Source organism: Caulobacter sp. GW821-FHT09B11 (assembly GCF_059418205.1).
Genome location: NZ_JBWKPK010000020.1, coordinates 56,674 through 105,583 on the forward strand (window position 1 = coordinate 56,674; position 48,910 = coordinate 105,583).

A 48,910-nucleotide genomic window follows, 5' to 3' on the forward strand; every position below is an offset into this window, starting at 1 on the left:
GCCGTCGCGGCGGTGACGGTGTGGCCGTCGTCCATTGTCAGGCCCCCAGCAACGCCTCGTGCAGGCGTTGGACTCTCTGGTCCAATCTAGGCCTGGAACGAGGCGGCAGAAAGGCCTTCGTTCAGGAGGTCTCCAGTGTGCGGGCAGGCAGGGCCTTGGCGACCGCGCGGACCAGGGCGGCCGGCGACAGCGGCTTGGCCACCGCGCCGTTCATGCCGGCCTCGACATAGGCGGCCTGCTGGTGGGCCATGGCGTTGGCGGTCATGGCCAGGATCGGCGCAGCGCCGGCCCGGCCGGGCAGCTTGCGGATGGCGCGGGTGGCCTCGACCCCGTCCATCACCGGCATCTGGATGTCCATGAAGATCAGGTCGTAGCCCAGGCGGGCGGCGGCGATGCCGGCCGCGCCATCCTCGGCCGTGGCGACGCGGGCGCCGAGGGCCTCGAGCATGCGGGTGGCGATCAGCCGGTTGACGGCGTTGTCCTCGACCAGCAGCACGTCCAGGCCCGCCAGCAGCGGCGCGTCGGGCTCGGCGGGGGCGGGGTTGCGGACCGGGGCCTCGGCGGGGGCGGCCAGGATTTCCAGCCAGAAGGTCGAGCCCTGGCCCGGCGTGCTGGAAAAGCCGATGTCGCCGCCCATTAGCCCCGCCAGCCGGCGGGTGATCGACAGGCCCAGGCCCGCCCCGCCGAACCGCCGGGTGGTCGAGCCGTCGGCCTGGCTGAAGCGCTCGAACAGGGTCTCGGCGGCCTCGGGCGAGATCCCGACGCCGGTGTCCTCGACCTCGAAGCGCAGGCGCAGGCCTTCCGGATCGGGCGAGACGGAAAGGCGCGCGGTGACGCCGCCCTCCAGGGTGAACTTCACCGCGTTGCCGATCAGGTTGAACAGCGCCTGGCGCAGGCGCACCGGGTCGGCCGAGGCCCAGGTCGCGCCGACGGGCGGCGCCTCGACCGTCAGGCGCAGGCCTTTCTGGTCGGCCTGGGGCTCCAGCAGGTGGGCGACGCTGCGCAGCAGGGCCGACGGATCGAGCGGCTCGGGGGAAAGCTCCAGCTTGCCGGCCTCGATCTTGGAGAAGTCGATGATGTCGTTGAGCAGTTCCGAGAGCATGGCGCCGCAGCCCAGGGCCTCGGCCAGCAGGCGGCGGCCGTCGTCGGACAGGCGCTCGTGCTCCAGCAGGTGCAGCACGCCCAGCACCCCGTTCATCGGGGTGCGGATCTCGTGGCTCATATTGGCCAGGAAGCGCGACTTGGCCTCGGCGGCGTCGAGGGCGGCGTTGCGGGCGACCAGCAGTTCGGTGACGTCCTGGCTGATGCCGATGACGTCGAACAGCTCGCCGGCTCCGGCCCGCACGCCGCGCCAGTCGGTGCGCATCCAGATCCAGTTCTGGCTGGTCGGGTCGGCGTGGCGATAGACCAGCTGGGCGTGCTCGCCGGTCTCCTGGGTATGGACGAAGGCGCGGCTCATCATCGCCCGGTCGTCGGGATGGATGGCGGCCATCATCTCGGGGACCGTCATCTGCCGCGCGTCGCCCATCGGGGCGGCCAGGGTGGTGATCTCCTGCTCGAAGAAATAGATGCCCTTGCGGGTCTCGAACCGCCAGACATAGACGCCGGCGGCGTTGCGCAGCATCTCGTTGGCGCGGTCGGCCTGCTGGCGCTGGAGGCGGCGCACGCGCTCCTCGGAGAAGTCCTGGAAGACGATCAGCAGCGCCCCGTCGGGCAGGATCTTCGAGCGCGAGCGCACCCACAGCCAGCCGCCGCCCTTGCGGGCCAGGCGGTGCTCGGACTGCACCTGGCCCTCGGCCCGCAGGATGCGGCCGGCGCTTTCCAGCACCTCGGTGTCGTGCAGGTGCAGGAAGTCGCGGATGTGGCGGCCCAGGCTCTCCTCGGCGCTCCAGCCGGCGATCTGGCTCCAGGCCGGATTGACGCGGACGATGGCGCGGCCCTGCACCACCACGAACATGTCGAGGCTGTTCTGGAAAAACCAGTCGGCCGCGGCGCGGTCGGTGCTGGTGGCGGGCGTCTCTTCGTCCGGCCCCTTGCCCATCAAGCTCCCCTCGTCTTCAATCGATCAACGCAGGATGAGGTGAAGGTTGCGTTATCCGTACCGCCTATTCGATCCGCGAAAAGAAGGCGACCGTGACGCAAGGTCGCGCCAGTGTGGGGAAAAACGCAAGTGAGCACGCCCGAAGCCGTCGGACTCTCGTCGAGCCGACTGAAACGCATCGACGCCTTCCTGCAGGAAAAGTACGTCGGACCCGGCCTGCTGCCCGGCGCCCAGGTGCAGGTCTGGCGGCGCGGACAGCTGGCCCACGAGGCCGTGCTGGGCCTGGCCGACCGTGAGCGCGACGCGCCGCTGAAGGCCGACAGCCTCTATCGCATCTACTCGATGACCAAGCCGATCACCTCGATCGCCTTCATGATGCTGGTCGAGGAGGGCAGGGTGGCGTTGGAGGATCCGGTCCACCGCTTCATCCCGGCCTTCAAGGACCTGGGCGTGTTCGCCGCCGGCGCGCTGGGCGCGTTCCAGACCAGGCCGCTGGCCGAGCCGATGCGGATGATCGACCTGCTGCGCCACACGGCCGGCTTCACCTACGGCTTCCAGCAGCGGGGCAATATCGACGCGGCCTATCGCAAGCTGCATCTGGACGACCTGCCGGGGCCGCGCGACCTGGACGGCTTCATCGCCGAGCTGGCCAAGCTCCCGCTCGAGTTCAGCCCCGGCGAGGCCTGGAACTATTCGGTCTGCACCGACGTGCTGGGCTATCTGGTGCAGGCGATCTCGGGCCAGCCGTTCGACCAGTTCCTGAAGGCGCGGATCTTCGAGCCGCTGAAGATGGTCGACACCGGCTTCTTCGCGCCCGAGGCCGAGCACGGGCGCCTGGCCGCCTGCTACAGCCTCGACCCCAAGGGCCGGGTGGTGCTGCAGGACGATCCGGCGACCAGCCCGTTCCTCAAGGATCCGCTGTTCAAGTCGGGCGGCGGCGGGCTGGTCTCTACGGCGTCGGACTATATGCGCTTCTGCCGCATGATCCTGAACGGCGGCCAGCTGGACGGCGCCCGCATCGTCAGCCCCAAGACCCTGAAGGCGATGATGCTCAATCACCTGCCGGGCGGGAAGGAGCTGACCGAGCTGTCGAAGTCGCTGTTCAGCGAGAGCGTCTATGACGGCGTCGGCTTCGGCCTCGGCTTCGCGGTGACCACGGATCTCGCCCGCACCCGCACCATCGGCAGCCTGGGCGAGGCCTTCTGGGGCGGCATGGCCTCGACCGCCTTCTGGATCGACCCGGTCGAGGACCTGGCGGTGGTGTTCATGACCCAGCTGATGCCGTCCAGCGTCTATCCGATCCGGCGGGAGCTCAGGACGCTGGTCTACGCGGCGTTCGAGGAGGCGGCCTGAGCTTCAGGAAACCTCCCCCTGTGGGGGAGGTGATCGCGAAGCGATCGGTGGGGGGAGTGATTGCTGAACTGCCGATACCTCGGAGGCTGAAAACGGCCCCCCACCGGCCTTCGGCCGCCTCCCCCACGGGGGGAGGTTCCCCCTCAGTCGGCTTCGCCGACAGCTCCTCCAGAAGGGGAGCATCTTTAAATCCTCCCCCTCTGGGGGAGGTGGCCCGGAGGGCTGGAGGGGGCCGCGTAGCGGTTACGACATCGGCGGCGCCGGGGGCGTCGGATCCTCCGGCAGCGGGATGAACTCGCCGTTGTCGAGGTCCGGCAGCTTCATGCGGCCGGCGCGCCAGTCGGCCTTGGCCTGTTCGATGCGGTCCTTGGACGTCGAGACGAAGTTCCATTCGATGAAGCGCGGGCCGATCGGTTCGCCGCCCAGCAGCATGACGACGGAAGGCTCCAGGGCCTCGAAGACCACGGTCTCGCCGGGCTCGAACACGGCCATCTGGGCGGCTTCCAGCACGCGGCCGGCGACCTCCACCCGGCCGCTGGAGACGTAGGCGGCGCGTTCGGGATATTCGGCGGGCAGGGCGGCCTTGGCGCCGGCGGCCAGCTGCCAGTGGACGTAGAACAGCGGCGAGTGCACCGGCACCTTGGACTTGGCGCCAAAGGCCTCGCCGGCGATCAGCCGGGCCTTCAGGCCGCCGCTTTCGTAGAAGGGCAGGTCGAGGTCGCCAGCGTGGTGGGTGAAGCCGGGGTCGATCTCCTCCAGCTCGGTGGGCAGGGCGATCCAGGCCTGCATGCCGTCCATCAGCCCGCCGTCGTGGCGCAGCGTCTCGAAGCGCTCGGAGTGGGTGATGCCCGAGCCGGCGGTCATCCAGTTGACCTCGCCCGGCAGGATCTCGATGTCGGAGCCGACGCTGTCCTTGTGGGTGATGGCCCCGTCGAACAGGTAGGTCAGGGTGGACAGGCCGATGTGCGGATGCGGCCGCACGTCGACGCTCCTGGGAAAGCCCGGCTGGAAGTGGGCCGGCCCCATGTGGTCGAGGAACACGAACGGCCCGACCATCCGCCGCCGGGCGAACGGCAGCACCCGCCCGACCTCGAAACCGCCGATGTCGCGGCGGCGGGCGTCGATGACGAGGTCGATCATGGGGGGCTCCGTGTCGGTCCGGGGAAAGCTGTTGCGCGGGGCGGAAACTCCCACGGCCCGCGCGCGGCGTCTTGCAGTTTCTGACCCTTCGGCTCGGTGCGTGGTCCTCGTCCTTCGACAGGCTCAGGATGAGGACCAAGGCAGGCTCCGGCGGTGGAAAAACCTCATCCTGAGCTTGTCGAAGCCTGCCCTCGGGCGGGCCGCGCGAGGCGCGACCCGGGGGGACGAGGTTTTCGGCTCCCCCGGGGGGCTCAGCCCCCCATCGACGCGAAGCGGTCGATGACGCCCAGCAGCCGCTCGCCGGCCCAGATCAGGCCGCCGACCACCATCAGCGCGCCCTGCCAGATCCCCATCGGCCGATGGGTGACGCGGTAGCCCTCGTCGGCGTCCCACGGGGCGGCGCGCTTGTCCTCGAGGGCCTCCTTGCCCTGCCACATGGTGTAGAGGCAGATCAGCGGCGCGCCGAGGCCCATGCCGAACACGATCACCCTGGCCTCGCGCTTGATCGACTGGACCAGGCTCAGGCGCTTGCCGTCGGCGCGGACCACGCGCACCCCGAACAGCCACTTGCCGAAGCTGCCGCCGCTGAGCGCCATCGACACGGCCACGAACGGCGCGGCCAGCAGCACCGAGACCGGCCCGGCGATCAGCCGGCCGACGATGTCCCGGTCGAACAGGCCCAGGAACTGCTCGGTGAGCACCGGGGCGAAGAGGCCGCCGAAGCCGCCGACCAGCACGATGCCGACCATGCCGAACACGAAGGTGTCGACCGCCCGGGCGAAATAGCGCCGCCAGGGCTGGGGCGAGGCGTCGGTCCAAGGATGCGGCTTGCGGGCGGTCGGCGTTTCGGGCGCGGCGGGCGTGGTCTCGGCGACTTCCGGAGCCGGCGTGGAGCCAGGCGCGGGTTCGAGTTCGGGCGCGGCGCCCGCGGTGATGTCGGTCATGTGCAAGGCCCCCGATACGCGAAGAATCCCCGAGCCCCCTCGGGAAGCGTCACCATGGACCGCCGCGCGAGCGGGCTCAACCTTGGGGGCTCGGAAGGGAGTCCTCTCTAACGGTCGTTCCACCAGGCGCCCTGACGGCGGAGGATCTCGACATATTCGTCGACGACGCCGGGCGGGCAGCCGCGGCGGCGCCTGAACTCGGCCTTCTTCTCGGCCTCGACGGCCGCCAGGCGCCGGGCCTCGGCGCGGGCGGCGGCCTTGGCGGCGGTGCGGGCCTCGGCCTCGGCGCGTTCGGCGGCGCGACGGGCGGCGCGCAGTTGCGCCGGCGTCGGAGGCGGCGGCGGCGGAACCGGGCCGCGCGTGCGGTGCGGGCGGACGGGGGAGGGGTTGCGGCGGTTCATGGGGTGCTCCTTCCTTCTCCCCTTGCGGGAGAAGGTGGCGTCCGAAGGACATCGGATGAGGGGTTTCTCGGAAATCGGACGCTGCGCCCCGCCTGACCGCTGCACACGGCTTTGAGGTCTGAGAGACCCCTCACCCGACCCCGCTTTGCGGGGCCACCCTCTCCCGCAAGGGGAGAGGGAACGGGTGGGCGATCTCACGCGGCGAGCCGCTGAGGGGATGGAGAGGGCGCGGGGCGTCCGGACCGCGTCCGGAGCTGTGTTTGGATGTACCGTTTCGACGAAGCCTTGACGCCCCGCGCGATCGTTTGACCTCAGGCCGGGGCGCGCGGGCCTTTTCCGCCCTTCACCCCCTTCGGCATGTGCCTTCCCCGGAACCGGGCTGTAAGCTTCGCTAGCCATCGCGTGCAGACAGAAGGCGCCGGAGCGGACCCTCGGGCGGGCGGGAGCCTATTGCAGGCAAGCCCCCGATAGGCGGGTTTACGTCCCCCGCCCTCCGTTCAAGCCCCGCCGGCCCGGCTCACGCCGCTCCAAGAGGCCCCGCTCGATCGCATCCCCTCGCACGCATCGGGCCGGATCCTAGCGCCCTCTCCCCGCGACGGGACGAGGTCCATTATGCGGCCGGTTTGGAAGGGGCGGATGGAAAACGCTGGGAATTTTCTAGGGCGTTGATTGGGTTGGGGTTTGTGTGTGGGCGGAGGGGGAGACGAGTTTTGAATCCTATTGAGATGTATGGAAGCGTCCGCTGTGGGGGGGGGGGGGGGGCAGCTTCATTCGTCGGCGGCTTCCGGTTCATATTCCGCGATGTCGATAATGCCTAGCTTCGCGCCTGAATTTCTGCCGGGGTGCTCGATACACCTATTGATACGTGGATAGCTATAAGCCACCCTCCGGTAGAAACGCCTGTTGATCTCCATTCATGAGGCCGGGCAGGGATGAAAAGATCGAGCCAGGCACTGGTGCCTAATAACGACTAGAGACAGAGATGCTTAGGCGATTAGATCCAGGCGAGTTCGTACAGGGCGCGCTCTTCACCTGCGGCTTGTCAGACTCCTATCCGGAAGTTCCAGCATTTGGCATGCTTATTACGGCAAGGTGTGACACTGCGCAGAATAAAGCCGAGGTCTATAACTATATTCCCGTGATCGCCGTCGAGGCATGGATCGCGAAAGATGGGCTCGAGCTTGTGGCGAAGCGAGCGCTGGCGAATGAGCTGGGATCGATGAAGAAGGCGCTGGCCGACGCGGGCATGGCCCATACAATTCTCGACTTTGTTGATTATGATACCATCCTCCACGAGCTTCAGACCGGAATGTCGAAACAGGAGAAGGGGATCGCCAAGCGCTTCGAGCAAGCTATGCAGGCGGTTCGTTCTGCGAACTCAGTGCTCAGTAACCCCGAACGAACGCTGCAGGATTCTCTTGCTTACCTTGATGCTAACGAGGGAATATATAAGTCGCTCATAAAAGAGCTTATGACAAATACATTGGCCGAATTCCATTACCTGGAAAGTGTGGATATTGGAGAGGAGACAAGGGGATATGTCGCTCTTATGCGTGAAATCCGTTTCATATCTGCCGCACTAGGCAAGCGGATAGCTATCGGATTGGATAGCGAAGAGTTTCAATCTCTCCAGGAGATTTTCTCGCCAAATCTGAACCACATCCGCTTCTCAGCCCAGCAAGATTTCGCTATGCCGCTTTCGTGCGTAGCGTCTCCGTTCATAGAGTTGATCATGCAGCGTTTTGCTAGCTTGTTTTCGCGTATCGGGGTCGCCGACTTGCCAAAAGAAAAGATTGCGGAGGCTCATCTCTGGGTTAAAATCATGCAGAGGGGCGTATTATGAGTTACATCGCCGTGCGTCGGGATGCGGTTGAAGAAATTATTTCTGCCCGTCTCCTCCAGTCCACGGAGTTTCCTGATGGCTTGGAGCTTGCAAAATCTTTACAGATACGCCAGCCGGGGGCTGCATCCACTCGGATATTCATGAAAAGCGTGAAGAGTGGTCTTTTTATATATGGGGATCGTCCAAAAGAGACGCAGTTTATTGTATTTGATGTTGATCAATGTGGCGGATTTAATCCGGAAGACAACATTTCTCATACTCTTTTATATTTGCAAAAAAGCCTTAGATTTGCAGCTAAATACTGGCAGGGGGTTGTTCTTACGAAGGCTGAAAGAGTATTTGCTGACGTATCGCGGGGTGTGATATTTCCCTTTCCGATCAGCCAGCAAACTGACATCCGCCTCCTTGTCGATCTTGCGCCTGATGGCGATCGGTTGGCGCGGCGCGGCGCAGCTGGCCGTTATCTGCTCGTCTTCAAGTTGGATGTGGGGGACAGCAAGCATGATGCTACGCTCGGAACGTTTCGGCGCTTCCTCGAGGACTTGGACGCTCTGCAGGGTAAGTTGGCCGCAACTCAACCCGAGCGGAATGCGGTGTCCATCTCAGCTCTTTCGAGTACAACGCTGGAGCAAATCGAAGAGAAGGTTGATCCGCATCAGGCGTACGATACGTGGTTGCACCTTCTAACTACCGAGCAGAAGAATTTTGTCGCTTCTGAGCTAGTCGCGCCGAAGCGAATCGATGGACCCGCAGGTTCTGGGAAAACAGTGTCTCTGTCGCTCGCGGCCATGCACTCCATGGTCGCTGCTGAACAGGCTGGTCGGGATCATCAAGCGATCTTTATTACTCACAGCGAAGCTAGTCGTAGAAGTATAGAGACGATTCTGATGTCGATGGGTGGAGACAGATTTATGTCGTCCCAGCCGACATCACGCAGAATTCAAGTCATGACGCTGCAGGGTTACTGTGCGGAAATTCTTCGAACGGAGATTTCTTCGACCGAGTTGGTGGATCCAGATGCATTCGACGCAAAGCAATTGCAAACGATGTATGTTGAGGAGGCGTTGAAATTAGCGAAAACGGAGTTTCCCACATTTGAGCGCTTTATGTCATTTGCCTTTAAGGAATATCTTGAGCAGGAGGAGATGGATCTAAAGATATCAATGTTGCAGCACGAAATTGCGGTTGTCATTAAAGGGAGATCTAAAGAGAGCTTTGACGTGTATAAGCGGGTGCCGCCGCTTAGCACAGGCCTCCCCATCCACAATGAGGCTGACAAGGGGTTCGTTTGGCGTGTCTATGAACGATATCGCGAGCAACTTGAGGTCGGCGGGCAGTTCGATACAGATGATATCGTACTGACTGCCCTTAGTCAGCTCTCGACGCCGATCTGGCGTCGGAGGCGGTCAAGGTATGGCTTCGACGCTGTCTTTGTGGACGAGACGCACCTATTCAATATGAACGAGCTCTCCGTCTTTCATCACATAACGAAATCCGAGGTGCAGTTCCCGATAGCTTTCGCTGTCGACAGGTCTCAGGCGATTGGCGATCGCGGCTGGGTAAATGACATTGATGTCTCCGTTCTTGTGCCTGGGGTTAGGGACCTGCAAGCAAACAAGACAGACCTGCGCTCGATCTTTAGATCATCGCCAGACATCGTAAACCTCGCTTTCACGATTACCTCCTCGGGTGCGAGCTTGTTCACGAACTTCGAGGATCCGCTACTGAGGGCGCATAGCAATATGAGCTTTGCGGAGGAAAAAAAAGCGGAGCCTCCATTCTATCGCGACTACGCTACCGACGAAGCTATGATCGAGGGGGCTTTCGACGTGGCCGACAATATGCGGTCGAGCATGGCGACCTCGCGCGGCGAAATCGCAATCATCGCATTTACAGAAGAACTATTCGCGGAACTGCAACGTGAGGCTACTATGCGTGGCAGGCCAGTGGAGATCCTGAAGCAGCGAAATGATGATGAGATTGCGAGGCGAGCGAAGACGACCGGGCGATTTATTCTGTCTCTACCTGACTATGTTGGGGGGCTAGAGTTCGATGGAGTTATACTCGTTGGCGTCGATGAAGGGCGTGTTCCTCCTGCGCTTACGAGCCAACGCTCGGAGAGCAAAGCTTACATGAGCTACTCTGCACATAATCGATTGTACGTCGCGATTAGCCGCGCGCGATACCGCGTTGGGATTATCGGGACCAAGGAACGCGGTGCCAGCGCGCTGCTGCGGCCGGCGTTCGTGGCAGAGGTTCTGACCCAGGTTTGACGAGCAGTTGCTGGCCGCACCCAATTGTTTTGCATTCCGGAAGTCTAAAGGTCCGTCGCTAGCCGTATAAGCCTCGCCCCCTACCGCCGCCCCTTCCGAAACGCCTCCGCCTGCTCCGCCCGGTGTTCCGCCCGCACCCGCTTGGGCGCTGACTTGTCCACGGCCTCGCCCGCCCCTGTCAGGATCTCGTTGGCGAACTCCAGGTCCAGCAGCTTCATGCGCTTGATCTCGTCGCGCAGGCGGGCGGCGGTTTCGAACTCCAGGTTGGCGGCGGCTTCGCGCATCTTGGCTTCGAGGTCGCGGAGGGCGGACTTGAAGTTGTCGCCGCTGAAGGGCTTCTCGCCGCCGGCGCCGTCGCTGACGCCCATGGGCACCAGGACGCGGTCGCCGCGCTCGTAGGGGCTGGCGAGGATGTCCTTGATGTCGCGCTTGACGCTCTCGGGCGTGATGCCGTGCTCGATGTTGTAGGCGTTCTGCTTGTCGCGGCGGCGGGAGGTCTCGGCCATGGCCCGCTCCATGCTGCCGGTGATCCGGTCGGCGTAGAGGATGACCTTGCCGTCGACGTTGCGGGCGGCGCGGCCGATGGTCTGCACCAGGGAGGTCTCCGAGCGCAGGAAGCCTTCCTTGTCGGCGTCGAGGATGGCGACCAGGCCGCATTCGGGGATGTCGAGGCCCTCGCGCAGCAGGTTGATGCCCACCAGCACGTCGAAATTGCCCAGGCGCAGGTCGCGGATGATCTCGATGCGCTCGAGAGTATCGACGTCCGAGTGCATGTAGCGGACGCGGATGCCCTGCTCGTTGAGATATTCGGTCAGGTCCTCGGCCATCTTCTTGGTCAGGACGGTGACCAGGGTGCGGTAGCCCTTGCTGATGGTCTGGCGGATCTCGTCGACGACGTCGTCGACCTGGGAGGCGCCGTCCTTGGAGACCGGGCGCACCTCGACCGGCGGGTCGATCAGGCCGGTGGGGCGGATGACCTGCTCGGCGAAGACGCCGCCGGCCCGCTCCAGCTCCCAGTTCGCCGGGGTGGCCGAGACGTGCACCGACTGCGGGCGCATGGCGTCCCACTCCTCGAACTTGAGGGGGCGGTTATCGAGGGCCGAGGGCAGGCGGAAGCCGAACTCGGCCAGGGTCCATTTGCGGTTGCGGTCGCCCTTGTACATGGCGCCGATCTGCGGAACCGTCTGGTGGCTCTCGTCGGTGAACAGCAGGGCGTTGTCGGGGATGTATTCGAAGAAGGTCGGCGGCGGCTCGCCGGGCTGGCGGCCCGACAGGTAGCGGCTGTAGTTCTCGATGCCGGCGCAGGAGCCGGTGGTCTCGATCATCTCCAGGTCGAAGGTGGTGCGCTGCTCCAGGCGCTGGGCCTCCAGCAGCTTGCCGTTGGCGGTCAGCCACTCCAGGCGCTCCTTCAGCTCCTTGCGGATCTCGATGATCGCCTGGCGCAGGGTGGGGCGCGGGGTGACGTGGTGGCTGTTGGCGTAGACCTTGATGGTCTCCAGCTCGGCGGTCTTCCTGCCGGTCAGGGTGTCGAATTCCGACAGGGCCTCGACCTCGTCGCCGAACAGGGTGACGCGCCAGGCGCGGTCCTCGTAGTGGGCGGGGAAGATCTCGATGGTGTCGCCGCGACGGCGGAAGGTCCCGCGCTCGAAGGCGGCGTCGTTGCGCTTGTACTGCTGGGCCACCAGGTCGGCCATCAGCTGCTTCTCGTCGACCCGGTCGCCCACCGTCAGGGTGAAGGTCATGGCGGTGTAGGTCTCGACCGAGCCGATGCCGTAGATGCACGACACCGAGGCCACGACGATGACGTCGTCGCGCTCGAGGATCGCCCGCGTGGCCGAGTGGCGCATGCGGTCGATCTGCTCGTTGATGGAGCTGTCCTTCTCGATATAGGTGTCGGTGCGCGGGACGTAGGCTTCGGGCTGGTAGTAGTCGTAGTAGCTGACGAAGTACTCGACCGCGTTCTCCGGGAAGAAGGCCTTCATCTCGCTGTAGAGCTGGGCCGCCAGGGTCTTGTTGGGGGCCAGGATCAGCGCCGGGCGCTGGGTGGCCTCGATGACCTTGGCCATGGTGAAGGTCTTGCCCGAGCCGGTGACGCCGAGCAGCACCTGGTCCTGGTCGTTGTTCCCGATGCCCTCGACCAGCTCCTTGATGGCGGTCGGCTGGTCGCCGGCCGGCTCGTAGGACGACACCAGCTTGAAGGTCTTGCCGCCTTCCGACTTCTCCGGCCGGGCCGGGCGGTGGGGCGTCCACAGCATCGGCATGACGCCTTCGGCCCCCATGGCTTCGAGAGAGGCGTCGAGCACGAAGGGCGTCGAGGCGTCGGAGACGCCGGGGTTCTGGCTGCTGGGCATGGGCCAAATCTAGGGGCGCGGAGGCCTCAAGGCCAGGGGTCCTGCTGACAGGCCCTGTCAGCAGGCTGGCGGCAGGTGGCGGGAGAGGTAGGTTAGAGCCCGCCCTCGTAGGGACCGGCCAGCGGCAGGACCAGCGCCCGGCCGTACCTGCGCAGGGCGGCCTGCACGTCGGGGCGGGCCAGCAGGGCGGCGCGGCGGGCGGTCAGTTCCTTCTGCGCGGCGGTGAAGACCGGCGGCAGGCGGCCGTTGCGGAAGGCGTTGAGGGCCTCGCGGCGCATGCCCGGATCGTCCAGGCGCTCGATCATCAGGGCGGCGGCCTCGTCCTGGCGGTCCAGGCAGACCAGGGCGAGGGACAGGGCCTGGGCGCCGTGGCGGCGGTCCTTGCGCAGGGCGGGCAGCTCGCGCTCGCCGGCCGCCTTGTCGCCCAGGTGGGCGAGGGCGCAGGCCCGCAGCGCGCGATGCCACTGCTGGCCGATGACGCGGGAGTCGGTCAGGTCGGCGTCGGCCAGCACCTTCAGCGCCTGGGCGTCGCGGCCGGCGTCGAGCAGCATGCCGGCCCGCGCTAGGTGCTGGCTGATCCGGTCCTCGCCGATCGAGGCGGCCATCTGGGCGTCGGCCTCGTCGGCCTGGCCCAGGTCGGCGAGGACCTCGGCGTAGCTGGTCAGCAGCCAGGGGCGCTGGTCGTCGAGATCGTCGAAGCGCTCGCCGCGGGCCAGGCGGGCGGCGTAGTCGGCGCCGAGGGCGCGCGCCTCCTCCCAGCGGCCGAGGATCCGCAGCGCGTCGATGCGGTCGGCGACGCGGTCGAGGCGGGCGGGCTCGCGGCGGGACTGCTCCTCGCTGCGGGCCAGCTGGGCCTCGACCAGCTTGATCCAGTCGAAGCGGCCGGCGGCCTCCAGGCTCGGCCACAGGGCGGCGAAGCGCAGGTCCTGGGCGACGGCGGCCAGGACGGCGACGTCGGTGGCGCGGTCGAGCACGGCGGCGGCGCGGGTCATGTCGCCGGCGTCGGCGGCCAGTTCGGCGCGTTGCAGGGCCCAGGCGTTGTCGACCAGGCGGTGGCCGTCCTCGGTGGGCCATTCCAGCCCGCGCAGCAGGTCCAGCGCGCGGGCCTGGGCGACGGGATCGGTCTTCAGGTCGGAAAGCGTCTGATTGAAGGTGTCGGGCGGGAAGGCGGCCAGGCGGGCCGGGTCGAGGGCGGCGATCCGCTCCATGGCGCGCAACTGGCCGGCGCCGTCGTCGCGGTCGGCGGCGTCGACCATCAGCACGATGTTGGCCTGGACGACGAGGGGCGGGGCGGCGTCGTCGCGGTCGAGCCGGCGGGCGGCGGCGACCGCCCGGGCGTCGTACTCGCGGCAGACCAGGACGTCGAACAGCAGGGTGTCGCGGCGCAGGGCGTCGAGCTGGGCGAAGTCCTTGCGGGCGACCAGGGCGTCGATCTGGTCGGCCAGGGCGGCCGGGCAGCCGGCGTCGTCCGGCAGGGCGGCGATCAGGGCCAGCAGCGCGTCGGCGTCGGCGGTCGGGCCGGCCGACTGGGTCCTTGCCGCCGAGGCGGTCGAAGCCGCCGCCAGCGCCAAGGCCGCGCCCAGGGCCAGGGCGGCCAGGTCGAGTTTCCGGATCATGCGAAGCCCCCGCGTTACTGACGGCTCAGAAATCACGGCGCCGTTCGCGTCGCAACGCCGGGGACAACATTCCGGCGTGCGAGCTTGGCTTTTCGCCCTTGGCGAGCGCCGCGATATCTGATTACAAGTGTAGTATAAAGCTTGGGAGCCGGTCATGCGCCGCGTCTGGATCGCCGTTTTCGCCGTCGCCCTGGCCTGCGGAGGGGCTGCCCAGGCAGGACCGGCCGCCAACCCCTCGCTGACCGCCAAGATCTACAACGGCGGCGATCCGGATGCGCCGGCCAGGGCCCTGAAGCTGTCGCGGCTGAAGGTGGAGGTGGTGCTGGTCGGCGGCCTGGCCAGGACCACGGTCGAGGCGCGGTTCGACAACCCGACGCAGCGGGCGCTGGAAGGCGACTTCACCCTGGCCCTGCCGGCCGGGGCGGTGGTCGACGGCTACGCCCTCGACGTCGGCGGGCGGATGGTCGATGGCGTGCTGACCGGCAAGCGCCAGGCCAGGGAGGTCTATGAGAACCGCGTGCGGGCCGGGATCGACCCGGGCCTGGCCGAGGTGACCGACGACGGGGCGTTCCACACGCGGGTGTTCCCGGTGCTGCCGGGGTCGGGACGGACGATCCGCCTGTCCTATGTGGCGCCGCTGGCCGCCGACGGGTCGTTCAGCCTGCCGCTGGCCTCGGACCAGCCGGTGGGCGAGGCGGCGGTGAAGGTGACGATCGCCGGGGCGGCCGAGCGCCCGGCCGTGACCGCGCCGGCGGGCCTGGCCCTGGCCTGGAGCGACGGCCCCGGGGGCGCGACCGCCGTGGGCGAGGCCAAGGGCGTGACGCTGGACGGCGCCCTGGCGGTGGGGGCCTGGCGCGCGGCCTCGCCGCTGGAGCTGAGCCGCCATGCGAGCGGCGAGCGCTTCTTCGAGCTGCGGCTGCCTTACGACGCCAAGGCCGCGACGGTGCGGAGCCTGCGGATCTACTGGGACCGCTCGCGCTCGCGCCGCGACGACGACCTGGCCGGCGAGATCGCGCTGCTGGCCCGCTATGTCGACGTCGCGCGGCCGGCCGGCGTCGAACTGGTGACCTTCGCCAGCGACGGGGCGAAGGCGACGCGGCTTTCGGCGCCTACCGGCGAGGCCCTGGCCGCGGCGCTGCGCGGCGTCAGCTACGGCGGGGCGACCACGCTGGAGGGGGTGTTCGCGGCCGGACGGGAGCCGGCCGACACCTGCGTCTTCGTGTCCGACGGCCGCATCAGCCTGGGGTCGTGGACGGCCAGGCCGCCGCCCTGCCGGACCTTCGCCCTGTCGAGCGCCCGGGACGCCGACCGCAACTTCCTGGCGGTATTGTCCGCGCGGGGCGGCGGCCAGCATGTGGACCTGACGGCGGTGAACCCTGAGGCGGCCCTGGCGCGGCTGACCGGCGCGGGGGCGCCGGCCTTCACCCTGGCCACGGCCGACGGCCAGGCGGTGGAGGGCCGGCTGATCGCCGGCCCGGCCGGCCGCTGGCAGATCGTCGGCAAGACGCCGGCCGGCGACCTTGTCTTCACCGGCGCGGACGGGACGCGGCGGACCTTCCCGCTGGCCGGCCTGCCGGTGCGGACCTTCGACGGGGCCGGCGCGCTGTGGGGGCGCGAGGCGGTCGCCGACCTGCTGGCCACCGACCGGCCCGATCGCGACGAGGCCCTGGCCCTGGCGCGGCGCTACAACGTGGCCGGCGGCGAGGCCAGCTTCGTGGTGCTGGAGAACGCCTACGACTATGTCGAGGCCGGGGTCGCGCCGCCCGCCTCCGCCGGCGAGGCGATCATCACGGCCTGGCGCCAGGCCACGGTCGAGAAGAAACGGGGCGACACCCTGGCGGCCGCCAACCGCCTGGACGATATGGTCGAGGCCTGGGCCGCGCAGAAGACCTGGTGGGCGAGCAAGCCGAGCGGCAAGCCCAAGCGCCTGCTCGGCCGTGGTCCGGGCGTCCAGCCCCGGCCGGCCATGGCGCCGCCGCCGGACGTGACGCCGCCGCCGCCGCTTCCGATCCCCGCGGTCATGGAGGCCCGGGCGCCGGCGGCGAACGCCGAGGCGGACTCGGTCGCCGAAAGCATCGTGGTCGCCGGGACGCGGGCCGGGCCGACCATCGCCATCGAGGCGGCCGAGTGGAATCCCGACCGGCCCTATCTGAAGGCCCTGGCGGCGACCAAGACGCCGCAGGCCTGGGCCGAGCGCTTCGCGGCGCTGGAGAAGACCGACGGCGACGCGCCGGCCTTCTATTTCGACGTCGCCGAGCAGGCGTTCCGCGCCGGTCGCCGCGAACAGGCGATCGCGGTGGCGGTCAACGCCGTCGACCTGCCGTCGTCGGGCGTGAAGACCCTGGCCATACTGGCCGACCGGCTGGCGCGCTACGGCGACCTCGACCGGGCGATCTGGCTGCAGGAGCGGATCCTGTTTCTCGAGCCCGACCGGCCCCAGCCGCGGCGCGACCTGGCCCTGGCGCTGATCGCGCGGGGCGAGGCCCGTTCGGGCGCGGCGCGCGAGGCCGACTGGCGGCGGGCGCTGGAGCTGCTGAACGCGGTGATCGTCAAGCCGTGGGACCGCGCCTATGACGGCGTCGAGATGGCGGCGCTGATGGAGGCCAACGCCCTGGTCGCCCGCATGGCGGCCCAGGGCATGAAGCAGACCGTGCTCGATCCGCGCCTGACGGCCCTGCTCGACGTCGACATCCGCGTGGTGCTGGAGTGGAACACCGACCACAGCGACATGGACCTGTGGGTGGACGAGCCGACCGGCGAGCGGGCGATCTACAACAATCCGGCGACCGGCATCGGCGGGCGGCTGTCGAACGACATGACCGCCGGCTACGGCCCCGAGGAGTATCTGCTGCGCCGGGCGCCGGCGGGCCAGTACGTGGTGCGGGCCAACGTCTTCGCGCCCGACCGGCTGGACCCCAACGGCCCGACCGTGGTGCGGGTGCGGCTGTTCCGCCACTGGGGCCGGCCGAACCAGGCCGAGGAGCGGTTCGAGATCGAGCTGAAGGCCGGCCAGGACGGCGAGGCGCGGCTGGGCAGCTTCCAGGTCGGGCCGTCGGGGAGCGGGAAGAAGAAGTAGGGGGAAATCGCCCGCCACGGAAATCCGGACGATCGATTGCACAATTTGATCGTCATCCCGGAAGCCTCGAAGAGGCTATCCGGGACCCAGGGGCCACGCGCAGTGAGGCGGCCCCTGGGTCCCGGCTCTACGCTACGCTTCGGCCGGGATGACGGCCTGTGGAAGATGTCGTCCCGAGCGCGTCGAAGCCGCCTCAGCCGCAGCTCTCGCGCGGGCGGTCGAAGCGGATGACGCAGAGGATCTTGCTCCCCCGGGCGTCGCCGTAGCGGGCGCGGACCTTGGCGGAGAACTGGTCCCACTTGACGAGGGTGTCCTGGGCGGCGACGCGCATGGCCTTTTCGTAGCCGCCGCGGCTCGTGCCGGCGGTGTCCTTGTTCAGGTAGTCGTGCTTGATCCGGCCGCGGCAGCTGGCCCATTCGGGGAAGCCGTAGCAGCCGGTGATCAGGCCGGCAGGGACCCTCTGGGCCAGGCCAGGACCGAGCCATTCGGCGGGGCCGTCGTTGTTCAGGCCCTGCGGGTCCTCGATCGTCGGCCGGGCGCGCGGGGCGTCGACCCAGTTGCTGTGCGAGTAGAAGTCCTGCGAGGCGTGCAGGGCCAGGCCGAGATATTCCAGCGTGCGGCACTTGGGCGAGCCCTTCTTGCCGTCGAACGGGCAGTCCGAGCCGGTGGTGGTGTCGCCGTAGGAGAGGTCGGGGCGGACGAGGTCGCCGGCGTGGGCCAGGGCCTGGTCGAGGTTCTGGTACATCAGCGCGCGGCAGGCCCGCAGGGCGTCGTTGGCGCTGGCCAGGCTCTGGGCGTAGCCGGACTTGTCGAACCAGTCGCCATCGTCGCAGTGGGCCTGCGGCGTGCTGATCAGGCCGCGGCCCGGCCGGTCGGGCGCGCCGACGGCGCCGAAGGTTCCGTTCTTGCCGGCCAGCAGGTCGAGCGTGGCGGGGCTGAAACCGGCGCCGCTCAGGGCCGTGCGGGTGATGCGCTCGTGCTCGGCGTTCTGGCCGAGGCTGCGGATCGTGCCGAAGGCCAGGGCCTGCGGCGACAGGGCGATGGTCGCGACGGCGAGGCCGGCGGCGACGAGGCGCGCGGGCGTGAGGCTGGGCATGGCGGGGGACCCCTTGCTGAACAATCGGGGGTCACAAAAACACGGATTCTCCCTATGGGCGTGTGGCGAATGTCACAGGCGCTCCAGGGTGGCGGGATCGTCCTCGCCGGCGAAATACTTGTCGATGCCGGCGCGGAAGCGGGCCTCGTCGGGCGCGGCGGCGGCGAACAGGGTCAGGCTGGAGCGCAGCTTGACGTCGTCGGGCGAGCCGAACACGGCGTGGGCGTCGTCGCAGGGCAGGGCCAGGATCGCATCGACGCTCTCGCGCAGCCGGGCGCCCAGCAGCTGGTGGGCGAGATAGGCGCGGGCCTCGGCGAGGTCCTTGACCGCGTAGAACCGGGCGGTCGGACTGCGGCCCAGTCCCGCGACCTGCGGGAAGACGAACCACATCCAGTGGGTCTGCTTGCGGCCGGCGTGCAGCTCGGCGAGGGCGGCGGCGTAGGTGGTCGCCTGGGCGTCGACGAAGCGCTGGAGGTCGGGGGCGGGCATGGGGGCTCTCCGCATTCCTAGGAGGCGAAGCGCCAAACCTAGCCGTCATCCCGGCCGCAGCGAAGCGGAGAGCCGGGACCCAGGGGCCGGCGCAGTGCGGTGGCCATCGCCAGGGGCGCTTGATCGATCCTCCGAGCCCGGTCCCCTGGGTCCCGGGTCTACGGTCCGCTGCGCGGCCCTTCGCCCGGGATGACGAGCTTTGGAGGGCGCTTCTTCCTCCGCACATTACGAAAGATTCAGCGAACGGCGGTTGCGTATGAAGTTACTGTGTGACACACAGTGTGTATCGCACACTATGTGTTGCACACCATGCGGCGCACACCAAGACAGGAAGGCTCATGCCGACCGATACCGACATCTTCGAATCCCTGCGCCAGGAGCTGCGTCGCGGCACGCTGATCCTGGCCGTGCTCGCCCAGCTGAAGGTCGAGCGCTACGGCTACAGCCTGCGCCAGGCCCTCTCCGAGGTGGGCCTGGAGATCGACGAAGGCGCGCTCTATCCGATGCTGCGCCGGCTCGAGGGCCAGGGCCTGCTGACCTCCGAATGGCGTGAGGAGGAGAAGCGCAAGAAGCGCTTCTACCGCCTGTCGCCCGAGGGCGAGGCCGTGCTGACCCGCCTGGCCGCCGAGTGGCGCGCCATCAACGACACCCTGCAAAACCTGATCTGAGGGGACTAGGTCATGGACCTGCTCGACCGCTATCTCGGCGCCGTGGGCGCTCTGCTGCCGAAAGCGCAGCGCGAAGACATCGTCGCCGAACTGCGCGACATCCTGCTGAACCGCATAGAGGAACAGGAGGAGGCCCTGGGCCGCCCCCTGACCGACAAGGAGCGCGAGGCCGTGCTCAAGGCGTTCGGCCATCCGCTGGCCGTGGCCGGCCGCTATGGCCCGCAGCGCAGCCTGATCGGCCCGACGCTGTATCCGTTCTACGTCTTCGCCCTGAAGCTGGCCGTGGCCCTGGCGGCGATCGTCACCGTCGTGCCGGCGGCGGTGGTCGCCCTGCTGGGCCGGGGCGAGGCGCTGGACGTGACGATGGACGCGATCACCCATGACTTCCCGCGCTCGGCCCTGATGCTGGCGGGGCTGGTGACGCTGGTCGCCGCCGGCATCGAGCGCGGCTGGGTGCCGCTGACCGGCCTGACCGACTGGAACGTCCGCGACCTGCCGCAGCTGACCCGCAAGAAGGGGATGTTCGAGGCGCGCTTCGAGGCCCTGTTCGAGGTGGTGGCCACCTCGCTGTTCATCCTGTGGTGGACGGGGCTGTGGCGGGTGGACCTGACCGGGGCTGTGACCCTGCAGGGCGCGATCGCGCTGGCGCCGTCGCCGGTCTGGGCCACCCTCTACTGGCCGATCCTGGTCTGGGCGGTGCTGGGGCTGGGCGCCTCGCTGATCGCCCTGGTCAAGCCGGGCCTGGTGCGGACGCGGGCGGTGTTCGACCTGCTGACGGCCATCGGCGGCATGGTCCTGACCTCCCTGCTGTGGAAGTCGCCGCCGCTGTTCATCCTGACGCCGGTGACCTCGACGGCCAAGGACGTGGCCCAGCTGCAGCACGTGGTCGACACCGGCTTCCACATCGGCATGTTCGTGGCCGGGCTGATCTTCGCCTGCCAGATCGGCGCGGCCCTGTGGCGCCTGTACAAGGGCGCCCGCTGAAACCGCGCCCGCCGAATGTGGCAACCGGGGACGGATCTTCCAGCGTCTTGATGACACGGAATTAATCCGTCCCCAGTTGCCCCGCCTGACGCGGACATTTACGCCTTCGCCCCAGCTGTTTCGGGCGCGGCATGATCGCGCCCGGACGTAAGGATCGGGCCCGCCCTTGGGGGAGGGGCTCCAGGGAAGGGGACTCTCTCTTGCAAAACCGCCGCGAACTTCTGCTGTCGACCGTGGCCGCGGGCCTTGCCGCCGCCGCCGCGCCCTCGCTGGGCTTCGCCCAGCCGGCCGCCGCCTCGGGTGAAGCCGCCAAGCTGAACGCCTTCTTCGACGACGCCATGGCCAAGCTGCTGCGCCAGGCGCCGGAACTGGCGACGGGCCTGGGTCTCGACAGCGGCGACCTGGCCTGGACCAAGGGCCTGCTGAGCGACCGCTCGTTCGAGGCCATCGCCGCCGGCTCGGCCCAGACCACGGCGCAACTGGCCCAGCTGCGCTCGATCGACCGCAAGGCGCTGACCGGCATGGACGCCGTCAACTACGACACGGTCGAGTTCACCCTGGCGGTGCAGGACGAGGGCAATCGCAAGTTCAGCTACGCCGGCGGCGGCTCGGGCGCGCCGTACATCCTCAGCCAGCTGACCGGTTCCTACCAGTCGATGCCCGACTTCCTGGACACCCAGCACAGCATCGAGACCAAGGCCGACGCCGACGCCTACCTGCAGCGCATGGAAGGCTTCGCCCGCCTGATGGATCAGGAAACCCTGATCGCCAAGAAGGACTACGCCGACGGCGTGATCCCGCCGGACTTCGTCATCGACAAGGCCCTGGTGCAGATGAAGGCCTTCGCCGACACGCCCACGGCCGACGCGCCGCTGGTCAAGTCGGTGGCCCGTCGCACCAAGGAAAAGAAGATCGACGGCGACTGGGCCGGCGAGGCTTCGAAGGTCTATGAGAACTCGGTGCTGCCGGCCCTGAAGCGCCAGATCGCCCTGCTGGAGAGCGTGCGCCCGAAGGCCACCCACGACGCCGGCGTGTGGCGCCTGAAGGACGGCGGCGACTACTACGCCGTGTCGCTGAAGAACTACACGACCGCGACCATGAGCCCCGACGACATCCACCAGTTGGGCCTGGATCTGGTGAAGTCGATCTCGGTCGAGGCCGACAAGCTGTTCAAGTCGATCGGCATGAGCAAGGGCACGGTCGGCGAGCGGATGGCCGAGCTGGGCAAGGACATCTACGAGAACACCGACGCGGCCAAGGAACAGCTGATCGCCGACCTCAACGTCAAGGCCAAGTGGATCGAGAAGCAGCTGCCGGCCTATTTCGGCGCCCTGCCGAAGGCTGAACTCGAGATCCGCCGCGTGCCCAAGGCCATCGAGGCCGGCGCGCCGGGCGGCTACTACAACTCGCCCTCGCTCGACGGCAAGCGCCCGGGGATCTACTGGATCAACCTGCGCGACACCAAGGAGCAGGCCAAGTACACCCTGACCACCCTGACCGTGCACGAAGGCGTCCCGGGTCACCACCTGCAGCTGTCGCTGTCGAACGAGGCGCAAGGCCTGCCGATGATCCGCAAGGTGATCGGCTTCTCGGGCTACGCCGAGGGCTGGGCGCTCTATTCCGAGCAGCTGGCCGTCGAGATGGGCATCTACAAGGGCGACCCGCGCGGCCACATCGGCATGCTGCACGACGCCCTGTTCCGCGCCGTCCGCCTCGTGGTCGACAGCGGCATGCACTACAAGAAGTGGAGCCGCGAACAGGCCGTGAAGTACATGTCCGAGACCATGGGCGACGAGGAAAGCGGCACGATCACCGAGATCGAACGCTACGTCGTGTGGCCGGGCCAGGCCTGCTCGTACATGCTGGGCAAGATCACCTGGCTGCGGGCCCGCGAGCGCGCCAAGAAGGAACTGGGCAAGAAGTTCGACATCAAGAAGTTCCACGACGCGGGCCTGCTGTCGGGCATGACCCCGCTGACCGTGCTGGACCGCGTGGTCGACGACTACATCGCCGCGACCAAGGCCGGGAAATAAGGCTCGGGCTTCTTCGGAAGGTTCGAGGAGAGGGGAGCGCCTGTGAGGGCGCTCCCCCTTTTCGTTGGGGGGACTGAATTGGACCTGGAAAATGGGCCCGTCATCCCGGCCGCAGCGAAGCGGAGAGCCGGGACCCAGGGGCCGCCGCACTGCGCCGGCCCCTGGGTCCCGGATAAGCCCTTCGGGCTTTCCGGGATGACGACTGGGGGAGCCTAGGAGTCCGCCGCGAAATCCGTAGACGCGCTCAAGGCCGCCCAGCGCTCCAGTTCGGCCGCGCGGCGGGCGCTGGCGGCGCGGATGGCGGCGAGGGCGTCGGAGCCGAGGGGCAGGCGCAGGGGCGGCTCGTCCAGGGCGGCCAGCTGCAGGATGGCCTGGGCGGCCCGGGTCGGATCGCCGGGCTGGCGGCCGTGATACTGGGCCTGCATCCGCGCGGCGGCGCCGACGACGGCGTCGTACTCGGCCCGGCCGGCGGAGAGGGTGGTCGAGGACCCGGCGAAGTCGGTGCGAAAGCCGCCCGGTTCGACGATCGTCACCTTCACCCCGACCAGGGCCATCTCCTGGGCCAGGACTTCGGAAAAGCCCTCGATCGCCCACTTGGCGGCCGAATAGGCCGCGCGGCCGGGCGCGCCCAGCCGGCCGCCCACCGACGACAGCTGGATGAAGTGGCCAAAGCCCTGCTCGCGCAGCAGCGGAATGGCCGCCTTGGTGACGTTGATCGCGCCGAACAGGTTGGCGTCGATCTGGCGGCGGAAGTCGTCGAGCGACGTGTCCTCCACCGAGCCGATGTCGCCGTAGCCGGCGTTGTTGACCACGACGTCGAGGCCGCCGAACTCGCGCGCCGCCAGGGCGACGGCGCGCTCGGCCGCCGCGGGATCGGTGACGTCGAGGGCGGCCAGGCGTACGGCGTCGCCGTGGCGCTCGACGAGATCGGCCAGGGCGGCCGGATCGCGGGCGGTGGCGACGACGCGCTGGCCGGCCTCGAGCGCGGCCTGGGCCAGCGCCCGGCCAAGGCCGCGCGAGGCGCCGGTGATCAGCCATCTGCGGGACATGGCGGTTCTCCTCTCAGGCCGGGATCAGCGGGCCGCGGTTTCGATCAGGGCCGAGACGGCGTGCGGGTGCGAGATCATCACCACGTGCGAGGCGCCGGGCACGGTGACGACCTGGCGGGCGTAGGCGCGCTTCGCCATCCAGGCCATGGCGGCCGGCGGGATGTTGCAGTCGGCCTCGCCATAGACCCACCAGGACGGGATGGTCTTCCAGGCCGTCGCGACGGCCTTCTCGGCGCCGGCGGCGTCGGTCAGGGGGCGCTGGGCGACGGCCATCAGCCGGGCCTTGGCCAGCGGCACGTCGGCGGCGAACTGGGCCGGGAACTTGTCCTGCCGGATATAGAGGTCGTGGGCGCCGCCGGGCAGGTCGACCGGCTTGTCGAGCGCCTCGCCCAGAGTGCCGCCCGGGAACTTGCCGGCCAGGTCGAAGGTGCTTTCGCCGACCTCGGGCGCGAAGGCGGCGACATAGACGAGGCCCTTGACGTTGGGCGCGCCGTCGGCGGCGGCCGAGATCACCGTGCCGCCGTAGGAGTGGCCGACCAGCACGACGGGGCCGGGGATCGAATTGATCACCGTGCGCACGGCGGCGGCGTCGGAGGCCGCGCCGCGCAGCGGATTGGCGGCGGCCACCACGTGGTAGCCGTCGCGGGTCAGGTCGGCGACCACGCCGTCCCAGCTGCTGGAGTCGGCGAAGGCGCCGTGCACGAGGACGATGGTGGGCTTGGCGGCGGCGGGCGGGGCGGCTTGGGCGGCGACGACGCCGGTGAGGCTGAAGGCAAGGGCGAAGGCGAGGGCGGTCTTGGACATGGAAGGTCTCCTTAAGGCGTGTGGAAGGGCGGGCTAGCCGAAGGTGAAGACGTAGGCGCGGGCGCCGGGGTCGAGGAATTCGATCGCGAAGGTGCGGTCGGTGACAGGGCCGGCCTGGCGGACCAGCTGGTGCATGCGGGGGCGGTCGATCACGCCCGAGCCGTCGGCGGCGACGTCCCAGCCGTGATCCGTACCCGGCGCTGCGCCGTCGAGCGTGACGCGGAAGCGCAACCTTTGGCCGGGCGCGGATGGGGCCAGCACCATGTGCAGGTCGCGGGCGTGGAAGCGGTGGACGAGGCCGGCGCCCGGCGCGGCGGTGGTGGCGAACTCGCGGCCCGCCGTCCAGTCGCCGGTCAGGCCCCAGCCGTTCAGTGGCAGGCGGTCGGGCGCCTTGTAGAGGTGGCTGCGGTCGGGCCGCAGGCCGCCCGGCGAGACGCAGGCCTGCGCCTGGCCATAGCCGACATAGCTCTCGCCCGAGCCGAGGTCGTTCCAGTCCGCAGCCGCCTCGGGTCCACGTCCGACGGCGGGCGTCGGACCCTTAGGAACGGCAGGGCCGGGGATTTCGGCCAGCAGATCCTGGATCCGGCGATCGCAGGCGTCATAGCCGCCCTCGCCGTCGACATGGCCGCGCGTGCGGCCGTCGGCGCCGATGAAGTGGAACGACGGCCAGGCGTTGTTGCCAAAGGCGCTCCAGATCCGCCGCTCGCTGTCGAGCACGACCGGGAAGTCGACGCCAAGATCGGTCAGGGCCTGCCGCACATTGGCGGTCTCGCCCTCGAACACGAACTCGGGGGTGTGGACACCGACGATCGCCAGGCCCCGGTCGCCGTAGCGGGCCTTCCAGGCGCGCAGGTAGGGCAGGGCGCGCAGGCTGTTGATGCAGGAATAGGTCCAGAAGCAGACGACCACGACCTTGCCGCGCAGGGATGCGGCGTCGAGCGGCGGGCTGTTCAGCCAAGGGCCGGACAGGCGCAGGGCGTTCAGCGCCGGCGAGGGCTCCAGCGCCCGGGCCAGGGCCTGGCGGGCCGGCGGCAGGGCCAGCACCCCGCCCAGCGACAGGGCGCCGAGGCCGGCGGCCTTCAGCCAGGTGCGGCGCGACAGCGGATGGGCGTTCGGATCGGCCATGGCGATGGCTCCTTCCCAGCTAGGCGTCAGGCCCAGCGGGCGCCGTCGAGGACGGCCTTGGCGAAGGCCTGGGGCGCTTCCTGCGGCAGGTTGTGGCCGACGCCGCCGCCGATCAGGCGGTGCTCGTAGCGGCCCTTGAACTTGCCGGCGTAGGCGGCGGGGGCGGGATGGGGCGCGGCGTTGGCGTCGCCTTCCATCGTGATGGTCGGAACGGTGATGACGGGCGCCTGGGCGAGTTTCGCCTCCATCGCGTCGAAGCGGGCCTCGCCCTGGGCCAAACCCAGCCGCCAGCGGTAGTTGTGGATGGTGATGGCCACGTGGTCAGGATTGGCCAGCGAGGCGGCCGAGCGGGCGAAGGTGGCGTCGTCGAAGGCCCACTTGGGCGAGGCGGTCTTCCAGATCAGCCTGGCGAAGGCGTCGGTGTTCTGGGCGTAGCCCTTCGCGCCGCGCTCGGTGGCGAAATAGAACTGGTACCACCAGGAGAGCTCGGCCTCCGGCGGCAGCGGGGCGGCGTTGGCCTGCTGGCTGCCGATCAGGTAGCCGCTGACGCTGACGAGGGCCTGGCAGCGGTCGGGCCACAGGGCCGCGACGATGTCGGCGGTGCGCGCGCCCCAGTCGAAGCCGGCGATCACGGCTTTCGGGATGTTCAGCGCGTCCATCAGGGCGATGACATCGGCGGCCAGGGCGGCCTGCTGGCCGTTGCGGGGCGTCGCCTCGGCGCGGAAGCGGGTGGTTCCGTAGCCGCGCAGGTGCGGGACGATCACCCGCTTGCCGGCCGCGGCCAGGATCGGGGCCACTTCGGCGAAGGCGTGGATGTCGTAGGGCCAGCCGTGCAGCAGGATCACCGGGGCGCCGTCGACGGGTCCCTGCTCGGCGTAGCCGACCACGAGGTCGCCGGCCTCGACCTGGCGCAGGGTCCAGCCCGGCTGGGCGGGCGCGGCGCGGGCCTTGGAGACGGCCAGGGCGGTCAGGGCGGCGGCTCCGCCCAAGACGACGGCGGCCTGGAACAGGCGGCGACGGCGAAGATCGATGGCGGGCGAGGCGGACGACGCGGTCATGGGTGGCTCTCCGGTTGGGCGGCGACAGTGGCGCGGACGGGCGGACGGGGATTGGCGGCGGCGATCGTGATTTGGACCGGCTGGAAGCGGCGAGGCGGGCCGATGGGACGGGGGAGGGATCGGCCCGCCGCTCCGGGCCTCAGATCAGGTTCAGCTCGACGTCGATGTTGCCGCGCACGGCCTTGGAGTAGGGGCAGGTCCGGTGGGCGGCCTCGACCAGGGCGCGGGCCGTCTCGGACGCCAGGCCCGGCAGGCTGACATTGAGGCGGGCGCGCAGCACGAAGCCTTCGCCGGCCTTGGCCAGATCGACCTCGGCGTCGACCGCGACGTCGGCCGGCAGGGCCACGCCCTGGGCGCGGGCGGCCAGGCCCATGGCGCCGATGAAGCAGGCCGACCAGCCGGCGGCGAACAGCTGCTCGGGATTGGTCCCGGGGCCGGCGCTTCCCGGCGGCGACAGGCGCACGTCCAGCTTGCCGTCGGTGCTGCGGGCCGCGCCGTCGCGGCCGCCGGTGACGTGGGTCGCGCCGGTGTAGAGGACGGCGTCGATCGGGGTGGTCATGGCGTTTTTCCTTTTCAATCGGATCCGATGTAATCGGTACCGATTTCATAAATCGGAGTTCGAGCGCGTGTCAACCTTCCGATTTAATCGGATCCGATTTATATTCGCGGCGTCCGACCCGCTCCCGCTTCGAAAAGGCCGCCATGACGACGCCCGATACGCCGCCCGTTCCCGAGAAGAAGGCCCCGCGCCTCGCCGATTTCCTGTGCTTCGCGGTCTATTCGGCCAACCTGGCCTATGGCCGGGCCTACAAGCCGATCCTCGATGAACTGGGCGTGACCTACACCCAGTGGATCATCATCGTGGCGCTGTGGGAGGAGGACGGCCAGAGCGTCAAGAGCCTGGGCGACAAGCTGTTCCTGGAGTCCAACACCCTGACCCCGATCCTCAAGAAGCTGGAGAGCCTGGGCTATCTGACCCGCCGCCGCGATCCCGCCGACGAGCGCCAGGTGATCGTCAGCCTGACGGAAGCCGGGCGGGCTTTGCGCGAGAAGGGCGGCCAGAGGACCCTGGTCAAGGCCACGGGCCTGGCGCCGGAGGAGTTCGCGCAGGTGCAGAGGACGGTGACGAAGGTGCGCGACAACCTGCTGCGGCACGCGAATGACGGGAGGTGGGGGGCGGTCTGCGTGAAGCGGGCGGTCAGAAGACCCTGGTCACGGGTCTGGCGCGGGAGGAGTTCGCGCAGGTGCAGAGGACGGTGACGAAGGTGCGCGACAACCTGCTGCGGCACGCGAATGACGGGCAAGGGGGCTCCAAACTCCCGTCATCCCGCCACAAGCGTGGGTATCCAGGAAAAGGGCGCTCAGCCGCGCGTCTGGATAGTCTCGAGACTCCGTCGGCCGCCCATCCACAGCTAGGGTCTCTTCCAAGGGCGACGGACCTTGCGTTGCGTCTGTCATTTCATGGCGAAAGGTCCGCCGGACCGTGCGCACGAAGCGCCGGCCTCAAATCCCCCGCGACGGCGGCCCGCGCAGGGCTTAAACAGCCGCCTCGTTCGAAAGGCCCGACCATGTCCCTCCACATCGCCCTGCTGCGCGGCGTCAACGCCGCCGGTGGTCGTCTGATCACCGCCGACGAGCTGACCGGCCTGCTGACCGATCTCGGCCACACCGAAGTCCGCATGGGCCCCAAGGTCGGCGACCTGGTGTTCGAGAGCGGCGAGCGCACCGGCGCGGAACTTCAGACCCAGATCGAAACCGAGCTGATGGCGCGCCTGGGCCTGCGCACCGATGTCTATGTCCGCACCGCCGAGGCCTGGCGGGCCCTGGTCGCGGCCAACCCGTTCCCGGACTTCGCGGCGGCCGATCCGGGCTGGCTGATGACTCTGTTCTGCAAGGACACCCCCGACAAGAAGGCCATGGGCGCCCTGCGCGCGGCGATCCGCGGGACCGAGCAGGCGCGGGCCGAAAGCCGCCAGATCTATGCGATCTATCCCGACGGCGTCGGCGGCTCGAAACTGACCACCAGCCTGGTCGAGAAGACTCTCGGCACGCGGATCACGGGGCGGACGTGGACGACGGTGCTGGCGCTCGCCGACATGCTCGAGCCGATCTAGTCCTCACTGTCTTTCCTGTCGCCATCGCCCCGCCCCTCTTCAGCCGCGCCGGCTTCGGCGAACGGCGAGACGCCTCTGAACGTCCGCCCTGGGCGGGCGGCTCAAGGTCGGCCATCGGGGCGGGCGCTAATTTCCGGACCCGACCCATTGCGGACGTTGAGAGCATCTGCTGCTAAGCTCTGCCGATGACCAGCCTTGAAACCGCATTCGCCGAGTTTTTTGAAAGCCGAACGCTAGAAGCGGCGCAACGTTTAGAGGTCATGCTGGACGAGAAATATCCGGATGACCCGCTTATCCAGGAGTGCGTCGCAATACTGGCGGCCTATCGCCCCGGTGGCGGCGATCTTCTTTTTGATGAACGGCAAATAGAGCCGCATCTCCAGCGGGTGCGCGCGCATCTTGGCTTTCGCGCTGCCGCGTCCTAGGGGGCCGCTAACCACCCTCAGCCGACATAAGATCCGTCCGCTTCTTGGCGGGTTGTCGGTAGCGGTGGATGTCCCCGCCACAGGGCGGGGATGACAGGAGTGGGAGCGGTGGAAGGGATCGGGGGTCGCCGGCTGGCGGTGAAACCCCTCACCCTCCCACCGCTGCGCGGCGGGCCGCTCCCTCTCTCTCAGAGAGAGGGATTCCAATTACTTCTTCGGCGGCCTCGCCGCCTGGACCTCGATCTCGACCAGCATGCCGTCGGCGACGAGGGCCGAGACCTGGCTGGTGATGCGGGAGGGCTTGTTGGGCTGTTCGGCGGTGCCGAAGAAGGTCTTGTAGCCTTCCATCATGCCGGCGAAGTCCATCATGCCGTCCTTGGCGGGGTCGCCGACCAGCAGGACGCGCATCATGACGACGTCCGACAGGGTGGCGCCCTGGCTCTTGAGGGCGTCTTCCAGGCGCTTGATGACGCCGATGGTCTGGGTCTTGGTGTCACCGAACTTTGCGACGCCCGTGGCGTTGGCGTCGACGACCGGCGGGGTCATGCCGCTGACATAGATGGTGTCGTAGCCGGCCGGCACGGTGACGACGCTGGCGATGGCCGACTTGGGGTCGCCGCCGCGGACGATCCCCTGGGCTTGCGCCGCGAGCGGGGCGGCGAAGGCGGCGGCGCCGAGCAGGGCGAGGGCGAGGCGTTTCATGGGCGTTTCCTTCCGAGAGAACGAATTCATCCTTGGTGCGAAATCCTCGTCCTTCGACAGGCTCAGGATGAGGATTTCTACTGGGACGCCGAAGTCGCCCTCACCCTGAGCTTGTCGAAGGGCGAGGGCGCTCCACGCGTTGGGGATCAGTGGGCCTGCAGGCCGCGGGCCTTGGCCTTGGCGTTCGACTGGGCGCGGACGCTGGAGATGTCGGCGAAGCTGACGGGCTTGCCCTTGTTGCCCCAGGCGCCGCGCACGTAGTTGAGCAGACCGGTCAGCTCGGCGTCGGACAGGTCGTCCTTGAACGAGGGCATGCCGGCCCGGCCGTTGATCACGACGGCGGCCATGAGCTTGCCGTCGCCCTGGACGATCGGCGCGCCGGCCAGGGCCGGAAAGGCGCCCTTGACGCCCTTGCCGGTGGCCTGGTGGCAGGCCGAGCAGTTGTCGGCGTAGAGGGTCTGGCCGGTCGGCGGCGCGGCCAGGGCGGCGGAAGCCCCCAGGGCCAGCGGCGCGGCGGCGGCCAGGGCGGCGATGATGGCGTTGCGAAGCATCAAGTCTCCCCGAGGGTCAGAAGTGCGAAGGTCAGGCGGCGCGGACGCGGGCGTGCAGCTTGCCGATCTGCTGCCAGGCCGACTCGATGGCCCCGGCCTGCCAGCCGCCAAGATAGCTGAGGTGCTCGCCGGCCAGGTAGAGGCGGCCGTCGGGTTCGCACAGCACCGGATAGGCGCTCTTGCGGCCCTCGTCGCTCCACTCGGCCCAGCCGCCGAGATTGAACTCGGCCAGGTGCCAGCAGAACGAGAAGGCGTTCTCGTAACTGTCGGCGTATTCGGGGAACACCTTCTGGCCGGCGGCCACGGCGAAGGCGGCGCGGTCGGCGGGGCTCTTGGCGCTGATCTTGGCCGCTTCGCCGCCGAACGAATAGTAGCCCAGCAGCACGCCCTTCTGCGACTGCCAGCCGGTCGACGGCAGGCTGATCGTGCCGATGCCGGGCATGTCGTTGTAGATGTGGCCGCCGTAGATGAAGTGGTCCTCTTCCCAGAAGCGGCGCTTCATCTGCAGGCCGATCTTGTTGACCGGGGCGTAGGCCACGCCCTCCATCGCCGCCTTGAACGGCTTGGAGGCCTGCAGGTCGACGCCGCGCAGCACGCTGAGCGGGATGGTGCAGATGCAGTAGTCGGCGCTGATCTCGTCCTTCTCGCCGAAGGCGTCGCGGTAACCGATCTTCACGCCCTTGGCGTCCTGGCGGATGGTCTCGACGACGCTGGAATAGCGTATCAAGCCCCCGACCTTGCGCTCGAAGGCCTTGGCGATCTGGTCCATGCCGCCGATCGGTTGGAGCATGGTGCGCTGCTGCTCGTAGCCGGCGACGGAGGTCAGGGTGCGCCAGGCGCCCGAATGCAGCACGTCGGCCATGCTGCGCGGGGTGGAGGGCTTGCCGGGGCCGGGCGAGACACCGGCGCCGGGATGGACGTCGAAGCCGCGGCCGTCCGTGCCGGTATAGGCGAAGTCGGTGGGGGAAAGCCGGCCCTCGTTGACCATGTAGGCGACGAAGAGGTCGCGGTCTTCGGCGGTCATCGCGCTGTCCAGCCCGCCCTTGGCGGCGACCTTGGCGATCAGTTCGGCGGCGTGGCCGCGGGCGTCGGCGGCGATCTCGCCCTTGCGGACGGGCTTGCCCTTCAGCGGACCCTCGCCCTTTTCGAAGTAGACATAGGCCGCGTCGTTGTCGTTGACGAAGCTCTCCAGCGGCACGCCGAAAAGCTTGGTGTAGTGCAGGGTCGAGCGGTGGTGATACGGGATCCGCCAGGGGCCGTGATTGATGTAGAGCCCCTCGTCGAACTGGCAGGTCTGGTCGTTGCCGTTGAGGTCGACGTGGCGGAAGCCGCCCCGGGCGGTCTGGCAGCGGCCGCCGGCGAAGCCGCGGGCCTCCAGCACCTGCACCTCGTAGCCATGCCTGGTCAGTTCGTAGGCGGCGGTCAGGCCGGCCAGGCCCGCGCCCAGCACCACCACCTTGATCCCCTTGCCGCCGCCGTCGAGCGCGGGCGGCGCGGCCTGGGCCGAGGCGAAGCCGTAGCCCAGGGCGTCCATGCCGGCCATGGCCAGCGACACCCCGCCATAGGCCGCCAGGCCCTCGAAAAACCGACGACGCGTCAGAACTCCGTCCATATGCCCGCCCTGCTTTCTTGTCCCGCCGATCGATGCCGCGGCGGTGGGGTCCATCTCGAAATCACCGTCTCGTCGGGGCAATCCATTTGCCGCGCGAGGAGCCTTCGACCTGTCGAGGAACGCCGTTGTGCCGAGCCCTTGGGCGCCTGTGCGTGCGCATGAGCGAAGTCTGGGCGAAGGGCGTGCGGCGGCGGAATCGAAGGTCGAAACGAAGGGAGCCGGACACTGGGCCCGGCTCCCCATAACGCTGGATTTTCCAGTGCTTAGCCAGCGCCTAGAACGTGTAGGTCAGGCGTCCGTAGTAGTAGCCGCCGTTGATGCCGAAGGGCGAGTAGGACGGATACTGGGTGACGCAGCCGCCGCCGGAGGCGACGCAGGCCGTCTGGAAGGCGGCCGAATACTTGTCGGGATACTCGTTGAACAGGTTGTTGGCGCCGATCGCCGCGGTGACCCCGACCGGGAACTTGTAGGAGACCTCCAGGTCGGTGATCGCCGTGGCGCTGACCACGGTCATCAGCAGCGGGCCGGTGCCGGGATCGGCCAGGGCCGAGGCCTTGCCGTAGAAGGTCTCGGTCAGGCTGACGGTGAGCGGGCCGAAGCTGTAGAGGCCGTTCAGCCCGATCTTGTACTTGGGCGAGGCGGTCTCGAGCAGCGAGGCGGCGTTGCCGGCGAACAACACCTGGCCGCTCGGGAAGGCCGTGCTGGTGGTGGCCAGGGCGGACGGGGCGGCCTTGACCTTGGTGATCTTGGTCTCGTTGTAGTTGCCGCTCAGCGTCCAGTCGATGCGGCCGTAGTCGCCCAGGTCGGTCGGGTAGGACAGCACCACGTCGACGCCCTGGGTGCGGGTGTCCAGGCCGTTGGAGAAGATATTGATGCCGGTGCTGGTGACGGTGCTGTCCAGCACGTTGCCGTTGGCGGCGATCGCGGCGTTGACGTTGGCGTTGACCACCACGCCGTTGCGGATGCCGTAGATCGAGCTGGAGCCGAAGATCCGGTCTTCGAGCTTGATGCGGTAGAAGTCGATCGTGGCCGTCAGCTTGGGCAGCGGGTGGGCCACCACGCCGAGGCTGTAGTTGGTCGACTTCTCGGGCTTCAGCTTGGAGATGCCCAGCAGGGCCGCCGCCGCCGAGTTCGGCGCCAGCTGCACGAAGGCGCTGGTCGGCGAGACGTTGGTGGCCGAGTAGTAGGACTCCGCCAGGGTCGGGGCGCGGAAGCCGGTGCTGACCGTGCCGCGGACGGCGATCATCTCGTTGAAGTCGTAGCGGCTGGTCAGCTTGCCGACCGTGGTGTCGCCGAAGTCGCTGAAGTCTTCGTAGCGCAGGGCCGCGTCGATCTTCCAGGGCGCGATCGGCGAGACCGCCAGGTCGGTGTAGAGCGCCCAGCTGGTGCGGCTGTGGCCGCCGGCGTCGGTCTTGGAGAAGCCGGGGTAGGACTGCGAGCCTTCCTTGTAGGTCGAGGCCGCGTCGCCCGCCCCGATGGCGTAGGTGTCGCGGCGCTGCTCGACGCCCAGGGCGACGTTCAGCGGCGTGGCCAGGCCGACCTCGAAGTCGTGGCTAAGGTCGACATTGTTGGTCCACTGGGTGGTGCGCCAGCTGCCGGCGTGGAACGAGGTGGGGGTGAAGCCCTTGGCCGTGGTCGTCGAGGTGTCGGCGTAGAGGCTGGCGTTGGCCGAGTCCTCGACCCGCACCTCGATGTCGTCGAGGCCGTAGGTGGACGACACGTCGAGATCCCAGCCCAGCACCTTGCCGCTGAGGCCCAGCGTCATGGCGTAGTCGTCCTCGATGATCCGTTCGCGCGGGCTGAAGCCGTTGGGGAACGGACGGTCGGCCGCGCCCATCTTGCCCTGCACGCGGTTGTAGCGGCGGTAGTTCTCGTAGGCCGAGGCGTCCTTGTGGCCGTAGGTGCCGAACGAATAGACCTCGAAGTCGGCGGGCAGCTCGACCCCGGCGTTGAAGGCCAGGACGTGCATCCGATACTCGGCGTCGCCCGAGATCAGGTTCAGGTTCGGATAGCCCGCGATCTTGCTTTCGACGGCGTTGTTGGCGGTCGAATAGCTGGGGCTGGCGGGGTTGTAGACCCGCTGGTCGGGCAGGCCGCGGTTGGAGAAGCCGTGGTATTTGCTCTCGACGGTGAGGTTCAGATAGCTGTTCTCGGTCGGCGTCGTGCCGATGTTGGCCGAGAACGAGGCGGTCTTGCCGCCGCCGTCGAAATACTCGCCGCCCGTGGCCGAGACCACGCCGCCGCTGTCGGCCTTCTTGAGGATGATGTTGACGACGCCGGCGATGGCGTCGGTGCCGTACTGGGCGGCGGCGCCGTCGGTCAGCACCTCGATGCGGCCGATCGACGACATCGGGATGAAGCCGAGGTCGGCGGCGGCGGCGCCCTGGTAGGGGCCCGACAGCACCGCGAAATTGGCCGTGGTGTGGCGGCGCTTGCCGTTGATCAGCACCAGCGCCTGGTTGGGCGACAGGCCGCGCAGGCGGGCCGAAAGGGTGAGGTTGGCCGTGTCGCCGCCGAACGCCTGGGCGTTGAAGGACGGGACCAGATTGGCCAGTCCCAGGCGCAGGTCGACCTGGCCGGTGCGCTCGAGCGTGGCGGTGTCGACCACCTGCACGGGCGCGGGGCTGTCGGCGACCCGCAGGCCGGTCTGGCGCGTGCCGGTGACGATGACGGTGTCGAGCTCGACGGAATCCGGCGCCGGGGCCGGTTCCGCGGCCAGCGCCATGGTGGAGGTGCAGAGAGCAATCGACAGGGTGGAGATCCCCGCGATCAAATTATTCTTTAGATTATTATTCATTGGTAGCCCCCTCTTCGCATAATCAACGCATGATTGATGACTCCTCCGTGGGGTTCCGCCCTAGATGTATTCTTATAGTTGAACGCGAATACAAGACTGCACAGTGGCTATGCCAAGGGTGAGCGTCGGGCACGGGGGCAGGTTCGGCAATGGGCAGGCGGCTTTGCGGGGGCGTTACATGATCGCTAAGGCGCAAGCCGCCGCATTTCGTGGCGCCGAACGGCGGTTTCTCAGTCCGATTGATCGTCCGGCCGGCGCCCCGGATAACGGCGTTTGATCGAGCGCGCACGAGCGGGGGCTCGCCGTTGGCGGTTATCCGACCAGCGGAGTCGGGGTGGGGAGTGAGGGGGTGATGACCCTTCCGGAGGAACCCCGGACATCAGGTCCATAATCTGCTCGTCATCCCGGAAAGCCCGGAGGGCTTATCCGGGACCCAGGGGCCACGCGCAGTGAGGCGGCCCCTGGGTCCCGGCTCTACGGTCCGCTGCGCGGCCCTCCGGCCGGGATGACGGTGGGGGAGGGGTGGAAGTGAGGGCGCGCCCCTACCGCCCCTCGCCAACCGTCCAGCCGCCGCCCAGGGCCTGGTAGAGGGCGATGGCGTTCTGCAGGCGGGCTTCGCGTACCTGGGCGAGGCCGAGGTCGACGGCCAGCAGGCTGCGCTGGGCGTCCAGCTCCTCCAGATAGGACACGTAGCCGGCCCGGTAGCGGCGGCGGGCGTGGTCGAGGGCCGAGGCGGCGGCGGCGCGCTGGCGTACGGCGGCCTCTTCCTGCTCGGCCAGCCGGCCGGTCCCCTCCAGGGCGCTCTCGACCTCGCCGAAGGCCGTGAGGGCGGCCTTGCGATAGGCGAAGGCGGCCTGGTCGCGGCGGGCGGTCGCCGCGTCTGATTGAGCCCGCAGGCGGCCGCCGTCGAAGAGCGGCGCCAGGGCGCTGGCCCCCAGGCTCCAGATGGCGATCGGGTCGAGGGGCTCGACATTGAGCCCGCCGCCGGCCGCCGACAGCCGCACCTGGGGCAGGAAGGCGGCGCGGGCGGCGGCCAGGCTGGCGTCGGCGGCGGCCAGGGTCGCTTCGGCCTGGGCGATGTCGGGCCGGCGGGCCAGCAGGGCCGAGGGCAGGGGCGCGGCGGGCTGTGGGATGGCCAGGGCGTCGAGGCTTCCGCGCGTCACCGCCCCGGGGACGTCGCCGACCAGCAGGGTCAGGGCGTTTTCCTGCCGGCGGACGGCCAGCTCCAGGGCCGGGACGCGCTGGACGGCGGATTCCAGTTCGCCCTGCGCCTGGCGCAGTTCGAGGTCGGAGGTGACGCCCTCGCCGGCCCGGCGGCGGGCGCGGGCGGCGGCTTCCTGGCGCGAGGTCAGGGTGGCGCGGGCGGTGGCCAGCTGGGCGTCCAGCGACACCAGGGCGACATAGGACCGGGCGACGGCGGCGGCCACCGACAGGCGGGCGGCGTCGCGGGCGTCGCGGCTGGCCTGCAGGCTGGCGCGGCCGGCGGCGTCGCTGGCCCGGATCCGGCCCCAGAGGTCGATCTCGTAGGCGATCTGGAGCTCGGACTGCACGGCGGTGCTGGTGGTCGCAACGCCGAAGGCGTTGAAGGTGCGCTCCTTCTGCGCGCCGGCCGTCAGGTTGAGCGAGGGCAGGAGAGCGGCGTGGGCCAGGCGGCTCTGGGCCTCGGCTTCGCGCACCCGTGCTTCGGCGGCGCCCAGGTCGGCGTTGCGGGCCAGGGCGGCGGCGACCAGGTCGGACAGGCGCGGGTCGCCGAAGGCCTTCCACCAGTCGGCGGCGACAGCGTCGGCGCTGGTTTCAGCCGGGGCGCGCCAGCCGGCGGGCGGGGCCAGGCTCGCCTCAGGCGGCGGCGCGGTCTTCGGACCGGGCGTCGCGCAGGCGGCCAGCAGGCCGGCCAGGGACAGACCCGTGAGGAGAAGGCGGCGCGCCATCAGCGGCGGCCCCCATTCTGCTTGGATGTGGCGACGTCGACCTCGGCCTCGACCGACATGCCCGGGCGCAGGCGGGCCAGGTCGGGCTGGCCCGTGTCGAGCACGATGCGCACCGGCAGGCGCTGGGCGATCTTGGTGAAGTTGCCGGTCGCGTTCTGGGCCGGGAGGATGCTGAACTCCGAACCGGTGGCCGGCGAGACCTGCTCGACCCGTCCGGTGAAGCGCTGGTCGCCCAAGGCGTCGACGGTGACGGCGGCGGTCTGGCCCGGGCGCATGCGGCCCGACTGGCGCTCCTTGAAGTTGGCGATCACCCAGCGCTGCGGGGGCACGAGCGCCACCAGCTGGCTGCCGGCGGTGACGTACTGGCCACGCCGGACCCCGACCTGGCCCAGCTGACCGTCGGTGGGGGCCGTGACGATGGTGTTGGCCATGTCGATCTCGGCCAGGCGCAGGGCGGCGCGGGCGGCGGCGACGGCGGCCTCCAGGCCCTGGCGCGAGACGCCGACCGAGCGGACGTCCTGGCGGGCGATCTCGTGACCGGCCTGGGCGGAAGCGAGCGTGGCCTCGGCGGCGCGCAGGGCCGCGCGGGCCTGGTCGCGCTCGCGCAGCGACACCGAGCCGTCGGTGGCGAGGTCGGCGACGCGGGCCATGTCGGCGCGGGCCCGCTCGACCTGGGCCTGGGCCGAGCGGATGTCGGCGGCGCGGCTGAGGACCGTGGCTTCGCGGGAGGCGCGGGCCTGGACGGAATTGGCCAGGTCGGCCTCGCGGGCGGCCAGGGTGGCGCGGGCCTGGTCGAGGCGCTGGGCGTAGATTCGCTGGTCGACCTCGAACAGCGGCTGGCCGGCGCGCACGGCCTGGAAGTCCTGGGACATGACCTTGACCACGTAGCCGCTGAGTTGGGGCGCGATGGTCGTCACCTGGCCGCGGACATAGGCGTTGTCGGTGCGCTGCACCGAGCCGGCGAAGGGCGGCAGCTTCCACAGGAACAGGATCAGCAGCATCACGACGAGGGTGACCAGGGCCGTCAGCACGATGGCCCGGGCGCTGGGCGGCTTGGGCCGGGCCGGCGGCGGGGCGGCCGCGGCGGCGCGGTCCTCCGGCTGGGGCGCGGATTGAGGAGCGGAAGGCGGCGGCGAGGGCGCGTCGGTCATGCGGTCTCTCGGGCGGGGGCGGACGGGGCGGCCGGCGCCGGCGCGGGCGGCGAGGCCGCCATGCGTCGGGCCAGGAGGAAGAACAGGAAGCCGGCGTAGGCGAACTGCAGCAGGGCGATGACGCCGACCACCAGGAAGACGTCGTTGAAGGCCAGGACGTTGGCCTGCTGGGTCAGCTGCTGGGTCAGGAGAGCGCTGGCGTCGGCGGCGCGGAAGGCCGGGTCGGCCTGGGTGGGGGCGTAGACCCCGGCATAGGCCTGCAAGGTCGCGGCGACCGCGGGGTCGGTTCCGGTCAGGCGCTCGGCCAGGCCTACGGCGTGCGACTGGGCGCGGACGGTCTGCAGCGTGCCCAGCATCGATGCGCCGAACAGGCCGCCGAGGTTCTGGGCCACCCCGAACATGACCGAGAAGGTGATGATCGAGCCCAGGCCACGGGTCAGCAGCTGGCCGATGCCGAACATGAAGGATGGCCCCAGGAACATGGCCGCGGCGAAGGCCAGCAGGGCCTGGCTGACGAAGAGGTTGGCCGGCGCGGTCTGGACGGTGGCCTGGGCGTCGAGGAACGAGCCCATGGCGATCAGCAGGATCGAGCCCAGGAACTGCGGCGCCAGGGTCTTCTGGTTGAGGGTCATGGCGCTGGTGACGATGCCGGCCGCGGTGGCCGCCAGCACCACGCCGTAGAGCAGGCGCTGCTGCTCCTGCGCCAGGCCCAGGGCCTGCATCAGGCCGGCGGCCCCGACGCTCTGCTCGGAGAGGATCACCCGCACCAGGGCGACGTTGAGACAGAAGCGCAGGAAGGCGCCGGTGGCGACCCAGCGGGTGTCGATCAGCGGGTGGGTGCGGCCGTGCTCGACCAGGGCGCCGGCGACCAGCAGGACGACGGCGGCGGCCAGGCACCAGCCCAGCCAGGGGGCTTCGAACCACCAGACGATGCGGCCCAGGCCCAGCACCGCGACCAGCAGGCCAAGGCCGCCGCCCAGCAGGCCGAAGGTCAGGATGTCCATGCCCTCGAAGACGTGGATGCGCACCCCCTGGGGCAGGCGGAACAGGGTGACGGCGGCCAGGCACGCGGCGGCCAGGCACGCCTCCAGCGCATAGAGGCCGTGCCAGTAGGCGGCGTCGAGCAGGCCGGTCGAGATCAGCCGGGCCAGCGGCGCGCCCAGCTGCGAGACGCCGACCCCCAGCACCAGGGCGCCCATCCGGAACGAGGCCGGGAAGGCCTGCAGCATGTAGAACATGGCCAGCGCCGTGAGCGCGGCCGCGCCGACGCCGCTGATCGCCCGCAGCAGCAGGGCCATGGCGAAGTTGTCGAGCAGCAGGTGGGCGAAGGCGGTGACGGTGTAGAGGGTCAGGAACACCAGCGCGAACCGGCGGATGCCGAACTGCTGGCGGTACTTCACCAGCAGCAGGTTCATCGAGATGTTGGTCATCACGTAGATGGTGGTCAGCCAGGCGCCCTGGACGGGGCTGAGGCCCAGCGAGCCCTGGATGGCCGGCAGGTTGACCGAGACCAGGGCCGTGCCCAGCGAACCGGTGATCCCGATCAGCAGGCTGATCAGGCCGTGGATGACGCGGAAGTGGGTCGGGAAGGCGGGCGTCGACGGCGAGCCGGGCAGCAGCGGCCGCTCGTGCGGCAGCCAGTCCGGGACCGGTCCGATCTGCTCGCCGTGCTGGGGCATCGCGCGGCCCCGTCAGGCGGAGGGCGACGTGGTCAGGCGGCGCGCGCGCGGCGCTGGCGAAGCGATCGGAAACGGAAACGACGTCATCGCGCCCTCATGTCCTGTCCAGCGACGCGACTGTGGGCCGCCTCGCGCGGCCGGTCAAATGCGGCGCGGCGCGTGGTTTGACGGTTCGCGGCTAGAACCGGCTGGCCAGCCCGATCCGGACCGTGCGGCCCATGGGGTCGCGGTCGTCGCGGCCGTAGCCGGGGGCGGGACGGCCGTCGCCCAGGCGGGCGCGGGGGCGGGCGTCGAGCAGGTTCTCGACGTCGAGGCTGACGGTGAAGCCGCGGTTGCGGCGCGCGGCCGCGGCGAGGGGGCTGTCGCCGGTCGGCGTCGGCGCGACCTTGCGGTTCACCAGATAGCTGAGCTTGGCGTTGACCGTGCCGAAGGCCGCCACCCGCAGGTCGCCGTCGCCGTCGCGGCCGCTTTCGTCGCGGATGCGGTAGGCGCTGCGCCAGGCGCCGCCGGCGTTGAGGCTCCAGGACCCGCGGCGGGCGCTGAGGCTGAGGCCCAGGTCGTGGCGCGGGGTCCCGCCGCCGTCGCCGGCCAGGCGGTCCATGCGCGGCAGGCCGGCGCGGATCACCGTCTCGTCGCTCAGCCGCACCGTGTGGTTCAGCGACACCTGCACCGAGCCGGCGGCGGACGGGACCTTGGGGGCGCCGAACGGGATGGTGAAGTTGAAGTTCGAGGTCAGCGAGGTCGAGGTCGCCGAGGCGATGTTGATCGGCCGCTGGTCGATGCTGACCAGCCGGCCGTCGGCGTCGCGCTGGAAGCGCTCGGGGAAGGCGGCTTCGACGTCGGCGGTCGGCAGGGGCAGGGAGCCGATCCCGTCCACCGCCTCGCTGCGCTGGTAGCTGGCGCCGCCGGACAGGCTCCAGCGGGTGTAGGGACCGGCCGAGACCCCGAGCGTCACGGAGCGGCGCCGGGCGGCCTCGAGGTCCGGATTGCCGCCGGTCAGCGGCAGCACCTCGACCGACTGGCCGGTGCGGAAGTCGAACACCACCGTCGGGCTGCCGTAGGCGATCGGGGCGAAGCGCTGCTCGTCGGAGGGCACGTCGGCCAGGCGGAACCAGGCGCCGGAGACGTTCAGCTTCTTGATCGGCGACCAGAAGAGGTTGGCGCCGAGATTGTCGCCGCGACCGGAATCGGCCCGGCGCGCGCCGGCGGTCAGCTGCATGGCCAGGTCGCCGATCTTCGGGCCGCGCCCGTCCTCGGCGAGGGCGGCGTTGAGCAGCGGAATGGTGATCGAGGCGTCCAGGCCCTGCGTGCTGCTGGAGAAGGCGCGGTTCTGGCTGGGGCCGGCGGTTTCGGAGCGGGAGGCCGAGGCGCGGCTGGAGATGTCGGTGTTCACCGGACCGGCGGGCAGGGTCAGCAGCGTGCGGTTGGCGGCAAGGTTCAGATTGACCGAGCGGTTGTCGGTGCGGGCCTCGTTGAGTCCCGAGGTCTCGGTGCGCGAGACCGCGCCGCCGAGCATCGAGCGGATCTGCCAGCCGGCGGCCTGGCCGCCCAGCCCGCCGGTGAAGTTCACGCTCCGCCCCTCGTTGCGGTTCACCACCGGCGCGCCGCCGACCGTGGAGGTGAAGCTGCTGGTCTGGGCCTGGACCAGGGCGCGGGCCGAGCCGCGCCAGCCGCCGATCCCGCCCGTGCGGGAGAAATCGACGCCCACCCGCCGGGCTTCCGGGCGCAGGGTGGCCTCGGCGCTTTCGGGGTGGGCTTCCAGGGAGTCCGGCCGCTCGTCGGCGCGCAGCGAGGTGTCGCCGGCGACCCGCAGGCCCAGCCGGCTGGTGTTCATGTCGAGAATGCGCGAGCGGCGCAGGTCGGCCGACAGGCTGGAGGTTCCGCCGGCGGTCGGCCCGCTGGCGGAGAACAGGCCGTCGCGGCTTTCGAAGGTCTTCTGCAGGACGATGTTGACGACCCGGCGGTTGGGATCGCCGCCGACGCCGTAGGTCGCTCCGGCCGAGGGCGGCAGCACCTCGACCCGGACCAGGGCGTCGGGCGGAAAGCCCGTGAAGGCGTCGGCGTCCGACACCCGCTGGCCGTTGACGATGATCACCGGCGCGGCCCCGCCGCCGAAGCGCTTGTTCACCTCGTTGATGACCTGGCTGATGTCGTCGGCGGCGAGGGCGTCGATCTGGTCCGGACCCAGCTCGTACTCGGGCGGCATGGCCGCCGCGCCGCGCCGGGCCGTGACCTCGACGCCGTCCAGGGCGACCGGCGCCTCGTCGACCGCCTGCGGACGCGCGCTCTCGGCCTGGGCCTGAGCCTGGGCCGGGACGACGGCGGGGTCGGCGAGGACGCACAGCAGCCACAGCATCGGCCTAGCGTCCGGCTGCTCGTGACGCCGCGGGCACGGCTATTTGCCCTTGGCCAGGGTCGGGCTGTCGAGGTCGAGCTTGTCGATCGGGATGGCGAGCGCCTTGGGCGCGGCGGTCTTGATCGCCTCGCCCATCGCCTTGACGTCGCCGACCACGATGACGCTGGCCCGGGCTGGATCCAGCTCGGCCTTCGAGAAGGCCTGGACGTCGCCGGCGCTGACCGCCGAGACCTTGTCGGTATAGGCTTGGATCTCGTTCAGCGGCACGCCGTAGACCGCGAGGCTTCCGAGGATGTCGGCCAGGCCCCCGGAGGTGCCCAGATCGCGGCCGAAGTCGCCGATCAGCACCGACTTGCGGGCCTGCAGTTCGGCCGGCGAGGCCGGTTCGGTCCCCAGGCGGGTCAGCTCGCCCTTGATCAGCTCGACCACCTGGCCGGCGGACTCGTTCTTGGTCTGCACCGTGGCCGAGAAGCCGCCGGAGGCCGCGCGCGGCGTCAGGCTGGAGCCGGCGCCGTAGGAAAGGCCCCGCTTGATGCGGATCTCCTGGTTCAGGCGGGCCGAATAGCCGCCGCCCAGCACGCCGTTGGCCACCAGGCCCGCGTAGTAGCGGGGATCCGAGCGCAGGATGGCCGGCTTGGCCACGACCACGGCCGCCTGGCCGGTGCCGGGCAGGTCGATGAGCACCTCGCGCGGCGTATAGCCGGTCGGGCCGGCGGCGGGCGCCGGGGGCGGACCGGCCGGCTTGGCCCAACCGCCGAACGCCTTTTCCGCCAGGGCGAAGCCCTGTTCGGGCGTCAGGTCGCCGGTCAGCACCAGCACCGCGTTGTCGGGACGCCAGTAGGCGCCGTGGGTGCGCACCAGGGCCTCGCGGGTGATCCTGGGCAGCGAGCCCGGCGTGCCGCCGGCCACGTGGCCGTAGGCCGAGCCGGCGTAGATCACCGGAGCGACGGCGAAGCCCGCCACGCCGCCGGGACGCTGATAGGTCACCGACAGGCCGTCCAGCGCCTCGGCCCGCACGCGGTCGAGTTCCTCGGCCTTGAAGGCCGGCTTCTGGGCGACGTCGGCCATGATCGCCAGGCCTTCGGCGGCCTTGTCGGAGATGACGCTGAGGGTCAGGGACGAGCTTTCCCAGCCCGAGCCGGCCGCAAGATCGGCGCCCAGGGCCTCGGTCGCCTGGGCGATCTGGGTGGCGGTGCGGTTTCCGGCGCCTTCGGTCAGCAGTTCGGCGGTCAGGGCCGAGACGCCGGCCAGGCCTTTGGGGTCGGCGCTGGAGCCGCCCTTGACGGTGAGGTCGGCGGTGACCAGCGGCAGGTCGCTGGACTTGGCGACGATCACCCGCAGGCCGTTGGCCAGCACCTTCTCGACCGGGGTCGGCAGGACCGGCGATACCGGCTGGCCGGGGGCGGGCGGGGCGATGCGCTCGGCCTCGGGCGCCAGGGTGGTGACCGGACCGTCATAGCCGACCGAGGCCACCTTGGGCGGGGCGGGGAAGGGATCGGCCTCGCCCTTGGGCCTGGCGCTTTCCGGCAGGTAGCGGATGACGGTGCGGCGGTCGGCGGCCAGGTACTTCTTGGCCACGCGCTGGACGTCGGCGGCGGTCACCGCCTGCAGGGCGGAAAGGTCGGTGTTGGCGCGGCCGGCGTCGCCCTCGGTGCGCAGGGCGTAGCCGAGCGCCGAGGCGCGGCCGTCGATGGTCTCGCGCTCGCGCACGGCGCCGGCCAGCAGGCCGGCCTTGGCCTCGGCCAGTTCGGCGGCGGTGGGCGGGGCGTCGCGCAGGCGGGCCACCTGCGCCAGCAGCGAGGCCTCGCCCTGCTGGGCCGTCTTGCCGCCGGCCATGATCGCGCCGACGTAGAACAGGCCCTGCTGGGCGCTGTCGGGCGCGGCCGAGAAGGTCGATTGGGCGATCTTCTGGTCATAGACCAGGGCGTCGTAGAGCCGCGAGGACTTGCCGGCCGACAGGATGGCGTCCAGCACGGCCAGGGCCGGCACGTCCGGATCGGCGGCGGGCGGAGCCAGCCATGTGATCGCCACGGCCGGCAGCGGCACGTTGGGGCCGTAGGTGGTGACGGTCTTGGGACCTGCGCGCGGCGGCTCGACCGCGGTGACCGCCTTGATCGGCGCGGCCGGGGTCTTCAGCGGGCCGAAATACTGGTCGATCCAGGCGTCGAGCTGCGCATCGTCGAAATTGCCGACCACGATCAGGGCGGCGTTGTCGGGCCGGTAATAGGCGGCGTGGAAGGCGCGCACGTCGTCGACCGTGGCAGCGTCCAGCTCCTCGATCGAGCCGATGCCCGGACGCTGGTAGGGGTGCACGGAGTACGAGGCGCGCGGGATGTTGATGAAGAAGCGGCCGTAGGGATTGGCCAGCACGCGCTGGCGCAGCTCTTCCTTGACCACGTCGCGCTCGGACTTGAACACCGCCTCGTCGATGACCAGCGAGCCCAGGCGGTCGGCCTCGGCCCACAGCAGGCGCTGCAGGTGGTTGGCCGGCACGACCTCGAAATAGTTGGTGAAGTCGTCGGCGGTGGAGGCGTTGTTGAAGCCGCCCACGTCCTCGGTCAGGCGGTCGAGCATCTCGTTGGGCATGTTGCGCGTCGACTTGAACATCAGGTGTTCGAAGAGGTGCGCGAAGCCCGAGCGGCCGATCGGATCGTCCTTGCTGCCGACGCCGTACCAGACCTGGACCGTGACGTTGGGCGTGGTGACGTCGCGCGAGGCGTAGACCTTCAGCCCGTTGGCCAGGGTGCGCTCGCGATAGACGATCGGCGGCACGGCGATCGAGGCCTTCGAGGCCGAAGTCGCGGCGACCGGCTCGGCGGGCGAGGCGGCCTGGGCGGCGGAAATCGGGGTCAGGGCGGTGGTGGCGACGGCTAGCGCCGCGAAGGCGGACACGGCGGCGGGGCGGATCATCTCGAATACTCCGAAGCAGACCGCATACGCTTAGGCGCCCGAGCGCCCATAGGCAATTTACAGTTGTGTCACTTGTCGCGGTTTCCCTCGCAGGAAGTCAAGCGGGCGGATCGGGCCCAGGGGCGTTCGCAGGCCTTCCGGCCGCCTCAATTGATCGCGGCGGACGGCGGGCTGTAGGCGGCCAGGCGGACCAGCACGCCCTCGGCGTTCTTGCGGTAGTAGCCGCCGGGCGAGCTGAGGGCGCCGCCGCAGGCCGGGCAGGGCTTGTTGACGGAAACCTTGCTGCTGAGCAGGTCGAGCACGTCCTGCTTGAGGGTCAGCACGGCGGGGCCGCCGCAGGCCTCGCACTTGAGGGCCAGTCGGGTCGACATCAAACGCTCTCCATCGTCGCCAGTTCGCGGACTGGGGCGCCGCCGGCGGGAGTGGGGGAGGGGCTCCGGGGGCGCGAGCGCTGCAAGAAAACCCTGCGAGATGGCGGGCTCATGACCAAGTCTTGCAGTAATCGGGCGATCCTTGCAGAGAACGCGGTTCTCGTAGCTTCGCCGTAAATCCAGGGCCATCGTCTCGCTGCACCGGCTCCCTATCGACGCGCTCATACAGGAGACGCGTCATGAAGAGACTGACCTTGATCGCGACCGTGGCGACCGCGCCGCTGCTTGCGATCGGCCCCGTGGCGCACGCCGAGAAGACGATCAGCAGCGACTCCCGCACCACTCCAGTGGCCACATCGAGCGCCAGCGACGGCGCGGCCGACGACGTCAAGATCACGACCGCCGGCGCCATCACCCTGTCGACCTCCGGCGCGATCGTCACGCTCGACAGCAGCAACACCGTCACCAACAACGGCGCGCTGAGCACCGAGGGCGTCTCGGACTCGATCGGCATCCTCGTGCTGGGCGGCAACACCGGCTCGGTGACCAACGACGGCTCGATCTCGCTGACCGAGGACTATTCGGCCACCACCACCTCCAGCATCGTCCACGGCGCCTTCGCCGAGGGTTCGGGGCGCTACGGCATCTACCTGAAGGGAACCGACGCCTTCACCGGCGACGTCACCAACAGCGGCTCGATCACCATCGAGGGCAACGACTCCTACGGCATCCTCCTGGAATCCCCGCTGATCGGGAACCTGATCAACAGCGGCTCGATCTCGATGGTCGGCGACGACAGCACGGGCATCAAGATCTCGGGCGGGGTGACGGGCAATGTTACCCAGTCGGGCTCGATCAGCGTGCAGGGCGAAAACTCGGTCGGCCTGTCGGTGGATTCCGCCGTCTCGGGCGCGCTGTCGATCGAGGGTAGCGTCAACGCCACCGGCTATCGCTACAGCAGCCGCGCCAGCGCCACCTCGACCCTGGCCAAGATCACCTCCTACGCCGACAACCTGCTGCAGGGCGGCTCGGCCGTCGTGGTCTCGGCCGACGTGGCCGGGGGCATCATCCTGACCGGCTCGGACAGCACCATCACGGTCGACGGCACCACGACCACCACGGTGACCACCAGCTACTCCTCCACCGGCACGGGCTCGATCTCGGTGCAGGGCGAGGCGCCGGCCCTGCTGATCGGCTCGGATACGCAGGACGTCACCATCGGGGCGGTCGGCACGGACGCCGACGCCTACGCCCTGATCATCAAGGGCTCGATCTCGGCGGCGGGCGTCTATGACGGGGTGACGGCTACGGCCCTGCAGATCGGCGGCGACGCCGGCTACGCCACGACGCTTACCGGCGGCATTCGGCTGGACGGTTCGATCTCGGCCTCGTCCTACGAGGCCGACTCGACGGCGATCCACCTGAAGTCCGGCGCCGACGTCGCCACGCTGTTCAATCGCGGCACGATCAGCTCCAGCGCCTATTCCTACGCGGAGTCCGGCACGACGGCGACGGCCTACGGCCTGGTCATCGATTCCGGCGCGACGCTAAGCAGCCTCAACAACACCGGCACGATCGCGGCCACCCGCACGGGCGAGAGCGGCGACGCGGTGGCGGTGATCGACAAGTCGGGGACCCTGACCTCGATCACCAACAGCGGCCACATCTACGCCGCGGTGGTGGCCCCGACCCTGACCACGGCGGGCGACACGGTGACGACCACGGCCACCGGCTCGGCCATCGCCTTCGACCTGACGGCCAACACCACCGGCGTGACCCTGACCCAGACGGCGGCGGCCTCGAACAGCGGCTCGGTGGCCGGCACCACCTCGGTGACCCTGACGACGAGCACGGCCACGACGATCACGCCCTACATCTACGGCGACGTGCTGTTCGGCTCGGGCGACGACACCCTGAACCTGCTGTCGGGCTACCTGATCGGAGCGATCTCGTTCGGCGAGGGCGACGACGTCGTCAACATCGACGGCGGGGCCACGGCCTATGGCGACCTGATCGACCCGGACGGCCTGGGCGCTCTGACCATCGGCGACGGCCGCCTGACGGTGACCAACACCGACACCATCGCGATCAAGAGCCTGAACCTGGGCTCGGAGTCCGAACTCTATATCACCGCCAACCCGACGACCGGGGAGAACACCTCGTTCACGGTGGGGACGGCGACCATCGCCAGCGGCGCGACCATCGGCGTGCGCCTGACCAGCCTGCTGACCGCGCCGACCACCTATACGGTGCTGACCGCCGACACCCTGACGGCGGGAACCCTGGCCAGCAGCGTCTCGCAGGCGCCCTATCTTTATGTCGCCAGCGCCTATGCCGAAGACAACAGCGTCTATCTGGACGTGCGCCGCCGCACCGCCGCCGAGGCGGGGATGAGCACCGGCCAAGCCTCGGCCTACGACGCGGTGTTCGGCGCCCTGGGGGCGGACTCGACGATCGCCGACGCCTTCCTGGTGCAGTACACGCGCGACGGATTCTACAATCTCTACAACCAGATGCTGCCCGACACCGGGGTAGGGGCGTTCCGCGCCCTGACCTCGATCAACCAGCAGATCGGCGAGGCCACTGCCGACCGGCCCGACGTCGGCGACCGTTATGGTCCCGACAGCGTCTGGGTGCAGGAGGTCAACGCCCTGGTGCGCATCGACGACGGCGAGACCCTGGGCTCGGACACCTATGCGGTCGGCTTCGTGGCGGGCTACGAGGCCATGGGCGACGCGGGCGGGGCGCTCGGCGTGACGCTGTCGCTGGTCAACCTGCAGTCCAAGGACACCGACGCCAAGGTCGGCGAGCAGAACAGCGGCATGTTCGGCCAGACCGGCGTCTACTGGCGCCGCTCGGTCGGCGGCTGGCGGTTCAATCTCGGCGGCGGGGGCGGCGGCGGCCGCTTCAAGGGCCGGCGCGTGTTCATCTCCGAGGACGTGGACGAGGACGGCGAGGCCGACGTCTATGTCAAGAACCGCTCGGACTGGTACGGCCTGACCGGCTACGCCTTCGGCGGCGTCGCCTACCGCCAGGACTTCGGCAAGGCCTATCTGCGGCCCGAGGCGCGGCTGGACTACACCTATCTCTACGAGAGCAAGCAGGAGCAGTCCGGCGGCGGCGACGGCTTCGACCAGATCATCCAGGCGCGCTCGTTCAGCAACCTGGCGGCCAATCTCGGCGTGGCCTACGGCAAGCGCTACGAGAACGCCGACGGGGTGTGGTTCGAGCCGGAGGTGCGGGTCGGCTATCGCCAGACCGTGGCGGGCGACATCGGCGAGACGGTGGCGGCCTTCACCGGCGGCGGCTCCAGCTTCACGATCAGCTCGATCGACAACCGCCAAGGCGCCCTGACGCTCGACTTCGGGGTCAAGGCGGGCTCGGCCCTGTCCTATTTCGCGGTGAAGGGCGGGGTGGAGGCCACCCGGCATCAGAAGGCCTACAAGCTGAGCTTCAGCGGGCGGGCGATGTTCTAGGGGGCGTGGAGGGGCGTCCGCGCCTGGTGCGTCCAGATACGGGCAGGTGTGGGCGTGATGTTCCCGAGGCAAAATGCATTTAAACCAACGTTACGTGAAAAACCTGTTTGACATCTCCGTAGGGTCGTTTAGATAGCCGCCTCCGCCGCAGCGCAACGCACCGGCGGGGGCCGCTCCCGGGACTTCCGAGGCGGTCTAGGGCTCCGGCCCAGGTCTTTGACATTGTTGATTTGGAAAGAGAAACGCAGGCGGCGGCGCTCTGGCGGTCACCCTTAGGGGTGACGCAATAGACGCTGACGAATGCGGTCTCTTGAAGACACCATTTATACGGTGGCTGGCTCTTAGGGGCTGGTCATTGTGTGATGGGAACTCGTCAAGAAACTATGCAAACCAGATACGCGATCGGGGTTTTCCCCCCGATCAAATAGCTGGAGTCAATGTCAACTCAACCTGAGAGTTTGATCCTGGCTCAGAGCGAACGCTGGCGGCAGGCC

35 protein-coding genes and 2 pseudogenes (1 of these 37 cut by a window edge) are annotated in these 48,910 nt (G+C 69.3%); 13 read left to right on the top strand and 24 right to left on the bottom strand.

The features are described 5' to 3' along the window. Both AC07N1_RS15845 and AC07N1_RS15850 read right to left on the bottom strand, forming a co-directional pair. Positions 1-35, bottom strand: partial view of a TetR/AcrR family transcriptional regulator gene (locus AC07N1_RS15845; RefSeq protein ID WP_494672672.1) — the start only. 1,195 nt of this gene lie to the left of the window's left edge; only the first 35 of its 1,230 coding nucleotides appear in the window; its start codon is at positions 33-35; its stop codon lies off the left edge, out of view. Positions 36-121: 86 nt separating this feature from the next. Beyond that, positions 122-2,041 (bottom strand): hybrid sensor histidine kinase/response regulator, encoded by a 1,920-nt coding sequence (locus AC07N1_RS15850; RefSeq protein WP_494672673.1) that lies wholly within the window; start codon positions 2,039-2,041, stop codon positions 122-124. 129 nt (positions 2,042-2,170) lie between these two features. Between AC07N1_RS15850 and AC07N1_RS15855 the strand changes: the two genes are divergently transcribed. Next, positions 2,171-3,394 (top strand): serine hydrolase domain-containing protein, encoded by a 1,224-nt coding sequence (locus tag AC07N1_RS15855; RefSeq protein ID WP_494672674.1) that lies wholly within the window; start codon positions 2,171-2,173, stop codon positions 3,392-3,394. A 243-nt stretch (positions 3,395-3,637) separates the two neighbouring features. Here AC07N1_RS15855 and AC07N1_RS15860 read toward each other — a convergent pair whose 3' ends face one another. The 3 genes from AC07N1_RS15860 to AC07N1_RS15870 form a co-directional block, all read right to left on the bottom strand. Next, a complete protein-coding gene (locus AC07N1_RS15860) occupies positions 3,638-4,534 on the bottom strand; it encodes a pirin family protein (protein WP_487289173.1) in 897 nt (298 codons plus the stop codon). Between the two features lie 251 nt (positions 4,535-4,785). Continuing rightward, positions 4,786-5,478 carry an RDD family protein gene (locus tag AC07N1_RS15865; protein ID WP_494672675.1) on the bottom strand — a complete coding sequence of 231 codons (693 nt, stop codon included), beginning with the start codon at positions 5,476-5,478 and terminating at the stop codon, positions 4,786-4,788. A 107-nt stretch (positions 5,479-5,585) separates the two neighbouring features. Further along, positions 5,586-5,879, bottom strand: coding sequence for a hypothetical protein (locus tag AC07N1_RS15870; protein ID WP_494672676.1), 294 nt, complete (start codon positions 5,877-5,879; stop codon positions 5,586-5,588). 982 nt (positions 5,880-6,861) lie between these two features. Here AC07N1_RS15870 and AC07N1_RS15875 point away from each other — a divergent pair. Together AC07N1_RS15875 and AC07N1_RS15880 are read left to right on the top strand one after the other, a co-directional pair. After that, positions 6,862-7,722, top strand: a complete 861-nt coding sequence (locus tag AC07N1_RS15875; protein ID WP_494672677.1) for a hypothetical protein — start codon at positions 6,862-6,864, stop codon at positions 7,720-7,722. Beyond that, on the top strand, positions 7,719-9,995 hold the full coding sequence (locus tag AC07N1_RS15880; RefSeq protein ID WP_494672678.1) for a UvrD-helicase domain-containing protein: 2,277 nt from the start codon (positions 7,719-7,721) through the stop codon (positions 9,993-9,995). The genes AC07N1_RS15875 and AC07N1_RS15880 overlap by 4 nt, the downstream gene beginning before the upstream one ends. Before the next feature lie 80 nt (positions 9,996-10,075). On the opposite strand, the gene uvrB is transcribed toward AC07N1_RS15880, so the two are convergent. After that, positions 10,076-12,346, bottom strand: a complete 2,271-nt coding sequence (gene uvrB / locus AC07N1_RS15885; RefSeq protein ID WP_494672679.1) for an excinuclease ABC subunit UvrB — start codon at positions 12,344-12,346, stop codon at positions 10,076-10,078. Positions 12,347-12,438: 92 nt separating this feature from the next. Next, on the bottom strand, positions 12,439-13,962 hold the full coding sequence (locus tag AC07N1_RS15890; RefSeq protein WP_494672680.1) for a hypothetical protein: 1,524 nt from the start codon (positions 13,960-13,962) through the stop codon (positions 12,439-12,441). 154 nt (positions 13,963-14,116) lie between these two features. Here AC07N1_RS15890 and AC07N1_RS15895 point away from each other — a divergent pair, with 154 nt between their 5' ends. Continuing rightward, a complete protein-coding gene (locus AC07N1_RS15895) occupies positions 14,117-17,038 on the top strand; it encodes a DUF2135 domain-containing protein (protein ID WP_494672681.1) in 2,922 nt (973 codons plus the stop codon). A gap of 193 nt (positions 17,039-17,231) precedes the next feature. Here AC07N1_RS15895 and AC07N1_RS15900 read toward each other — a convergent pair whose 3' ends face one another. After that, positions 17,232-18,134: a hypothetical protein gene (locus tag AC07N1_RS15900; protein WP_494672682.1), complete on the bottom strand. Its 903-nt coding sequence runs from the start codon at positions 18,132-18,134 to the stop codon at positions 17,232-17,234. A 72-nt stretch (positions 18,135-18,206) separates the two neighbouring features. Further along, entirely contained in the window at positions 18,207-18,623 is a 417-nt protein-coding gene (locus AC07N1_RS15905) for a DUF1810 domain-containing protein (protein ID WP_494672683.1), read from the bottom strand. Between the two features lie 338 nt (positions 18,624-18,961). On the opposite strand from AC07N1_RS15905, the gene AC07N1_RS15910 reads away from it, so the two are divergent. The 4 genes and pseudogenes from AC07N1_RS15910 to AC07N1_RS15925 all read left to right on the top strand — a co-directional run. Beyond that, positions 18,962-19,291, top strand: a complete 330-nt coding sequence (locus AC07N1_RS15910) for a PadR family transcriptional regulator (protein ID WP_110118688.1) — start codon at positions 18,962-18,964, stop codon at positions 19,289-19,291. 12 nt (positions 19,292-19,303) lie between these two features. After that, a complete protein-coding gene (locus AC07N1_RS15915; RefSeq protein ID WP_494672684.1) occupies positions 19,304-20,275 on the top strand; it encodes an HAAS signaling domain-containing protein in 972 nt (323 codons plus the stop codon). Between the two features lie 200 nt (positions 20,276-20,475). Then, entirely contained in the window at positions 20,476-22,308 is a 1,833-nt protein-coding gene (locus AC07N1_RS15920; RefSeq protein WP_494672685.1) for a DUF885 domain-containing protein, read from the top strand. A gap of 77 nt (positions 22,309-22,385) precedes the next feature. Further along, positions 22,386-22,481: pseudogene (locus AC07N1_RS15925) on the top strand (hypothetical protein); the annotation flags it as partial. A gap of 39 nt (positions 22,482-22,520) precedes the next feature. On the opposite strand, the gene AC07N1_RS15930 reads toward AC07N1_RS15925, so the two are convergent. The 5 genes from AC07N1_RS15930 to AC07N1_RS15950 form a co-directional block, all read right to left on the bottom strand. Then, positions 22,521-23,357 (bottom strand): oxidoreductase, encoded by an 837-nt coding sequence (locus AC07N1_RS15930; RefSeq protein WP_494672686.1) that lies wholly within the window; start codon positions 23,355-23,357, stop codon positions 22,521-22,523. A 24-nt stretch (positions 23,358-23,381) separates the two neighbouring features. Beyond that, positions 23,382-24,161: an alpha/beta fold hydrolase gene (locus AC07N1_RS15935; protein WP_494672687.1), complete on the bottom strand. Its 780-nt coding sequence runs from the start codon at positions 24,159-24,161 to the stop codon at positions 23,382-23,384. 33 nt (positions 24,162-24,194) lie between these two features. Continuing rightward, entirely contained in the window at positions 24,195-25,286 is a 1,092-nt protein-coding gene (locus AC07N1_RS15940) for a redoxin domain-containing protein (protein ID WP_494672688.1), read from the bottom strand. Positions 25,287-25,312: 26 nt separating this feature from the next. Further along, positions 25,313-26,344, bottom strand: coding sequence for an alpha/beta fold hydrolase (locus AC07N1_RS15945; RefSeq protein WP_494672689.1), 1,032 nt, complete (start codon positions 26,342-26,344; stop codon positions 25,313-25,315). Between the two features lie 139 nt (positions 26,345-26,483). Beyond that, positions 26,484-26,903 (bottom strand): organic hydroperoxide resistance protein, encoded by a 420-nt coding sequence (locus tag AC07N1_RS15950; RefSeq protein WP_494672690.1) that lies wholly within the window; start codon positions 26,901-26,903, stop codon positions 26,484-26,486. A 143-nt stretch (positions 26,904-27,046) separates the two neighbouring features. Between AC07N1_RS15950 and AC07N1_RS15955 the strand changes: the two genes are divergently transcribed. The 3 genes from AC07N1_RS15955 (at position 27,047) to AC07N1_RS15965 (ending at position 28,883) form a co-directional block, all read left to right on the top strand. Next, the gene (locus tag AC07N1_RS15955) at positions 27,047-27,604 is read left to right on the top strand and encodes a MarR family winged helix-turn-helix transcriptional regulator (protein ID WP_494672691.1); all 558 of its coding nucleotides are present in this window, start codon (positions 27,047-27,049) and stop codon (positions 27,602-27,604) included. 308 nt (positions 27,605-27,912) lie between these two features. Further along, a complete protein-coding gene (locus AC07N1_RS15960) occupies positions 27,913-28,458 on the top strand; it encodes a DUF1697 domain-containing protein (RefSeq protein ID WP_494672692.1) in 546 nt (181 codons plus the stop codon). A 185-nt stretch (positions 28,459-28,643) separates the two neighbouring features. Further along, entirely contained in the window at positions 28,644-28,883 is a 240-nt protein-coding gene (locus tag AC07N1_RS15965) for a hypothetical protein (RefSeq protein WP_494672693.1), read from the top strand. Between the two features lie 207 nt (positions 28,884-29,090). Here AC07N1_RS15965 and AC07N1_RS15970 read toward each other — a convergent pair whose 3' ends face one another. Continuing rightward, complete coding sequence (locus AC07N1_RS15970; protein WP_494672694.1) at positions 29,091-29,585, bottom strand: RidA family protein; 495 nt, start codon at positions 29,583-29,585, stop codon at positions 29,091-29,093. Positions 29,586-29,609: 24 nt separating this feature from the next. On the opposite strand from AC07N1_RS15970, the pseudogene AC07N1_RS15975 reads away from it, so the two are divergent. Then, positions 29,610-29,725: pseudogene (locus AC07N1_RS15975) on the top strand (hypothetical protein); the annotation flags it as partial. A gap of 6 nt (positions 29,726-29,731) precedes the next feature. On the opposite strand, the gene AC07N1_RS15980 reads toward AC07N1_RS15975, so the two are convergent. The 9 genes from AC07N1_RS15980 to AC07N1_RS16020 all read right to left on the bottom strand — a co-directional run bounded on the left by AC07N1_RS15980 (position 29,732) and on the right by AC07N1_RS16020 (position 44,940). After that, the gene (locus AC07N1_RS15980) at positions 29,732-30,136 is read right to left on the bottom strand and encodes a c-type cytochrome (RefSeq protein ID WP_494672695.1); all 405 of its coding nucleotides are present in this window, start codon (positions 30,134-30,136) and stop codon (positions 29,732-29,734) included. Between the two features lie 31 nt (positions 30,137-30,167). Further along, on the bottom strand, positions 30,168-31,748 hold the full coding sequence (locus tag AC07N1_RS15985; protein WP_494672696.1) for a flavin monoamine oxidase family protein: 1,581 nt from the start codon (positions 31,746-31,748) through the stop codon (positions 30,168-30,170). A 274-nt stretch (positions 31,749-32,022) separates the two neighbouring features. Further along, positions 32,023-34,521 (bottom strand): TonB-dependent receptor plug domain-containing protein, encoded by a 2,499-nt coding sequence (locus AC07N1_RS15990; RefSeq protein WP_494672697.1) that lies wholly within the window; start codon positions 34,519-34,521, stop codon positions 32,023-32,025. Positions 34,522-35,087: 566 nt separating this feature from the next. Next, positions 35,088-36,473, bottom strand: a complete 1,386-nt coding sequence (locus AC07N1_RS15995) for an efflux transporter outer membrane subunit (RefSeq protein ID WP_494672698.1) — start codon at positions 36,471-36,473, stop codon at positions 35,088-35,090. Further along, the gene (locus AC07N1_RS16000) at positions 36,473-37,624 is read right to left on the bottom strand and encodes an HlyD family secretion protein (RefSeq protein WP_494672699.1); all 1,152 of its coding nucleotides are present in this window, start codon (positions 37,622-37,624) and stop codon (positions 36,473-36,475) included. Before AC07N1_RS16000 ends, AC07N1_RS15995 begins: the two co-directional genes overlap by 1 nt. Next, positions 37,621-39,303, bottom strand: coding sequence for an MFS transporter (locus AC07N1_RS16005; RefSeq protein ID WP_494672700.1), 1,683 nt, complete (start codon positions 39,301-39,303; stop codon positions 37,621-37,623). The genes AC07N1_RS16000 and AC07N1_RS16005 overlap by 4 nt, the downstream gene beginning before the upstream one ends. A gap of 178 nt (positions 39,304-39,481) precedes the next feature. Beyond that, positions 39,482-41,659: a TonB-dependent receptor gene (locus AC07N1_RS16010; protein WP_494672701.1), complete on the bottom strand. Its 2,178-nt coding sequence runs from the start codon at positions 41,657-41,659 to the stop codon at positions 39,482-39,484. A 39-nt stretch (positions 41,660-41,698) separates the two neighbouring features. Continuing rightward, positions 41,699-44,569 carry a M16 family metallopeptidase gene (locus AC07N1_RS16015; RefSeq protein ID WP_494672702.1) on the bottom strand — a complete coding sequence of 957 codons (2,871 nt, stop codon included), beginning with the start codon at positions 44,567-44,569 and terminating at the stop codon, positions 41,699-41,701. Between the two features lie 146 nt (positions 44,570-44,715). Further along, positions 44,716-44,940, bottom strand: coding sequence for a hypothetical protein (locus AC07N1_RS16020; RefSeq protein WP_494672703.1), 225 nt, complete (start codon positions 44,938-44,940; stop codon positions 44,716-44,718). Between the two features lie 239 nt (positions 44,941-45,179). On the opposite strand from AC07N1_RS16020, the gene AC07N1_RS16025 reads away from it, so the two are divergent. Then, the gene (locus tag AC07N1_RS16025; RefSeq protein WP_494672704.1) at positions 45,180-48,416 is read left to right on the top strand and encodes an autotransporter domain-containing protein; all 3,237 of its coding nucleotides are present in this window, start codon (positions 45,180-45,182) and stop codon (positions 48,414-48,416) included. Positions 48,417-48,910: the final 494 nt, after the last annotated feature.

What these genes read in the sequence shown, in the direction of transcription:
- AC07N1_RS15965 (WP_494672693.1), top strand. Translation starts at nt 28,644, where the DNA reads ATGACCAGCCTTGAAACCGCATTCGCCGAGTTTTTTGAAAGCCGAACG.
- AC07N1_RS15980 (WP_494672695.1), bottom strand. Translation starts at nt 30,136, where the DNA reads ATGCTTCGCAACGCCATCATCGCCGCCCTGGCCGCCGCCGCGCCGCTG.
- AC07N1_RS15915 (WP_494672684.1), top strand. Translation starts at nt 19,304, where the DNA reads ATGGACCTGCTCGACCGCTATCTCGGCGCCGTGGGCGCTCTGCTGCCG.
- AC07N1_RS15870 (WP_494672676.1), bottom strand. Translation starts at nt 5,879, where the DNA reads ATGAACCGCCGCAACCCCTCCCCCGTCCGCCCGCACCGCACGCGCGGC.
- AC07N1_RS15985 (WP_494672696.1), bottom strand. Translation starts at nt 31,748, where the DNA reads ATGGACGGAGTTCTGACGCGTCGTCGGTTTTTCGAGGGCCTGGCGGCC.
- AC07N1_RS15950 (WP_494672690.1), bottom strand. Translation starts at nt 26,903, where the DNA reads ATGACCACCCCGATCGACGCCGTCCTCTACACCGGCGCGACCCACGTC.
- AC07N1_RS15880 (WP_494672678.1), top strand. Translation starts at nt 7,719, where the DNA reads ATGAGTTACATCGCCGTGCGTCGGGATGCGGTTGAAGAAATTATTTCT.
- AC07N1_RS15935 (WP_494672687.1), bottom strand. Translation starts at nt 24,161, where the DNA reads ATGTCCAAGACCGCCCTCGCCTTCGCCCTTGCCTTCAGCCTCACCGGC.
- AC07N1_RS15930 (WP_494672686.1), bottom strand. Translation starts at nt 23,357, where the DNA reads ATGTCCCGCAGATGGCTGATCACCGGCGCCTCGCGCGGCCTTGGCCGG.
- AC07N1_RS15960 (WP_494672692.1), top strand. Translation starts at nt 27,913, where the DNA reads ATGTCCCTCCACATCGCCCTGCTGCGCGGCGTCAACGCCGCCGGTGGT.
- AC07N1_RS16010 (WP_494672701.1), bottom strand. Translation starts at nt 41,659, where the DNA reads ATGCTGTGGCTGCTGTGCGTCCTCGCCGACCCCGCCGTCGTCCCGGCC.
- AC07N1_RS16020 (WP_494672703.1), bottom strand. Translation starts at nt 44,940, where the DNA reads ATGTCGACCCGACTGGCCCTCAAGTGCGAGGCCTGCGGCGGCCCCGCC.
- AC07N1_RS15910 (WP_110118688.1), top strand. Translation starts at nt 18,962, where the DNA reads ATGCCGACCGATACCGACATCTTCGAATCCCTGCGCCAGGAGCTGCGT.
- AC07N1_RS16015 (WP_494672702.1), bottom strand. Translation starts at nt 44,569, where the DNA reads ATGATCCGCCCCGCCGCCGTGTCCGCCTTCGCGGCGCTAGCCGTCGCC.
- AC07N1_RS15955 (WP_494672691.1), top strand. Translation starts at nt 27,047, where the DNA reads ATGACGACGCCCGATACGCCGCCCGTTCCCGAGAAGAAGGCCCCGCGC.
- AC07N1_RS15895 (WP_494672681.1), top strand. Translation starts at nt 14,117, where the DNA reads ATGCGCCGCGTCTGGATCGCCGTTTTCGCCGTCGCCCTGGCCTGCGGA.
- AC07N1_RS16005 (WP_494672700.1), bottom strand. Translation starts at nt 39,303, where the DNA reads ATGCCCCAGCACGGCGAGCAGATCGGACCGGTCCCGGACTGGCTGCCG.
- AC07N1_RS15860 (WP_487289173.1), bottom strand. Translation starts at nt 4,534, where the DNA reads ATGATCGACCTCGTCATCGACGCCCGCCGCCGCGACATCGGCGGTTTC.
- AC07N1_RS15850 (WP_494672673.1), bottom strand. Translation starts at nt 2,041, where the DNA reads ATGGGCAAGGGGCCGGACGAAGAGACGCCCGCCACCAGCACCGACCGC.
- AC07N1_RS15940 (WP_494672688.1), bottom strand. Translation starts at nt 25,286, where the DNA reads ATGGCCGATCCGAACGCCCATCCGCTGTCGCGCCGCACCTGGCTGAAG.
- AC07N1_RS15875 (WP_494672677.1), top strand. Translation starts at nt 6,862, where the DNA reads ATGCTTAGGCGATTAGATCCAGGCGAGTTCGTACAGGGCGCGCTCTTC.
- AC07N1_RS16000 (WP_494672699.1), bottom strand. Translation starts at nt 37,624, where the DNA reads ATGACCGACGCGCCCTCGCCGCCGCCTTCCGCTCCTCAATCCGCGCCC.
- AC07N1_RS16025 (WP_494672704.1), top strand. Translation starts at nt 45,180, where the DNA reads ATGAAGAGACTGACCTTGATCGCGACCGTGGCGACCGCGCCGCTGCTT.
- AC07N1_RS15905 (WP_494672683.1), bottom strand. Translation starts at nt 18,623, where the DNA reads ATGCCCGCCCCCGACCTCCAGCGCTTCGTCGACGCCCAGGCGACCACC.
- uvrB (WP_494672679.1), bottom strand. Translation starts at nt 12,346, where the DNA reads ATGCCCAGCAGCCAGAACCCCGGCGTCTCCGACGCCTCGACGCCCTTC.
- AC07N1_RS15995 (WP_494672698.1), bottom strand. Translation starts at nt 36,473, where the DNA reads ATGGCGCGCCGCCTTCTCCTCACGGGTCTGTCCCTGGCCGGCCTGCTG.
- AC07N1_RS15865 (WP_494672675.1), bottom strand. Translation starts at nt 5,478, where the DNA reads ATGACCGACATCACCGCGGGCGCCGCGCCCGAACTCGAACCCGCGCCT.
- AC07N1_RS15890 (WP_494672680.1), bottom strand. Translation starts at nt 13,962, where the DNA reads ATGATCCGGAAACTCGACCTGGCCGCCCTGGCCCTGGGCGCGGCCTTG.
- AC07N1_RS15970 (WP_494672694.1), bottom strand. Translation starts at nt 29,585, where the DNA reads ATGAAACGCCTCGCCCTCGCCCTGCTCGGCGCCGCCGCCTTCGCCGCC.
- AC07N1_RS15945 (WP_494672689.1), bottom strand. Translation starts at nt 26,344, where the DNA reads ATGACCGCGTCGTCCGCCTCGCCCGCCATCGATCTTCGCCGTCGCCGC.
- AC07N1_RS15900 (WP_494672682.1), bottom strand. Translation starts at nt 18,134, where the DNA reads ATGCCCAGCCTCACGCCCGCGCGCCTCGTCGCCGCCGGCCTCGCCGTC.